Source organism: Dactylosporangium sp. NPDC050688, assembly GCF_040654515.1.
Lineage (GTDB): Bacteria > Actinomycetota > Actinomycetes > Mycobacteriales > Micromonosporaceae > Dactylosporangium.
Genome location: NZ_JBFAIC010000083.1, coordinates 1 through 41,942 on the forward strand (window position 1 = coordinate 1; position 41,942 = coordinate 41,942).

General features: G+C 74.4%; 33 protein-coding genes and 1 pseudogene. 10 read left to right on the forward strand and 24 right to left on the reverse strand.

The window, feature by feature from the left end; genetic code table 11:
* The first annotated feature begins 332 nt into the window (after positions 1–332).
* Positions 333–1,409, forward strand: coding sequence for a pectinesterase family protein (locus AB0H83_RS45070; protein ID WP_360107781.1), 1,077 nt, complete (start codon positions 333–335; stop codon positions 1,407–1,409).
* Positions 1,410–1,946: 537 nt separating this feature from the next.
* Here the strand turns inward: AB0H83_RS45070 and AB0H83_RS45075 are convergent.
* Positions 1,947–3,140: a helix-turn-helix domain-containing protein gene (locus AB0H83_RS45075; RefSeq protein WP_360107784.1), complete on the reverse strand. Its 1,194-nt coding sequence runs from the start codon at positions 3,138–3,140 to the stop codon at positions 1,947–1,949.
* Between the two features lie 66 nt (positions 3,141–3,206).
* On the opposite strand from AB0H83_RS45075, the gene AB0H83_RS45080 reads away from it, so the two are divergent.
* Both AB0H83_RS45080 and AB0H83_RS45085 read left to right on the forward strand, forming a co-directional pair.
* Entirely contained in the window at positions 3,207–4,280 is a 1,074-nt protein-coding gene (locus tag AB0H83_RS45080) for a ferredoxin reductase (RefSeq protein ID WP_360107787.1), read from the forward strand.
* 117 nt (positions 4,281–4,397) lie between these two features.
* Complete coding sequence (locus AB0H83_RS45085; protein WP_360107790.1) at positions 4,398–5,546, forward strand: acyl-CoA desaturase; 1,149 nt, start codon at positions 4,398–4,400, stop codon at positions 5,544–5,546.
* Positions 5,547–5,596: 50 nt separating this feature from the next.
* Here the strand turns inward: AB0H83_RS45085 and AB0H83_RS45090 are convergent, their stop codons facing one another.
* Complete coding sequence (locus AB0H83_RS45090; protein ID WP_360107794.1) at positions 5,597–5,827, reverse strand: DivIVA domain-containing protein; 231 nt, start codon at positions 5,825–5,827, stop codon at positions 5,597–5,599.
* A gap of 50 nt (positions 5,828–5,877) precedes the next feature.
* On the opposite strand from AB0H83_RS45090, the gene AB0H83_RS45095 reads away from it, so the two are divergent.
* The gene (locus AB0H83_RS45095; protein ID WP_360107797.1) at positions 5,878–6,594 is read left to right on the forward strand and encodes a spermidine synthase; all 717 of its coding nucleotides are present in this window, start codon (positions 5,878–5,880) and stop codon (positions 6,592–6,594) included.
* Positions 6,595–6,613: 19 nt separating this feature from the next.
* On the opposite strand, the gene AB0H83_RS45100 is transcribed toward AB0H83_RS45095, so the two are convergent.
* On the reverse strand, positions 6,614–8,611 hold the full coding sequence (locus AB0H83_RS45100) for an endo-1,4-beta-xylanase (RefSeq protein ID WP_360107800.1): 1,998 nt from the start codon (positions 8,609–8,611) through the stop codon (positions 6,614–6,616).
* Between the two features lie 148 nt (positions 8,612–8,759).
* Here AB0H83_RS45100 and AB0H83_RS45105 point away from each other — a divergent pair, with 148 nt between their 5' ends.
* Positions 8,760–9,446 carry a hypothetical protein gene (locus AB0H83_RS45105; RefSeq protein WP_360107802.1) on the forward strand — a complete coding sequence of 229 codons (687 nt, stop codon included), beginning with the start codon at positions 8,760–8,762 and terminating at the stop codon, positions 9,444–9,446.
* A gap of 64 nt (positions 9,447–9,510) precedes the next feature.
* On the opposite strand, the gene AB0H83_RS45110 is transcribed toward AB0H83_RS45105, so the two are convergent.
* From AB0H83_RS45110 to AB0H83_RS45160, 11 genes are all read right to left on the reverse strand, one after another.
* The gene (locus tag AB0H83_RS45110; protein ID WP_360107806.1) at positions 9,511–10,281 is read right to left on the reverse strand and encodes an AIM24 family protein; all 771 of its coding nucleotides are present in this window, start codon (positions 10,279–10,281) and stop codon (positions 9,511–9,513) included.
* 10 nt (positions 10,282–10,291) lie between these two features.
* Positions 10,292–10,969 (reverse strand): AIM24 family protein, encoded by a 678-nt coding sequence (locus tag AB0H83_RS45115; RefSeq protein ID WP_033359534.1) that lies wholly within the window; start codon positions 10,967–10,969, stop codon positions 10,292–10,294.
* 11 nt (positions 10,970–10,980) lie between these two features.
* Positions 10,981–12,597: a TerD family protein gene (locus AB0H83_RS45120; protein WP_360107811.1), complete on the reverse strand. Its 1,617-nt coding sequence runs from the start codon at positions 12,595–12,597 to the stop codon at positions 10,981–10,983.
* A gap of 81 nt (positions 12,598–12,678) precedes the next feature.
* Positions 12,679–14,403 carry a TerD family protein gene (locus tag AB0H83_RS45125; protein WP_360107814.1) on the reverse strand — a complete coding sequence of 575 codons (1,725 nt, stop codon included), beginning with the start codon at positions 14,401–14,403 and terminating at the stop codon, positions 12,679–12,681.
* 48 nt (positions 14,404–14,451) lie between these two features.
* Complete coding sequence (locus AB0H83_RS45130) at positions 14,452–15,903, reverse strand: TerD family protein (RefSeq protein ID WP_360107817.1); 1,452 nt, start codon at positions 15,901–15,903, stop codon at positions 14,452–14,454.
* A gap of 28 nt (positions 15,904–15,931) precedes the next feature.
* Positions 15,932–16,750 carry a hypothetical protein gene (locus AB0H83_RS45135; protein ID WP_360107820.1) on the reverse strand — a complete coding sequence of 273 codons (819 nt, stop codon included), beginning with the start codon at positions 16,748–16,750 and terminating at the stop codon, positions 15,932–15,934.
* Positions 16,747–17,904, reverse strand: a complete 1,158-nt coding sequence (locus AB0H83_RS45140) for a cysteine protease StiP family protein (protein ID WP_360107823.1) — start codon at positions 17,902–17,904, stop codon at positions 16,747–16,749. The genes AB0H83_RS45135 and AB0H83_RS45140 overlap by 4 nt, the downstream gene beginning before the upstream one ends.
* Positions 17,901–19,316 carry a phosphoribosyltransferase family protein gene (locus AB0H83_RS45145; RefSeq protein ID WP_360107826.1) on the reverse strand — a complete coding sequence of 472 codons (1,416 nt, stop codon included), beginning with the start codon at positions 19,314–19,316 and terminating at the stop codon, positions 17,901–17,903. Before AB0H83_RS45145 ends, AB0H83_RS45140 begins: the two co-directional genes overlap by 4 nt.
* Positions 19,313–20,494, reverse strand: a complete 1,182-nt coding sequence (locus tag AB0H83_RS45150) for an HpcH/HpaI aldolase/citrate lyase family protein (RefSeq protein ID WP_360107829.1) — start codon at positions 20,492–20,494, stop codon at positions 19,313–19,315. Before AB0H83_RS45150 ends, AB0H83_RS45145 begins: the two co-directional genes overlap by 4 nt.
* A gap of 760 nt (positions 20,495–21,254) precedes the next feature.
* Positions 21,255–21,830 (reverse strand): TerD family protein, encoded by a 576-nt coding sequence (locus AB0H83_RS45155; protein WP_360107832.1) that lies wholly within the window; start codon positions 21,828–21,830, stop codon positions 21,255–21,257.
* Positions 21,831–22,258: 428 nt separating this feature from the next.
* The gene (locus AB0H83_RS45160; RefSeq protein WP_360107835.1) at positions 22,259–22,507 is read right to left on the reverse strand and encodes a hypothetical protein; all 249 of its coding nucleotides are present in this window, start codon (positions 22,505–22,507) and stop codon (positions 22,259–22,261) included.
* 541 nt (positions 22,508–23,048) lie between these two features.
* Here AB0H83_RS45160 and AB0H83_RS45165 point away from each other — a divergent pair.
* Both AB0H83_RS45165 and AB0H83_RS45170 read left to right on the forward strand, forming a co-directional pair.
* Complete coding sequence (locus tag AB0H83_RS45165; protein ID WP_360107838.1) at positions 23,049–24,056, forward strand: hypothetical protein; 1,008 nt, start codon at positions 23,049–23,051, stop codon at positions 24,054–24,056.
* 96 nt (positions 24,057–24,152) lie between these two features.
* The gene (locus AB0H83_RS45170) at positions 24,153–26,495 is read left to right on the forward strand and encodes a GTPase-associated protein 1-related protein (protein ID WP_360107841.1); all 2,343 of its coding nucleotides are present in this window, start codon (positions 24,153–24,155) and stop codon (positions 26,493–26,495) included.
* Here AB0H83_RS45170 and AB0H83_RS45175 read toward each other — a convergent pair.
* From AB0H83_RS45175 to AB0H83_RS45220, 10 genes and pseudogenes are all read right to left on the reverse strand, one after another.
* The gene (locus AB0H83_RS45175) at positions 26,470–28,119 is read right to left on the reverse strand and encodes an Hsp70 family protein (protein WP_360107844.1); all 1,650 of its coding nucleotides are present in this window, start codon (positions 28,117–28,119) and stop codon (positions 26,470–26,472) included. The genes AB0H83_RS45170 and AB0H83_RS45175 overlap by 26 nt on opposite strands.
* A 62-nt stretch (positions 28,120–28,181) precedes the next feature.
* On the reverse strand, positions 28,182–29,282 hold the full coding sequence (locus AB0H83_RS45180) for a nucleotide disphospho-sugar-binding domain-containing protein (protein ID WP_360107847.1): 1,101 nt from the start codon (positions 29,280–29,282) through the stop codon (positions 28,182–28,184).
* Between the two features lie 9 nt (positions 29,283–29,291).
* The gene (locus AB0H83_RS45185) at positions 29,292–29,600 is read right to left on the reverse strand and encodes a MerR family transcriptional regulator (RefSeq protein WP_360107850.1); all 309 of its coding nucleotides are present in this window, start codon (positions 29,598–29,600) and stop codon (positions 29,292–29,294) included.
* Positions 29,601–30,082: 482 nt separating this feature from the next.
* The gene (locus tag AB0H83_RS45190) at positions 30,083–30,889 is read right to left on the reverse strand and encodes a glycosyl hydrolase (protein ID WP_360107869.1); all 807 of its coding nucleotides are present in this window, start codon (positions 30,887–30,889) and stop codon (positions 30,083–30,085) included.
* Positions 30,884–31,105 (reverse strand): annotated as a pseudogene (locus AB0H83_RS45195) (RICIN domain-containing protein); the annotation flags it as partial. The gene AB0H83_RS45190 and the pseudogene AB0H83_RS45195, both read right to left, overlap by 6 nt.
* An 83-nt stretch (positions 31,106–31,188) precedes the next feature.
* Positions 31,189–32,427 carry an endo-1,4-beta-xylanase gene (locus AB0H83_RS45200; protein WP_360107853.1) on the reverse strand — a complete coding sequence of 413 codons (1,239 nt, stop codon included), beginning with the start codon at positions 32,425–32,427 and terminating at the stop codon, positions 31,189–31,191.
* A 26-nt stretch (positions 32,428–32,453) separates the two neighbouring features.
* Positions 32,454–33,191 carry a polysaccharide deacetylase family protein gene (locus AB0H83_RS45205; RefSeq protein WP_360107856.1) on the reverse strand — a complete coding sequence of 246 codons (738 nt, stop codon included), beginning with the start codon at positions 33,189–33,191 and terminating at the stop codon, positions 32,454–32,456.
* A 161-nt stretch (positions 33,192–33,352) separates the two neighbouring features.
* Entirely contained in the window at positions 33,353–35,560 is a 2,208-nt protein-coding gene (locus AB0H83_RS45210; protein WP_360107858.1) for an Hsp70 family protein, read from the reverse strand.
* A 175-nt stretch (positions 35,561–35,735) separates the two neighbouring features.
* Positions 35,736–36,638 (reverse strand): adenosine kinase, encoded by a 903-nt coding sequence (locus tag AB0H83_RS45215; protein WP_360107860.1) that lies wholly within the window; start codon positions 36,636–36,638, stop codon positions 35,736–35,738.
* Between the two features lie 74 nt (positions 36,639–36,712).
* The gene (locus AB0H83_RS45220) at positions 36,713–37,840 is read right to left on the reverse strand and encodes a YncE family protein (protein WP_360107872.1); all 1,128 of its coding nucleotides are present in this window, start codon (positions 37,838–37,840) and stop codon (positions 36,713–36,715) included.
* 262 nt (positions 37,841–38,102) lie between these two features.
* On the opposite strand from AB0H83_RS45220, the gene AB0H83_RS45225 reads away from it, so the two are divergent.
* From AB0H83_RS45225 to AB0H83_RS45235, 3 genes are all read left to right on the forward strand, one after another.
* Complete coding sequence (locus tag AB0H83_RS45225; RefSeq protein ID WP_360107862.1) at positions 38,103–39,239, forward strand: helix-turn-helix domain-containing protein; 1,137 nt, start codon at positions 38,103–38,105, stop codon at positions 39,237–39,239.
* Between the two features lie 134 nt (positions 39,240–39,373).
* Positions 39,374–40,114 carry a MerR family transcriptional regulator gene (locus AB0H83_RS45230; protein WP_360107864.1) on the forward strand — a complete coding sequence of 247 codons (741 nt, stop codon included), beginning with the start codon at positions 39,374–39,376 and terminating at the stop codon, positions 40,112–40,114.
* 120 nt (positions 40,115–40,234) lie between these two features.
* Positions 40,235–41,098 carry a hypothetical protein gene (locus AB0H83_RS45235; protein ID WP_360107866.1) on the forward strand — a complete coding sequence of 288 codons (864 nt, stop codon included), beginning with the start codon at positions 40,235–40,237 and terminating at the stop codon, positions 41,096–41,098.
* Positions 41,099–41,942: the final 844 nt, after the last annotated feature.

Below are 41,942 nucleotides of genomic sequence, written 5' to 3' on the forward strand. Positions count from 1 at the left end.
CTGCGGGTGCGCGGGCCTGCGGGTGCGCGGGCCTGCGGGTGCGCGGGCCTGCGGGTGCGCGGGCCTGCGGGTGCGCGGGCCTGCGGGTGCGCGGGGGTGTTGCCGAAGACCCGCCGGGAATGTTTCCCCCTCCCGGCGGGTCGTCACCCGGACCTTCGGCCCTCACCCTGTACCTGACGGACAGGACCGCGCCGGACGCACCGGCGGTGGCGGCCGGCGGGCCTGACACCGCTCCGGCACCTTCCTCACCCGCGCCGCAGTACCTTAAGAAAGCGCATTCCTGCAACTGCGAACCCTTGCGCGGGGCAGCAAAGGTTTGCAAAGCTCGATGGATGAGCTCCCGCCGAACCTTCCTCACCGCCGCGCTGTGCACGGTCGCCGGCGCCGCCGGCAGTGCCGCCGCGGCGCCCGCCGCCGCCTGGCCGGGCCCGCACGCGCCCGCTGACGCCCGGCCGGGCCGGCACGTGACCGTCGCCGCCGACGGCTCGGGCGACTTCACCGGCATCCAGGCCGCCGTCGACGCCGTGCCCGCCGGCAACACCGGCCCGTTCACCATCAAGGTCAGGCCCGGCGTGTACCGCGGCCAGGTGATCATCCCCGCCGACAAGCCACACATCATGCTGCGCGGCCAGGGCGCCGACCCTACCCAGGTCGTGATCGTCGACGACCGCGCCAACGGCACCCCGAAGCCCGGCGGCGGCACCTGGGGCACCTCGGGCAGCGCGTCGGTCACCATCTCCGGCGACGACTTCTCCGCCCGCAACCTCACCTTCGCCAACGACTTCGACGAGGCCGCCCACCCGGAGATCACCTCGAGGCAGGCGGTCGCCGTGCTCACCCGCGCCGACCGGATCGTCTTCGACAACGTCCGGTTCCTCGGCAACCAGGACACCCTGTACCTCAACAGCCCCGACGCCACCACCGTCAGCCGCGTCTACCTGCGCAAGTGCTACGTCGAGGGCGACGTCGACTTCATCTTCGGCCGCGCCACCGCCGTCTTCGACCGCTGCGAGATCCGCTCCCTCAACCGCGGCTCCACCACCAACAACGGCTACGTGACCGCCGCCAGCACGTCGATCGCCAACCCGTACGGCTTCCTCATCACCGACAGCAAGCTGACCAGCGACGCCCCCGCCGGCACCGTCTTCCTGGGCCGCCCCTGGCACCCGAGCAACGACCCCGACGCCGTCGCCCAGACGGTGATCCGCAACTCGACCATCGGCGCCCACATCGGCCCCGCCCCGTGGACCGACTTCGGCACCTGGCCGTGGCGCGACGCCCGCTACGCCGAATACCACAACCGCGGCCCCGGCGCCACGGTCACCCCCGACCGTCCCCAGCTCACCGACGCCCAGGCCACCGGGGCGACGATCGACGCGTACCTGACGGGCTGGCACCCGCAACGCTGATGGGCCCGAAGACGACGACCGGGGGCGACGATCGACGCGTAACCACGGCGCTGGCACCACGGCCCTGACACCACGGCCCTGACACCAAAGGCGCCGACACCACACCAAAGGCGCCGACACCACAGCGCTGGCACCAAAGGAGCTGGCACCACGGCGCCAAAGGCGCTGGGCACCACAGCGCTGGGCACCACAGCGCTGGGCACCACAGCGCTGGGCACCACAGCGCTGGCGCCAAGAGCGCTGACACCGCGGCGCTGGCACCAAAGGCGGAGAGACACCACAGCGCTGGCACCGAAGGCGCTGGCACCGAAGAGCGGATGGCGCCGGCGTCCGTGCCGCTCAACGGGAGCGGGCCGGGGGTCGGCGTCCTGCTTCACCTGACCCTACACCCGGCTTCCAAACCGCCGTACCACGTCGTCACCCGCCGTTGTCACCGCTGGTGGCCGCGGCGCGAACCGCTGATCTCGCCAACGAAGCGCCAATCTCGCCAGCGAACCGCCGAGACCGCCAGCGAACCGCCGAGACCGCCGAACGCGGTCAGGCGGTCTCGTCGCCGGTGGCCAGGGCGACCGTCAGCAGCAGCAGCCAGTTCGGGTCGCGGAGGCGGTCGCCGTACAGCTCGCGCAGGCGTGCCACACGGTAGCGCACCGTCTGCGGGTGGACGAACAGCTCGGCGGCGACCTCGTCGCGGCGGCCCTGGTGGAGCAGCCAGCTGCGCAGGGTCTCGACGAGCTTGCCGACGGTGGAGGCGCGCTCGGCGGCCAGCGGTGCCAGGGCCAGGGCGCGCAGGTCGGCCAGGGCGCGCGGGTCGGCGGACACGACGAGCTCGACGAGGTGGTCCTCGGTGTCCAGGCTGCCTGCGGACGGGTGGAGGCGGGCGACCCGCACGGCCCGGTCGAACGAGTGCCGCGCGAGGGACCACGGCACGGCCGGGCCGGTGACGGCGTCGTGGCCGGCGAGCAGGCGCAGCAGGTGGCCGCGGGCCGGGCCGTGGGCGTCGGGGACGAGCAGCACGGACGTGTCGCGCAGGTGCTCCATGGTGGTCTGCAGGGTGCGCCGGTCAAGGAGGTCGAGCAGGTCGGCAGGGCGGCCGGCGCGGGCGCTGTCGGGCAGCAGGACCGCGGTCAGCGTCTGCGGCAGCGCCCACTCGGCGGCGTCGGCGGCCGCGGCGACGGCCTGGGCCGGCTCGCCGGCCAGGAGGCTCTGCGTGAGCCGGTCGAGGGCCAGGCGGCGGGCCCGGCCGGAGGTGGCGAGCTCGTCGGAGTGGCCGGTGACGCTGGCGGCGGAGAGCTCGTCGATGTACGCGAACGTCAGCTCGGCGAACCGGGCGACGGCCGGGGCCGGCATGCCGGCGGCGACGGTGACCACGGCGAGCTCGCGCCAGGCGACGCGGGCGCCGACCCGGTACGCGGCGAGCAGCGCGTCGAGGCTGCGGCCGGAGCGGGCCTCGCCCCGGCCGAGCGCGTAGGCGCCCTCCATGGACGCGGCGAGGGGGGCGGAGCCGGCCTGGCGGGAGGCGAGGTTGAGGAAGCCGCCGAGGGCGGCCCGCACGGCGAGGGCGATCTTGGCACCCATCTCGCCGGTGAGGGCTCCCGCGTACGCGGGGACCTCGGCGACGATCGCGGCGACAGCGTGGCCGGCGACCTCCGGCAGCGCGTGGCGCAGCGACTCAGCGGCGCCGGGCGGGAGACGGAACGCACCGAGGGCGCTGGTTTTGTCCTCAGCGAACAAGAGTCACGCCTCGATTCACACAAGACGGTCATGATTTTATGCTCCAGACTCCATCATGCTGGATGCATGGCCGCTACCCAAGCCCTCCGCGACGGCGCCTGGCGGGTCGTCGAGCTGCTGACGACGCCGCTCGTCCCCGGCGACTACCTCGACGTGGTCGCGCCGTTGCGCAACCGTGAGGTGCTGCGGGCCAAGGTCGTCGGGGTCCGGCCGGAGACGGACCGGGCGGTCACCCTCACCCTGCGTCCGGGGCGCGGCTGGCGGCGGCACGAGCCGGGCCAGTATCTGCGCCTCGGTGTCGACGTCGACGGTGTACGGCTGTGGCGCGCCTACTCCCTCACCAGCTCCCCCGACCGGCGCGACGGCCTGCTGACGGTGACGGTCACCGGGGTCGACGGCGGCGCGGTCAGCGGGCACCTGCTGCAACGGGCCCGGCCCGGCATGCTGCTCGGCCTGGAACGCCCCGCCGGTGACTTCACCGTGCCACCGCGGCCGCCGGCGAAGGTGCTGTTCGTGACGGCCGGCAGCGGGATCACCCCGGTGATGGGCATCCTGCGCGACGCCGTCCTGCGTGGCACCGCGCTGCGCGACGTGGTGCTCGTGCACTCCGCCCGTCGCGCGCAGGACGTGCTGTTCGCCGCCGAGCTGCGCGACCTGGCCCGCGACGGCCGGATCCGCCTGGTGGAGCGGCACACCGGCACCGACGGGCGGCTCGCCCCGGCCGACCTTGCGCAGCTGGTACCGGACCTCGCCGAGCGCGACACGTGGGCCTGCGGCCCCAACGACATGCTGGACGGGCTCGCCGCGTACTGGACGGACGCCGGTCTCACCGGGCGGCTGCACGTGGAACGCTTCCGCCCCGCGATCGTGGCGACCGGCGACGGCGGGACCGTGACGTTCCTGCGGTCCGGGCCGTCGGTCGAGGCGGACGGCGGCACGCCGCTGCTGGAGGCCGGGGAGGCCGCGGGGGTGCTGATGCCGTCGGGCTGCCGGATGGGCATCTGCTTCGGCTGCGTGCTGCCGCTGCGCGAGGGCGCCGTGCGCGACCTGCGCGACGGGCGCGTCACCACCGCCGGTGACAGCGTGCTGGTGCAGACGTGCATCAACGCCGCGGCGGGCGACTGCCACCTGGACGTCTGATCCCCCGCCGGAAAAGGCTCCGCCGCCCGGCAGAACCCCGCCGCCCGGCAAGCCCCGCCGCCGGACAAGCCCCCGCCGCCCGGCAAGTCCCCCGCCTGATCCGCTGAAAGGACCTTCGTGACCACACTGCAGCGCAAGCCTGTCAACCCGGTCGGCCACCTCACCGCCGAGGACATCGAGGCGATCGGGCGGGAGCTCGACGCCATCCGCGACGAGGTGATCAGCAGCCGCGGCGAACGCGACGCGGCCTACATCCGCCGGGTGATCAAGGTGCAGCGCTGGCTGGAGCTGGGCAGCCGGGGGGTGCTGCTGTTCTCGATCCTGCCGCCGGCGTGGCTGGCCGGCACGGCGGGCCTGGCGGTGGCGAAGATCCTCGAGAACATGGAGATCGGGCACAACGTCATGCACGGCCAGTGGGACTGGATGCGTGACCCGAAGATCCATTCCACGACGTGGGAGTGGGACAACGCCTCGCCGTCGAAGCAGTGGAAGCACTCGCACAACGAGCTGCACCACACGTACACCAACGTGATCGGCCGCGACAACGACCTCGGGTACGGCATCATGCGCGTCGACGAGGACCAGCGCTGGCACCCCATGCACCTGGGCCAGCCGCTGTGGAACTTCGTCAACGCGTGCTTCTTCGAGTACGGCATCGCCGCGTACGACCTGGAGCTGGGCCGCAACCTGGCGACGAAGGAGCGCCGCCGCAGCCCGCAGTTCAGGGCCGGGCTCCGGCAGGTGCTGCGCAAGATCGGCCGCCAGGTGGCGAAGGACTACGTGCTGCACCCGCTGCTGTCGGGGCCGTCGTTCCTGCACACGATCGCGGCCAACGCGACCGCGAACCTGATCCGCAACCTGTGGACGCACTCGGTCATCATGTGCGGGCACTTCCCGAAGGGCGTGGAGACGTTCGAGAAGTCGTCGATCGAGGGTGAGACCCGCGGCGAGTGGTACCTGCGGCAGATGCTCGGCTCCGCCAACATCTCCGGCGGCCGGCTCATGCATCTCATGACCGGCAACCTGTCCTTCCAGATCGAGCACCACCTGTTCCCGGACCTGCCGAGCAACCGGTACCAGGAGATCGCCCCGAAGATCCAGGACCTGTTCCAGCGGTACGGGCTGAGCTACACCAGCGGGCCGCTGCCGAAGCAGGTCGCGTCGGCGTGGGCGAAGGTGTTCCGCCTGGCACTGCCCAACCGCGGCGGCGAGCCCCGCGGGCCGCGACCGGCCCAGCGCAAGCGCGAGCCGGTCGCCGTCGCGTAAAGGCGCGTCGCCGTCGGGGAAAGCCGGTCGCCGTCGCGTAAGAGGCGACGTCAGGTCCTGTCGTCGGAGCGGCCCCTACTGATGCGGCGCAGGTAGTGGTCGACGGCCGCCTTGTCGTAGCCGCGCCAGGTGGCGGAGGGGAAGCTGACGGCGTTCGCGGCGGCGAGGGCCTCGGCCCGCTTGGCCGGGTCGCCTGACGCCAGCGCCGCCGTGGTGCTGGCGACGAAGGCGTCGACACGGGCCCGGTCGTACCCGCCGAACTTGACCGGAAATTCACTCATGTTCCCAGTCTGCTCCCCGGAGCCTCCGGCCGCCACGGTACGGTGCCCCGATGACCCGGCGGTTCGAAGAGCTCGACTGGCAGCAGACCCCGATCGGCGAGGTCAGCCTCCGCCGGCGGCGCGACCCGTCGCTGGACGTCGAGGTGTACGAGGTGAAGCTCGGCGACGAGTACCTCATGTCGAGCCTGTTCACGGCCGCCGAGATCGCCCTGGCGCGGCTGGGCCTGGCCGGGCTGCCCGCGGGGCCGCTCGACGTCGTCGTCGGCGGGCTCGGCCTCGGCTACACCGCGCACGCCGCGCTGCAGGACCCGCGGGTCCGCGAGCTGCTCGTCGTGGACTACCTGGCGGCCGTCATCGGCTGGCACGAGCGCGGGCTGCTGCCGCTGTCCTCGGCGCTGACCGGTGACCCGCGCTGCCGGCTGGTGCACGGCGACTTCTTCGCCCTCACCGCCGGCGACACCGGCTACGACCCGGCGGCGCCGGGCCGCCGCTTCGACGCGGTCCTGCTCGACATCGACCACTCCCCCGAGCACCTGCTGCACCCGGGCAACGGCGAGCTGTACACCGTGCCCGGGCTGCGCCGCCTCGCCGCCCAGCTGTGCCCGGGCGGCGTGTTCGCGCTGTGGTCGAACGACCCGCCGGACAGCGCGTTCATCGCGACCCTCACGGCGGTGTTCGCCGGTGCCCGCGCCGAGGTCGTCACGTTCGACAACCCGTTGCAGCGCAGGCAGTCGGCGAACACCGTCTACGTCGCGCACCTGCCCTGACGCCTGATCCCGGCCGGCGTCAGGTCAGGGCGCAGGTGGTGCCGTTGAGGGTGAACGCGGTCGGGCGGGCGTTGGTGCCGGTGTAGCCGGCGAGGAACCCGAGGGTCACCGAGGCGCCGGCGGTGACGGTGCCGTTCCAGGCGGCGTTGGCGGCGCTGACCGCCCCGCCGGACTGGGTGACCGTCGCGCCCCACGCCTGGTTGACCCGCTGGTCGCCGGCGAACGTCCAGCGCAGGGTCCACCCGTTCACGGTCGTGGTGCCGGTGTTGGTGAGCGTGAAGTCGCCGACGAACCCGCCGCCCCAGTCGTTCGTGGTGTACCGCACGGCACAGGCCGTACCGCTGCCGCCGCTGGACGACGGGGAGACCGACGGCGACACCGACGGCGAACGCGACGCCGAGGGCGACACGGAGGCCGACACGGAGGCCGACACCGAGGGCGACACCGAGGCCGACACCGAGGCCGACTGCGACACCGGCGGCCCCTCCGTCTCGATGGTGACGTCGTCGAGGTACAGGTCCCCGGTCGTGTCGGTGGTCTCCAGGTACAGCGACAACGCGGTCGCTCCGGGCAGGAACAGGTAGTCGCCGGTGAGGCGGGTCCACGTGGTGCTGATCGCGGTGGTGGCGCTGATGTTCTCGTACCGGGTCGCGGTGCCGTTCTGCCGCTGCATGCTCAGCCGGGCGTTGCCCGACCCGGAGGCGGTGCGCGCCCACCCGGTGACCGTGTACAGCTTGCCGGGGGTGAGCAGGTCCAGGACCGGGCGGGTCGGGCCCTGCCAGGTCTCGGTGCGCCCCGAGGACAGGACGCTGCCGGTGCCGCCGTGCGCGGCCGTCGTCACGTGCGTGGTGGTCTCGGCGCCCCGGGAGCCCCAGCCGTCCAGGCCCGCCTCGAACGGGTACGTCACGACCGTCTCGCGGCTCGGCACCGGCGGCGGCGCGGGGACGGTCGCGGTGCCGCCGAGCGCCTCGACCACCGCCGAGTACGCCGGCCTGGCCCGCCACTGCTCGTCGAAGAGCAGGGCCGCGCCGTACCCGGGGAAGAACTCGGGGATCCACGAGTCGACCTCGCCGACGCCCCACGTCGTGACGCCGGTGCAGCCGGTGACGGCGGCGCACGCGCCTACCACCGCCCGGTAGTCGGCGGCCTGCTGGGTGAGCTCGGCGGTGTCTGCGGGCAGCGGGATGCGCACGTCGAGCTCGGTGATCTCGACGGTCAGCCCGAGCGCGGTGAACCGTTCGATGTTCTGCCGCAGCGTCGAGGGGACCTGCCCGACAATCAGGTGCGCCTGCAGCCCGACGCCGTCGATCGGGATGCCGCGGGCCTGCAGGCGCTGCACGAGGTTGTACAGGCCGGTGCTCTTGGCGTTGACGCCCTCGACGTTGTAGTCGTTGATGAACAGTTTCGCGGCCGGGTCGGCGGCGCGGGCGGCGGTCAGCGCGTCGGCGACGTAGTCCTCGCCGAGCCGGGTGTACCAGACCGAGGAGCGCAGCGTGCCGTCCTCGTTGAACGGCTCGTTCACCACGTCCCACTGCGCGACGTCACCGGCGAAGTGCCCGGCGACCCCGGTCACGTGGTCGATGAGCACCTGGCGCTGCTGCTCGGCGGTACGCTCTGCGCTCACCCACGCCGGCAGCTGGTTGTGCCACACGAGGGTGTGCCCGCGCAGCCGCTTGCCGGTGGCCGCGGCGTAGTCGGCGATGGCGTCGGCGGCGGCGAAGTCGAACTGCCCCTGCGCCGGCTCGGTCGCGTCCCACTTGCCCTCGTTGCCCATCGTCACCGAGTTGAACTGGGTGTCGGCGACGTACCGCCACTGGCTGGACGCGAGGCTGTTGACCTCGGCGGCGGTGCCGATGTGAAACCCACGGGCCGTGGCGACCTGGGCGAGGGTCTGCCCGGCCGACGCGGCGAGCGCGGGCAGCACGGCCGCGCTGGCCGCGGCGAGCGCCACCGTGGCGGCGAGGACACCGGTGATCCGTGCGCGGCGGGCCCGCCGCCGTGGTCGTGCGTCGTTCATGCCTGTCGCTCCCAGTGGGTCCGTCGGTCCGGCGGCGCCCACGACAGCACGCCCGGCGCGCCCGGAACAACCGCCCGATGTCCCCGCCCAGGTCGCCACGGCCCGGCAGATGAAAGATGCACGGTCCGGCCGGTGGCATGATCGTCGAGTGAGCTGCTATTTGCTGGAGTTCTCGGTCGGGCCGGGCGGTGCGCGGCAGGGCGACGTGCACGCCGCCCGTGACCTCGGCGCGCTGCGGGCCTCGTTCGAGCGCCGCTACGACGAGGAGCACCTCGCGTACCTCACGCTCTGGTACGGCGCGGTCCTGCACCTGTGGGTGGTGCAGGACGGGGTGCTCGCCGGCGGGTTCGACCTGCATCCGCTGCTGCGCACCGGCGACGACCGGCACGACGCGACGGTCGCCGCGCTGCTGGACTCGCTGCAGGTCGACGAGCCGTGGGAGCTGTTCGACCGGGTCACCGACAGCGGCGGGCTCGAGTGCCTGGACGCGGTCCGCGTCGTCACCCACGCCCTGGACCTGCGGGCCCGCGCGGCGACGGACCCGGCCGCCGCGGCCGAGCTGGAGGCCCTCGACGACGCGATCTGCGACGGGGACGTGCCGCGGGTCTCCGGCCCGCCGTGCCGGCTCGACCTGGACTGGGCGGCGATCGAGGCGCGGCTGCCGCCGCTGCGGGAGCCGCTGCTGCGGCCGGGCGAGCCGACCACGTTCACGTGGACCGAGGCGACCGCGCCGCCGCCCGACAGCTACCTGCGCCACGCGCGCGTGCTGTACCTGGGGCTGAACGACGTCGAGGGTGGCCGGGACGAGCTGGAGCAGCCCGCACCGGCCGGCTGAGCGGCCAGACGGCGCGGTCCCGGGCGGCTGAGGCGCTGCCCGGGACCGTGCCGTTTGCGGGACGTCAGCGGCCCATGCCGCCGAAGAAGTTGTTGCCCTGCATGCCGCCCTGGCCGAGGCCGAACCGGCCGGCGAGGTCGGTGCCGGCGAGCGCGTCGTACGGGGGCACGAGCTCGGCCGGCTGGACCACGACGAGGCCTTCACCGGTGAACTGCATCTGCCAGCTCTCGCCGGTGTTGCCGCGGGGCCGCCACACCGACGAGGACGTGACCGCCGCCTGCATGCTGACCTGCAGGCTCGAGGACCAGGCGATGACCGCGTCGGCGTCGGCGAAGTAGTAGTTGTTGGGGGTGACCCGCATGACCAGCGGCGCGCCGGTCGTGGTGACCGCCACCTTGCCGTTGCCGGTGAGCTCGATGTTGTAGCCGCCGGCGCCGGCGATCTGCACCTGCGAGTCGATGCGGACGATGTCCCAACGCAGCTGGGTCTCGAACGCGAGCACGTTGTTGCCGTCGACGGTGAAGCCGTCGCCGGTCAGGTCCAGGACGTGGATGTCCTGCGCCTGGTTGGCCAGGAACACCGTGCCACTGCCGGAGACCTTCATCAGGTTCAGGCCCTCACCGGTGAAGTGCCGGGTGATGTGCGAGCCCCAGCCCTGGTACTCCGCGTCGAAGTTCACACCGCCCTGGTAGGCGACCATCGCGCCCTTGCGGGCGTAGAACTCGCGCATGCCGCTGGCCTGGCCGAGGGTGGCCTTGAGCATCTTGCCGTTCTGCAGCGTGAAGCGGTCGTTGCTCTGGACTTCCTGGTTGGCCAGGAGGGAACTCTGATACATGTCGGCCTCCTCAGCCACGCACCGAGAACGCGGGGCGCGCGTCCTCGCTCGGCTGCACCATCACGAAACCCTGCCCGGAGAAGCCGAGCTGGAACGACTCGCCGGAGCCGCGGCCGATGAGGCCGCCGAAGCGGGCGGTGCGCTTGGGCTGGATCTGCAGCCCGTCGGTGAAGCCGACGAGCGCGTCGGTGTCCACATAGGTCGGTGCCTCGCGGGTGTCGAGCACGACGGGCGTGCCCTTGCTGGTCAGCGCGACCCAGCCGTGGCCGCGGACGACCACGTTGAACATGCCCATGCCGGACAGCATGCTGACGCCGCGGACCCGCTCGATGTTCCACTGCAGGGTGGCGTCGAACGCGAGGATGTTCTTGCCGTTGACCGACAGGCCCTCGCCGGCGAGCTGCACGACGACGACCTCCTTGCCGTAGTCGGCGAGGTACAGCTCGCCCTGGCCGGTGGCGGTCATCAGCGGCACGCCCTCGCCGGTCGCCCAGGAGCGGGCCATCTGGCCCAGCTGCGGCGGGTTCGGGTTGAAGTCGATGAGCCCCTCGTAGGCGATCATCGAGCCGGTGCGGGCCAGCAGGTCCTGACCCGGCCCCATGATGATCTTGGCGATCTTGCTGCCGTGAAGACTCATCCGGTCCCGGACCTGCGTCTGGCCGTAGTGTTGAAGCAGCGGACCCTGCACAGCGTCCCCTTTCAGACCTCGTAGGGCTGGACCACGACGAAGTGGCCCTGCATTCCCATGAACTGGAGCGCGACGGACTCGCCGCTGGCGCCGGCGTAGATCTGCCGGGACACCCGGACCTGCGTCGACACCGCGACCCGCATGCCGGCGGTCCAGGCGACGACGGCGTTCATGTCGGCGAACGTCGGGCCCTGGCACTGCAGCGTGACCGGCGTGCCCTTGGTCATGACCACGACCGTGCCCTGGCCGCGCACCTCCAGGTGGAACATGCCACCGCCGGGGATGCCCGGGCTCTCGATCCGCTTGACCTCCGTCTGCAGGGTCGAGTCGAAGGCGAGCACGTTGTTGGCGTTGATGCACAGCGCCTGGCCCTGCAGGTCGACGATGTGCAGGTCGGCGGCGTTCTCGGCGAGGAACACCTCGCCCTGGCCCTTGATGGTCATGAGCTTCAGGCCCTGGCCGGTCATCGCGCCCTCGAACATCGCCTTCAGGCCGCCGGAGCCCTTGTACTCGAAGTCGATGTTGCCCTGGTAGGCGACCATCGAGCCGCGCCGCGCGTGGGCGTCCGGGCCGAGGGTGACCTTGACGAGCTTGCCGTTCTGCTTCGTCCAGCGGCCGGTGGTCGGCGCCTCCCGGTACTTCGCCAGGTTGTGCATGACACCGGGCTGGGTCGGCTGCACCTGCGACGGCAGCAGCTCACCCGGGTAGCCGCCGGGCTGCCCCTGCGGCGGGTAGCCAGGCTGCTGCGGCGGGTAGCCGGGCTGGCCCTGCGGCGGGTAACCGGGCTGGCCACCCTGCGGCGGGTACCCCGGCTGCTGCGGCGGGAACCCGGGCTGCTGCTGCGGCGGGTAGCCCGGCTGCTGGGGCGGATACCCGGGCTGCTGCTGCGGCGGGAACTGCTGCGCCGGCGCGGGCGGCGGCGCGAACTGCTGGGTCGGCGCGGGCTGCGGCGGCGCGAACTGCTGCGTAGGGGCCGGCGGCGGCGCGAACTGCTGCGTGGGCGCCGGCGGCGGCGCGAAGCCCTGCTGGGGCGGCGGCCCGCCGGGCGGCGGCGCGAAGCCCGGCGCGGGACCCGCCGGCGCGGCGGCCGGCTCCGGCTCGTCGTCGACGTTGCCGCCGTAGGAGCGGATCAGGTCCGCCAGGCCGCCGGCGAAGCCCTGGCCGACCGCGCCGAAGCGCCAGACGCCCTTGCGGTACAGGTCGCCGATGATGATCGCGCGCTCGGTGCCGAAGTCGGCGCCGGTGAAGCTGTAGCGCATGACCTCCTGGCCGCCGGCGACGATGCGCAGGTAGCCGGACTGCAGCTGGCTGGCGGTGCCGGAGGCCTCGATCGCGGCGCAGAACGACAGCTTCGCGACCTTCTCCGGGACCGCGGGGAGGGTCGCGCGGAACGAGTCGGTGTCGCCGGACTGCGGGCCGAGCTTCTGGATCGAGCCCTCGGGGGACTTCGGCTGGTTGAAGAAGATGAAGTAGTTGTCGTCGACCAGCTTGTCGTCGGCGTCCAGGCCGAAGCACGAGATGTCCCACGTGATCCCGGGAGCGTTCAACTGGATGCCTACATACAGATCATCTCCGGTGGTGAAGGACGAAATCGGGCTTTTCTGCCCCCGAGTGAATGTCTGAGACACGTGCTCTCCTCGGTCACAACGACAGCGCGTCTGCGATCAACTTATAGCGGCACCGCACAAACGGGGTACGGCAGTGACGGATCATTGCCCGTCCGCCTGACGGGCGAGGCGGGCCAGGATCTCCTCGACGGCGGTGCTGCCGGTCGTCACGTCAGGCGTGAACGTCCAGGTCAGCCCCACCCACGGGTCCCCCATGTGGTCGCCGGACAGCACCGGTAGCCGGGCCATCGACCGCCACACCGCGCCGACCAGCGGGCCGAGCGTCGAGGAGTCCGCCGGGTCGGCGACCATCAGCACGTGCACGCCTGCCTCCGGGCCCTCGTTGAGCAGGTAGTGCAGGTGCGCGACGGAGCGCTCGTCGAAGCCGTACGGGAAGTCGTGCAGGACCAGCAGCCGCCGCCCGCCGTCGATGTTGTCCTGCGGCCCGCCGCTCATCGCGCCGGCCCGCATCGCCATCTGCACCAGGTCGACCCGCTCGACGAGGTGCTCGAGCATCTCGCTGAGCGCCTGCGGGGTCGCGGCCACCGGCATCGAGGACCCGCCGCCGGGCGCGCCGCCCAGGTCGAGCGCGCGGGCCGCGGCGCCGCCGCCGGCGAGGTCGGCGACCGAGACGCTGAGCTGGCCCGGCGGGTGCGCGGCGAGGAGCCGCACCACGACGGAGCGGGCCATCGCCACGGCGGCGTTGCGGTCCGCGCCGGTCGAGTCGATCCACAGCGCCCGCATCAGCGGCAGCCGGAACAGCAGCGGGATGCGCAGCTGCGGCGTCTCCGGCACGTGCACGTCACCGACGCGGATGCCGACCGTCATCGTCTCCGGCAGGCGCCAGTCCCGCCACCGCGGGCTGTCCCACGCGGCCAGCGGCGCCGGCAGCGTCGCGGAGAGGCTCGTGAGCTCGGCGACGAGCTGGTCGACGTCGCGGCGGCGGTCGGCCTCGGCGCGCCGCACGAGCTCGTCGTAGCGGCGGTCGGCCTCGGCGCGGGCCGCGGCCGTCTGCGGGGAGTTGCGCAGCCGCGGGTCGTTGAGCAGCTCACCGACCTCGTTGTCGCGGCGCTGCTCGGCGTAGCCGATCGCGGAGCGCAGCGCCGACGTGGAGCGGGCCGCGTCCTGGAAGATCGACCACACCTGCTGGTAGAGCCGCTCCTGCGGGGGCCCGCCGATCTCCTGCACCGGCTGCGGCTGCGGCGAGGCGGCCGGCGCCCCCGACGGGCCCGGGAAGTGCGGCGAGGACGTGCCCGGAAAGTGCGGCGACGGGGTGCCGGGGAAGTGCGGCGAGCCGGTGACCGCGACCGGCGGCGGCTCCTCCTGCTCGACGTCCACCCCGTGCGCGGCGACGAGCTGCGCCAGCCCGCCGGAGTACCCCTGGCCGATCGCCCGGACCTTCCAGGCGCCGCCGCGGCGGTACAGCTCCCAGGCGATGACGGCGCGCTCCTCGCTGAGCCCGCCCATGGTGAACGTGCCCACCTCCGCGCCGGTCTCCTCGACGAGGCGGGCGACCGGCGCGGCACCCGAGCCGAACGTCATGGTGCGGTCGTCGGGGCTGATCACCGCGATGACCCGGGCGACGTCGGCGGGGACCGCGGTCAGGTCGATCTCGACCCGCTGCGCCCCGCCGGCGCCGCCGGTGAGCCACGTCAGCCCGGGCGCCGACGGCTGGTTGTAGAAGACGAAGTCACCGTCGGACCGGACGCGTCCCGTCTCCGCGAGCAGCAACGCCGACAGGTCGACCGCGATCGCGGCGTCGACCATGATCCTGAGCCGCTGCGCCGTCAGGGGCGCGTTCTGCCCCTTGACGAAGACCAGCGTCATTGTTTCCCCTCCCGATGCCGACGGACCCGGACTGCGTGACTGCTGCGACTACAGGAAGCGACCCAGCTGCGGGATCATCTCCAGCGGCTGCTTGGCGTTCAGCGGCTCGCCGATCGCCGTCATCTTCCAGCTGTTGGCGTCGCGGTGCAGCTTCGCCATGACCATGCCCGTGCTCGGCGCGCCGCCGGAGAGCGTATAGCGGGTCAGTTCCGCGCGGGTCGTCTCGTCCACCAGCCGACAGAACGCCGCCTCGACCTGCGCGAAGGTGTGCCCCTCGTACGAGGTCACCACGAAGATGATCGTGGTGACGTGGGCGGGGACCCGGTTCAGGTCGACCACGATCGACTCGTCGTCGCCGTCGCCGGCACCGGTACGGTTGTCGCCGGTGTGCTGGACTGAGCCGTCCTTGCTGCGCAGCTGGTTGAAGAACGCGATGTCGACCGGCTGGTGGTCGGCGAACAGGATCGCCGAGGCGTCCAGGTCGACCTCGACCTCCCGGTTGCCGAACAGGCCGCGCTTCTTCAGCGGGTCCCAGCCCAGGCCCATGCGGACCAGGCTGAGCGACGAGCCGTCCTGCTTGCGCAGCGAGACCCGCTGGCCCTTGCTGAGGTTGACCGGGCCGCCGGGGCCGCCGACCGGCGCGTCCTGCGGCGGGGCGGCGGGCTGCGGCGGCGCGGCCGGCGGCATCTGCTGGGTCGGCTGCCCGTACGCGGGCGCGGCGGGCGGCTGCTGCCCGTAGGCCGGGGCGGCTGGCGGCTGGCCGTACGCGGGGGCCGCCGGGGGCTGCTGGCCGTACGGCGGCGGGTTGTGCTGCGGCACGTTCTGCCCGTACGCCGGCGTCTCCTGCGGGGGCGCGACGTGGGCCGGCGCGGTCTGCGCGGGCATCGTGTACACGGGCGCGGCGGGCGGCGGGGGCGGCGGCGGGGCCATCGGCACGTTGCTGACCGGCGCGGCCGGCGGGGCGGCCTGCGGGGCCGGGGTGGCGGCCGGCGCCGGCGCGTCGTCGACGGACACGCCGTGGTCGCGGACCAGGTCGGCGAGGCCGCCGGCGTAGCCCTGGCCGACCGCGCGGACCTTCCAGTCGGCGCCGCGCCGGTAGATCTCCAGCGCGATCACCATGCTCTCGGTGTCCAGCCCGGTCACCACGTACTGGACGAGCTCGGTGCCGGCCTGGTCGTACACGTGGGCGACGGGCGGCGCGAACTGCCCGAACCGCTGCCCGGTGCCGTCGACGCTGACCACGATGCGGACCTTGTCGACATCGGCCGGGATCGCCGCGGTCGAGACCGCGGCCTCCCACTTGCCGCCGCCGGTGTCGCGCACCGAGATGCCCGGGCCCTGCGGCTGGTTGTAGAAGACGAAGTCGGCGTCGGTACGCACCTTGCCGGCCGACGTGACCAGCAGCGCGGACAGGTCGGTGGCTACCCCGACCTCGACCACGACGCGCACGTCATTGGCGGTCAGTGCGGTGTTCTGGCCCTTCACCAGCGCGGTGGCCATGCTGTGTTCTCCTCTTGTCAGATGTCCGTCAAGGCCGACCGTCGCCGGTCTGCGCCACGTACCACTCGAGAATCTCGTCGCCGGCCGCCGCACCCGCGGATGCCGTGGTCAGGCAGTGCGGCGAGGTGAAGCCGGTGAGGTGCAACTCTCCGTGCGCCGGCCGGATCGCCGCGTGCGCCGCCCGGAGCATGTCGGCGTCCAGCAGGGAGTCCCCGCCGGCGACGACCCGGTCCGCGCCCAGCCGCTCGGCGGCGTGCGCCACCGCGGCGGCCTTGTCCAGGCCGGTGGGCAGAAGATACAGCTTCCTGCCCTGCAGCGAGACCCGCCAGCCGTTGATCCGTCCCCATTCGGCGGCTTCCTCGGCGAACGCCGACAGCCACGGCTCGCGCTGCTTGACCGTGAGGTAGATGAAGAAGTCCTCCACGGCCCGCACGGCGTCGAAGCCGCGCTGCTCACGCCAGCGCTGTGCCTCCTGCCACACCGTGTCGAACGACGCGCCGCCGCCGGCGAGCCGCTGCCGCACCTGCCGCTCCCAGGCGGCGTCGGACTCGTCGCCGACGAGCAGCCGGGCGCCGTTGCAGACCACCGCGGACGGCGGGCGCTGCCCGGGCAGCCGCAGCCGCCGGTACTGCTCCACGGACCGGGTCGTCGCGGGGATGACGACCCCGGCGCCGGCCAGGCCGGTCCACTGCCGCACCACGGCCGTCGTCATGTACGCGTACACCCGGTCACCGTCGACGTCGACCGGCACCAGGTCCTCGTCGGCGGGGCGCACCGGTCCGTGCGACATCGCCTTCTCCGAGAAGATGACGGTCCCGTCGAGGTCCGTGGCGACCACGGTGCTCATACCGCCGCCTCCTGCGTCGCGACCGCCACGGGGCGCTTGCCGCGGGGGCGGATCAGGCCGACGCACGCGTACGGCAGGTCCTCGACCTCGTCGACGGGCACGCCGACGTCCTCGGCGAGCAGCAGGATGTGCCCGAGGTCGGCGCGGGCGTCGGGGCGGATCAGCACCCGCCACGGCGTGCGGCGCAGCAGCACCCGGGTCGTCTCACCGACGCCCGGCTTGAGCAGGTTGATGTCGTCGAGTCCGTACTCGTCCGCCAGCCGCACCGCGATGCGCCAGCCGCTCCAGTCGGGGGTGCGGTCCGTCGCGGCCAGGGCCGGCCAGTCGGCGGCGACCCGGTCGGCGACCTCGGCGAACCGGGCCGTGACCGTGTCCAGGAACAGCCCGGACACGTCGCCGGGGGCCAGGTCCTGGTAGAACTTGGCGCCGTGGAACTGGCCGGGGCCGATCAGCCGGTCGTTGAGCACGGTGCGCGACACCAGGCCCGACACCGTCGAGTTGAGGCAGGCCGACGGGATCAGGAAGTCGTCGCGGGTCCCGAAGATCGTGGTGCAGCCGCCGGGGTCGGCGAGCACCGCCAGCTCCGGGCCGAACACCGGCCCGCCGGCCGCGGCGAGACCGGTCAGCGCCTCGCGCAGCTCGCGGCAGATCGCGCCCTTGCCGGTCCAGCCGTCGACGAACATGACCTGGGCCGGGTCGTGGTGGCCGGCCAGGTACCGCATCGCCTCGGCGTCGATGCCGCGGCCGCGCACGATCGACACCGCGTAGTGCGGCAGGTCGACGCCGTGCGCGAACTGCGCCCAGCGGCGCATCAGGATGCCCACGGGCGTGCCGGCGCGGGCGAGGGACACCAGCACCGGGGCCTGCCGGGCGGCGAGGACCAGCTCGGTGACGACGCCGACGGCGTGCGCGACCCGGGCCGCCGACGCGGCGAGCGCCTGGTGGAACAGCTGCAGGTACTCCCCCGTCGGCTGGTACTCCACCGGCAGCGACTCCGCGTAGTGCCCGGCCTTCGCCTGCATCATCGCCTCGCGCTGCGCCGCGGGCGCCTCGAGCGCGACGTGCGACAGGTCGGTCAGCAGCCAGCTCACCTCGGCCGCGTCGTACGAGGAGAACTGCGGGCCGTGCAGCGGCGGCGGGAGTGGGGCGTTCACCGGGTTCCTTCCTGCGGATCCTGTTCGGCCGGCCGGAGGTCCGGGATGACGACGACCGTGACACCCTTGCAGACTCCGCGCAGCGCCGCCACCAGCCCCCCGGTCTCCCAGAGTGCCGGCGTGTCGCCGGTACGGTCCACGACCAGTACGATCCGGTCGAAGCCGGCCCCGGCGACGTTGTACACGAACCGGGGCTTGTCGATGTCGGTGCCGTCGTGCGCGGGGAACGTGAGCCGGGTCCGGATCGCGTAGCCGGGCTCGTCCACCGGCAGCACCGGCGACCTGGTCGTCGAGGAGAACCGCACCGTGCCGGGGTGCAGCCGGGCCAGGGCGCGGGCCAGCAGCAGCGGCGCGTACATCAGCTCCTCGCTGCCGAGCACCAGCACCCGGGCATCGCCGGGCAGCCCCGCCGCGACCTGCCCGGCGACCTGCCCGGCGGTGTCCAGCAGTGCGGGCCGGTGCGTGGCGGCGAACCCGTGCCGCCCGCCCTCCGGCAGGCCACCGGGCCAGCCGGCGTCGACCCTGGTCACGGCCGCCTGCGCGGACGGCGCGGCGGTCTGCGGTACGTCCAGCGACGCCACCAGCTCGGCGCTGCGCTCCAGCACGTCGGCGGGCAGCCGAACCTCCCCGGCGGCGAGGGACACCACGTCGATGCGGGAGCCCAGCGCCTCGCCCAGCGCCGCCAGGCGCGGCCGGTCCGCGGCGGTGCGCAGGTCGAGCAGGGTGGCGAGCACGTACCGCTCGCGGGGGCGCGCGGCGTGCAGCGCGCGGATCGTCGCCTCCGCGGTGCGGCCCGTGGTCAGCTCGTCGTCGACGAGGACCAGCGGGCCGTCGCGGTCCAGCCAGGCCGGGTCGGCGGGCAGCAGCAGGTGCTCGGTGGCGTGGCTGTGCGCCTCGTCGAACGTGCCCAGCAGCGCCACGCCCGGCACGGACCGGCGGGTCGAGTGCAGGTAGTCGGCCTCGGCGAAGCTGTCGGCGACGACGTGCCCGAGGGACGTCGCGGTCTCGGCGTAGCCGACCACCAGCGGGGGCCCGCCGGGGAGCTTGACCTCCTCGAACTCCTCGGTGTCCCAGTCGCCGCCGGTGGTGTCGTCGGCGCCGAGGACGGCGGCGGCCCGCAGGCCGAGCAGCCGCCCGGCGGCGTAGATCACGTGCGGGTCGGCCGGCACGTGCTTGCCGAGGACCTGCGACACGACCAGGTGCGCGCGGCGCGGGTTGCGCCGCACGGCGAGGCCGGCCAGGTCCGCCACCCGCCGGCGGCCCGGACCGGCGCCGGCGTCGGTCCTGGCGCCGGCGTCTGCCCGGGCGTCGGTCCCGGCTTCGGCTTCGGCTTCGGCGTCGGCGTCGGTGAGCCGGACGCCGAGGCGCTCGGTGACCCAGGTGCCGGACCAGATCGGTGCTGTGCCGTTCAAGCGACGTGCTCCCTGCTGACCGCGGCGTCGAGGAAGTCCACGAAGCCGAGGCCCTCGGCGGCCACCCCGAAGATCCGGGCGCGCACCAGCGTCCGCTCTGCCCAGGACAGGTGCGGCCGCACCTCGTTCATCTTGTTCATGTACACGCTGCGCAGGACGCCGCCGCCGCCGTCGCCGGCGTAGTCCTCGCAGATCGCCTTGGCGTCGCAGTACTCCTCGTGGCTGACCACGCTGAGCGCGTGCACGGCCGCCGCGTGGCTGGGGTGGATCACCGTCTTGCCGACCATGCCGTTGGCCTTGTCGAGCATGATCTCGCGGATCAGGCCGTCGAGGGACTGCCGGACGATCTTCGTGCGCAGCATCGGGTCGTGGTCCTCGAACGGCGTGACCCGCAGCTGCGGCTTCAGCACCCGCTCGCCGCCGGAGAAGTACTCCCACACCGGACCGGTCACCTCGTACCCCTTGCCGTCGCGGCGGGCCAGCACGTTGACGATGTCGGTCAGGACGGTGGCCACGACGCTCACGTCCCACGCGGTCAGCTCCGCGGTCCGGCGCAGGGCGTAGATGCTGCTCAGGTCGGTCGCGCCGACCCTGACGGCCAGCACCCGGTCGCGGTTCTGGTCGAGCATGTCACGGACCGCGAGCAGCGTCGCCAGCCGGGTCTCCTGGTACGCGATCTCCGGCGTCTCGAGGACCGGCATCGCGTACAGGGGCAGGCCGCTGCCCTCGGCGACCTCGCGGACGGCCTTCAGCCCGGCCTGGCCGGAGTCGTCGGGGCGGAACTTCGGCAGCACGAACCCGCTGAGGATCCGCAGGTCGTCACCGAGCCGGTCGGCGAGCCGATAGATCTGCTCGGGGTGGCGCACCCGCACGAAGACCAGCGGCCCGCTGGTGTCCATGGCGGCGAGGAGCCGCAGCTGGTGCGCCAGGTTGAGCTCCGCCTCGGCGACCTCGCTGTCGCGGATCGAGTCCTCCAGGCAGCCGACCATGCTCATCACGCCCTCGGCGTGGCAGCGCACGATGTCCTCGGCGAGGCGCGGGCGCACCGCCGGTGAGTAGAGGGTCGCGCCGAGCGCCATCGCGAGCGTCTCGGGCGGGCTGTCCTGGAAGAAGGTGGTCGGCAGCTGATGGAACAGCTCGTCGTCCGACACCCCGACCAGGTGGGAGAAGTAGCGCACTCGGTGTCCTTTCTTCTCGGCCCGGGCGGGTAACGGTGTGCTGGTGGGACGGCGCCCTGCTCGGGCACGGCGCGGACCCGGCGCCGGCCGGCGCGGGTCCGGCAGGGGGTGCCGGCCGGGCGTGCCGCCGGCGTGCCCGCCGGGCCGATCTGCCTGGCAGGCCCTCCGGCGCGGCCCGTCCGGCGTGGCAGCCCCGCGCGCCCTCCGGTGCCGGCGCGCTGGGCGTGCCCTCCGGTGCCCGCGTGCCGAGCGGGCCCTCCGGTGCCGGCATGGCTGGCGAGCCTCCCGGGGCGGACCTGCCGGATGCAGGCCGTCCGGGTGCGGGCCGGCTCGTGCGGGCGGGCGCCTGGGGCGCAGTGCCGGTGCCCGCAGCGCCGGGTTTCCGGCGGGCGGGTCCCGGGCCGCGACGCGGTCCCCGGCCGGAGTCGCCGCCCGCGCGCCGTGACGGACCGGTCACGCCGGGACGCGCCTGGGCGGGCGCGCGGGTGCCGGGTCCGGTCCGACGGCCGGGCGCCGGCTGCACCGTGTCATGAGCGACGTCCTCCGACCGTCTCGGTGAGGCCGCGGTTGCGGCCGGTAGTGCTGTCCCTGGTACGGGACCGCGGGCCGTCCGTCCGGCTGGAGGGGCGACCCGCGGCGATGGTACTGAGACGACAAAACGCGAACCGGATCCATGTCTGAATCCGGACATGCATCCGGGCTGCACCAGTGAACACGGTGCATGCGAAGCGTCACCGCGCCAGTTGGTGAACAGTGTGTTTCAGACGTTGATCCCGAAGTCCCGGGCGATGCCGGCGAGGCCGGACGCGTAGCCCTGGCCGACGGCGCGGAACTTCCACTCGCCGCCGTTGCGGTAGAGCTCGCCGAACACCATCGCGGTCTCGGTCGACGCGTCCTCGGACAGGTCGTAGCGCGTGAGCTCGGCGCCGCTGGCCTGGTCGACGACCCGGATGTAGGCGTTGGACACCTGACCGAAGGACTGCGCGCGGGTCTCCGCGTCGTAGATCGACACGAGGAAGGCGATCTTGGTCACGTCGGCACCCGTGGCCGCCAGGTCGACGTTGATCTGCTCGTCGTCGCCCTCGCCCTCACCGGTGGTGTTGTCACCGAGGTGCTTGACGGTGCCGTCCGGCGACGCCAGGTTGTTGAAGAACACGAAGTGCTGGTCCGAGATCGCCTTGCCCGACTCGCCGCAGACGATCGCGCTCGCGTCCAGGTCGAACTCGGCTCCGGTCGTGGTCCGGACATCCCAGCCGAGACCGACGGTGACGGCCGTCAGACCAGGCGCCTGCTTGGTGAGGCTGACGTTGCCGCCCTTGCTGAGGCTGACTCCCACGAACTCCTCCAACTCGATATGCGGGGGCGCCCCCCGCTGCTGCACAGGTGACCGGACTGCTCCGGACCGTTATGGGCCGCCATGAACGTGCCGACTGCCGCGCAAAGCGTCGCAGATCAGCGGAGTCTCTGACGACCGGAGCGAACGGCTGCACCGGAAATTCATGTGCGAGTGTAGTGCTCCACCCCAAACCCCGGACCCACCCACCGGGCCGCTCAGGGCCGCACCGGCCCGGCCCCGGTCCGGATCGTCGCAGCTCAGCGCCGCCGCGCCCGGCCCGGGGCCGCGGACCGGCGGCACCCGCCGCGCACCGGCGGCCGTTTGCTGCGAGTTCGCTGTGAACCGCGCGGCCCCCCGCCGACGCCCCGAGCCGGCCCCGCTCCGAGCCGGCCGCGCGGCGGGCCGGCGGTCAGGGTGGACGGCAGGATCTAGGGCGTGGTGCGGTCCGGTGACGGCGGGTGCTGGTCGTCGCCGTGGCCGGTGTCCGGCTCGGGCGTGCCGGGCCGCCAGCCGTTGGCGTTGAGGCGGCGCAGCCTGCGGACCCGCTCGGTCAGGTCCGCGGTGATCTCCTCGGGGCTCTTGCCCTCGTCCATCGCCGACGACCGCGCGGTGCGCAGCTCGCGGTGCAGCAGCTCGGTGATCCGGTCAGCCGGCGGATCGGCGGGCGGAGTGGCCATGCGCCCTATGCTCCCAGACCCGCGCCCGGATGGCCCGTCGTCGCCGGCAGCCGGATCCCGCCGCCGGTGCCCGCCGTGCCCGGCCAGGTGGAACTGCGCATGACGGCGACCTCCGCGCTCGGACCCAGGGGCGTGGTTGCACCGCCCGGATCCCACTGACGGACCGCACCCCCGCCCGGCGGCGCCCCGGACGCCGGTCGGTGCGCCACCGAAATGGGGTGCGGGCTGAGGGCGTACCGCTGCCATTGGATCAAATACATTGGCGTTTGGCGATGAGAAGCAATCCGCGACACTCGCCCCGGACCGGGTCGTTCATCCGTGACCGGCGGCGCGCGGACGGCTTACCGGCCGCTTACCGGGTCGGCGCGGGTCTCAGCCGGAAAGGTGACCCGGCCCGGTCTGATCGACTTCCGATTCGCCGGTTCGTGCCGTTCCCTTTACCGGGTGCAATGCCAGACTGACAGGTGCGTTCCACACGGCGATTCAGCGCACCACCCGTGCCCGCGTCACGCAGCATCGACATTGTTAGAGGGGAATCGTCATGCCTCGACGCAGTTCGACGGCGGCCGATGAGGTCCGTAGCCTGGCCAGGCTCGGAACGCTCGCGGAGACCGTCGCCAACGCCGACGAGCCGCGCCGGCGGCGGCTCACCGGCGGCGCCTACTGCGTGGTCTACCCGGTCGTCTACAGCGGGCTGACCCAGGGCCTGGAGCGGCGGCGGGGGCACCCGGCGTGCGCCGTGTCCGTGCGGCACCTCGCCGACGACTGCCTGGACCGTTTCCATGACGACGTCGAGGCGGTCGTCCATGATGTGGTACGCCGCGCGACCGCCCCGATCGACAACCTCGACGCCTGGATCTGCGGGCTGATCAACTCCGCCACCGTCAACGGGCACCGGCGCCGCCGCGGCGAGATCGGCGCCCTGCAGCGCCCCCGCGCGCCGAAGTGGCTCGTCGACGGGCTCGGCGGCGACCGGTGGCTGGTCCACCTCGCCGTGCAGATGCTCAACTGGGTCGGCAACCCGGCGACCGCGGGTTCACAGGTGTGGCCGGTCGACAGCTGGGCCGCGCTGCGCTGCCGGTTCACCGGCGTCTGGGACACCGGCTCCGACACCGACGTCCGCAACGACATCGAGGCCGTCCTGCGGGTCATGCGGGCCAAGCGGGAGTGGTACGAGCGGTACGTCGAGGGCCCGCTCGGCCACAAGCACGTCCCGGTGCCCCGCTTCGCCGCGCAGACCCCGGGCGGCACCCCGCTCACGCCCGCGCTGAGCCTGGTCGACGTGGCCGAGCGCGACGACCTGTACATGCGGGAGCTGGCCCACCTGGCGATGACCGCGATGCGGACCCGCCTGGCCGCCGGCGAGGACCCGCGCACCGTGGTCGCCGAGGTCATCGAGGTCGCGTTCGGCGGCGACGCCGTGCCGGCGCTGGACGGCCGCCCGCAGCTCAGCCACGCCGACGGCGAGCACGTCGGGCGGCTCCTGCGCGACCAGGACAGGATCTCCCGCATCGCCGTCGCGGTCCTCGCCATCGTCGAGGACCTGTAGCCCGGTCGCCCAGTTCAGGTGCCCCGTGGCGCGCTCTGACGGACCGGTCCGTCAGAGAGCGCCGAACCATGGGTGGGCCTGGATGGGAGCGACGACATGCACGACGACGGGCGTCACGAGCGGCCGGCGGCCGCGGGCACCGGCACGCCCAGGATCGAGACGCGCATCCGCGCCGGCGGGCGGCCGGTCCCGTGCGCCGGGACGGCCCCGGTCGAGCGGACGTTCGTGCGGTACGAGCCGGCGGCGCCCGACCCGGACGCGTCGCTGCCGGCGGCGTTCGGGCACGTGGCGGCCGGCGGCACGTACGCCACGACGGTCGAACGGCACGCCGCCGACGGCAGCCGGGTCACTCACGGCCTGGTCACCGGCGACCCGGCCGGCTACGGCGCGCTGCGCCCGGCGCAGCTGTTCGGCGCGCCGTTCTGGTCGCCGCCGGCCGCCGGTGAGCCGGTGCCGCACGAGGCGCTGACCACCACCCTGACCCCGTCGCTGGTCCGCGAGTGCGTGCTCGCCCACCCCGGCGGCGCGGCGATGCTGCCGGCGCTGGTGTCGGCGCTGGAGCTGGCCGGCCGGCCCGGCGGTCCCCGGGTCGTCCTGCTCGGCACGGACCTCGCCCGGGTCGTCGAGTGGCTGGTCGCCGGGACGCTGCTGCTGCCGCGCGCGCAGGCCCTGGCGCTCGGGTTCGCCGTGTTCGCCGGCCCGGCCACGGCGGGCGTACCGGTGGTCGGCGTGCACCCGGACGACGCCCCGGACCTCGTGGCCGCCGTCCACGCCGGGCCGCCGGCCGCCGGGTACGCCGTGTTCGACCTGACGACCGGGGCGTTCACCGGCGCGGCGGCGACCCGGCACGCCGAGCGCTGGGTGGGGCTGTTCCTCGACCACGAGCCGCGCGAGGTCGTCGACGCCGTCGACGTCGCCGCGGCGTGCGGGCTGGAGCCGGACGCGGCCGCCGCGCTCGCCTCGGCCGCCGTCCTGGGCCGCGAGCCCGGCGCCGCGCACGCCCTGGCCGTCGCCGGGTGGCTGCGCACCGGGCCGGAGGAGCTGCGCCGCCGGTACGCGACCGGCATCGCGGCGGCCTTCGGCGTGGCGGCGACGGACTGGCCCCTGCCGGTCCTGGCGGAGCTGGACGCGGCCGGCGCCGCCGGGCACATCCCCGGGCAGGCCGCCGAGGTCCGCCTCGCCCTGCTGCGCGCCGAGACCGACGCGGCCGCCCTGCGCGCCCAGGCGGGCGACCGGGCACCGGCGCCGCTGCCGGCCGGCGAGTGGACCGCCGCGGAAAACAGCGCCGCCCGCCGGGTGGTCCTCGCCGCCCTGAACGCCGGCCCAGCACCGGAGGGGTTCGAGGCGCTGCTGCGGCTCGCGGCCCGCTACGGCATGGACGTCCAGCCGGCCGACCTCGCCGACCGGGGACGCGACCTCGTCGAGCACTGGGCCGACCACCCCGGCGCCGGCTACGACCCGGACCGCTGGCCGTGCGGCGACCGCCTCGCGCAGGCCCTCGTCGACGAGCTGGCCCGGCGGGTCAAGGCCGTGCCGGGGCGGCGCCGCGACGTCGGCACCGGCTGGTGGCGGTGGCTGCTGCCGCGGCTGGACGACCTGGAGCCGCCGCTGGCCGAGGTCGTCCTCGCCGGCGCGGTCCAGCACGGCGAGGACCGCGCCGGCCTCGTGCAGCGGCAGCTGACCGGGGCGGCGCACGACCCCGACCTCTTCCTGTGGACGGCGGCGGCACTGTTCGGCCTCACCCCGCCGACCGTCGCCGAACTGCGGCTGGTCAAGCGGCTCGCCCCGGCCGGGGTCGTGCTGCCGCCGCCGGTCCTGGACGGACTCGTGGCCCGGCTGGTCGGCGACGCGCCGCTGAGCGAGGAGGACGTCGAGGTCGGGCACCTGCTCGTCGACGCGGGCCTGGTCCCCCGGCACCGGCTGCTGTTCCAGCTGCTCGCCGACGACCGGGTGCTGCGGGCCGTGGTGCGGCGCCTGACCATGGGCCCGGCCACCGGCGACGGCCCGGCGGTCGTGCTGCTGCACGAGCTGGAGGAGCTGCCGGCCCGGCTGGTCAGCCTCCGCGCCGCCGAGGTGGCCGCCGCCCTCGCCGTCAGCGCCCCGCCGCGGGAGCTGCTCGCGGTGCTGCGCCGGCACCCCGGCGTCGTCGAGCACTACGTCGCGCTGCTCAGCGAGCTGCTGCGCAAGCCGGGCGACGAGCGGCACGCGGTCGTCGCGTACCACCTGATGCACAACCTCGACAGCCGCGGCCTGCGGCCGGTGCTGACCGCACCCGTGCTGCGCTGGGTGACCCGCGCGTCGAGCCGCCAGCTGCACCGGGTCGGCGAGCTCATCGCCGGGTTCGGCCCGGCGTGGTCGGCGTCGTGGGAGGGCTACCTGGAGCACGTGCGCGGGCACCGGCGGATGAGCCGGCTCATCCACCCGTTCGGCGGCCACTGACCGCGGCGCCGGGTGACCGCAGCGCCGCGACGGCGTTGGCGAGGCTCAGGGCGGTCAGCAGGACGGCCGACAGCCAGAACCCTGCGCCGGTGCCGACCATGTCGGCGGCCGTCTTGCCCTCGGGCAGGCGGCTCTGCGCGGCGACCGCGTCGGCGAGCCGGCCGGTGACGAGGAGCTGCCCGGCGGCGAGCGCGAGCACCGCCGCGCCGGCCAGGGCCGCGGTCACCACCCGGCGGCGCCGGTCGCGGGCGAGGCCGGCGGCGGCGGCGAGGACACCGGCGAGCAGCAGCAGCGCGGCGAGGTGCGGTGGCTGCGGGTCGAGCCGGTCGGGGTGCCGCGGGTCGGGCGGGCGCAGATGCCCGGCGGGCCTGACGTCCGGGGTGCCGCCGAACGCCAGGTCGAACGCGGTGTACTCGGTCGTGCCCCCGCGCTGTGCGCGGCCGTAGCCGTCGAGCGGCTCGCACGAGACGGTGGCGAACGGCAGGGCGAAGCACAGCAGCACCAGCAGCGCCGTGACCGGGCTGCGCCATCTGCGCCGCAGCGGGGTGCGCGGCGCGGAAGGTGCCACGCGCACCGGACCGGCCGTGGGCGCCGGCGGGGGCGCTGCCGCGGCGTGCAGGGCGCCTTCGGCGACGACGGTCTCGGGGCGTTCGACGACGACGGGCGCGACGCCGAGCCGGGTGTGCAGGACCCTTGCGAGGAGCGGCAGCCTGCTGCCCCCGCCGACGAGGAACACGCCGGCGAGGTCGCCGCGGGATCGGCAGAGCTCCTCGGCGAGGTCGGCGACGGAAGCCAGCAGCGGCGCGGCGACCGACTCCAGCTCGTCGCGGGTCAGGTGCGACCCGGCCGGGCAGCCGGGCACGTGCACGGGTGCGACGGTGAGCCGCGACAGGCTCTCCTTCGCGGCCCGGACCTCCTGCCACAGCAGCAGCCGGTCCCGGCGGTCGGCGGCGGTGACCGGGGCGGCCAGGCGGTGCCACACGCCGGGCATGGTCGCGGACACCACGCCGCCGAGGGCGCCGACGAGCGCGGCGTCGATGTCGAGGCCGCCGACGTCGAGGCCGCCCTGCGCGATCACCCGGCCGTCGCGGACCACGGCCAGGTCGGTGGTGCCGGCGCCGAGGTCGACGACGAGCAGGGCCGCACCGGGCGGCAGGTCCCGGCCGGATTCGGCGGCGAAGTACGCGGCGGCGGCCACCGGCTCGCTGACCAGCTCCACGGCGCCGAGGCCGGCCTTCGCCGCCGCCGCGGTGAGGACCTCCCGCCGCGGCGCACCCCATCCGGCGGGCACGGTCAGCACGACCGCCGCCGGCGCGGCGGGCACCCGGCCGGCGACGGCCGCCAGGACGGTGGCAAGGACGTCGGTGACCGCGACGGGGTGCTCGCCGAGCAGGACGGTGCCGTCGTCGACGCGGCGCTTCGGGTTCGGTTCGAAGGACGCGGGGTCGTCGCGGGCGAGGCGCTCCGCGTCGAGGCCCGCGACCAGGACCCCGCCGGGACCGGCGTGGACCGCCGACGGCAGCTGCTCCCGCCCGTCGAACAGCACCGGCCGCACCCTGCCGTCGCCACCCCGCAGCACGGCGACCGTGTTGGAGGTGCCGAGGTCGATGGCGAGCCGGTCCACGGCCGCAGCGTAACCCCCGCCCCGATCGACCGCCTCCGCTGCGCGGGGGACGCCGGCGGCGTTCACACGGCGGCGGCCAGCCGGGTGGCGACCTCGTCCGGGTGCGGCCTGGCGGCGATGCTGGCCCGGAACCTGCCCGCCGAGGTCCGCAGCCCGTAGTCGGACAGGAGCCGGTGCAGCTGGTCCGCGGTGATGGCCGGCGCCGACACCGCCCACCCGGCCCCGGAGCGCTCGACCACCGTGGCGTTGTGCCGGCGGTCGCCGGGGCCGGGGACGACGAGCTGCGGCACGCCGGCGGCGAGCGCGCCGAGGACGGTGCCGGCGCCGCCGTGGTGCACGACGGCGTCCAGCGTGGGCATGAGCGCGTCGAGCGGCACCCAGCCGGTGGTGAACACGTTGTCCGGCAGGCGGGCGGGCAGTCCCGGCTCCGGGCGCACGAGCAGGATGTCGGCGCGCACGTCGGCGGCGACGGCGACGACCGCGCGCATGATCCCGCCGCCGCCGGGGCCGTCGACGGTGCTGCGGGACACCGCGATGCGCGGCCGCTGCGGGCGGACCGGGAACGCCCCGGTCGTCTCGCCTGCCGCGCAGGGCAGGTGGCGCATCGGGATGCCGGGGCGTTCCCCGACGAGCTCCGGCGGGGCGAGCTGGACGGCGGTGACCGGGTCGGGCAGCGTGGCGACGCGGTGGCGGCGCAGCGCCGGGCCGGCGGTCGCGGCGGCGAGGACGGCGCCGTCGAAGAGGTTGTTCTCGTGGCGGACGGCGGGGATGCCGCGCCGGGCGGCGGCGACCGCGCCGGCGACCGCGAGCGGCTCGTAGACGACGAGGTCGGGCCGGAACCGGTCGGTGAGCGCGGCCACGCCGTCGACCAGCCGCTCGTTGACGGCGCCGAACAGCAGCGCCACGCCGCGGGTGCCGGCGGTGCCGGCGAGCTCGGCGCGGGCGACGAGCGGGTGGCGCAGCATCATCCGCCGCGCGACGCGGGCGAAGGAGAGGCCGGGGGCGACGTCGGCGACGGGCAGCTTCCGGGTCCGCCCGGCCGTGACGGCGTCGGCGGCCGTGCCGATGAGGACCTCGTGCCCGGCTCTGCGCAGCGCCTCGGCGAGCGGGACGAGCGGCAGCACGTGGCCCAGCAGCGGCGCGGACACGAACAGCACACGCATACCTCGACCCTAGTCGATCTCGGTGAGCCGCTCCCGGTTGGCGCGCTGCGCCTCATCCAGCTGGTCCTCCAGCTGGATGATGCGGCACGCCGCCTCGAGGGGGGTGCCGCGGTCGCACAGCTCGCGGGCCCGGACCGCGAGCCGCAGCTGATGCTTGGAATACCGCCGGTGGCCGCCGGACGAACGCAGCGGGGTGATGAGCTTCAGCTCCCCGAGCCGGCGGAGGAAGTCGTGCGAGACGCCGATGATCGCCGCTGCGCGGCCCATCGTGTACGCGGGAAAATCGTCGTCGTCCAACTGGTTGTCAGGTTGTGCCACGTCACCTCCGAGTTGAGGGCCCCGGCGCTCGTGCGCCGGGGCCCAGGGTTTTGGGTCTAACACCATCTACCGGCACGAATGCCGGATTGTCATACCGCACCTGCCGCGCCGTTCGGCGCCGGGTGCGGGGATCGCATCAGCCAGACCGGAGACCACCTCTCGTGCGATGGGACCTGCGGTGCTCGCCCGACCTCGTACCACGGTCGACGGCGGGCGATCCAACGGTGTGAAAGCCCTCCCCTTCCTCTCGTCGTCTGCACTTGCCGAATCGGACGGAGTCGCAGCCAGTCGCGGCTCTGTCCCTTCGCCCACGGACGGGGCGGAAGCGTCAGCATGTGTTCGCGTCTCTCTTGACCCCTGCAACGCTACGCCGTCCGACCCCGAAAATCTAGTTCCGCCGCACGAGATTTCCTGGGTTCACCCGGTACGGTTCGCGGCGGCGTACGCTTCCCGGCACCCGCGCGGCGAGGGCGCGGTGAGGGTCAACCGGCCGCCCGGTAGGCCTCACCCGCGGGGGTCGGCGTCGTGCCGTCCTTGTACAGGCCGTACGGCAGCGAGTCGCCGACGGCGGGCAGCGAGAACCACGCGTAGCGCTCGACGTAGGACGTCGCCTGCATGCGGGTGGTCGTCGCGGTGATGAACGCGGTGATCTGCGCCGTGGTCGGGTACTTCGGCGTGCCGGAGAAGTTCATCAGGCCGTACTCGGTGACCCAGATCGGCAGGCGGTACCGGTCGTACACGGCCTGCAGGTACCCCGCGAACTGCCCGGCCGCGGCGGCGCTGAAGTCGGAGCCGTACCAGTGCAGGGCGATGAAGTCGACCCGCCGGTTCTGCTGCCGCGCGCCGGTCATGAACCGGTCCAGCCAGCCGCCGGGGGTGTTGCCGCCGTACGCGACGGCCGGGCTGCCCAGGCGCATGCCGGTCGCCTCCAGCCGCGGCCACAGCGACAGCGCCTGCTCGACGCTCATGTTGGCCTGCCCGGCGAGGTCGGGCTCGTTGAAGCCGAGCAGCACGGTGCCCTCGCTCTTCGCCTTGGCCAGGGTCGCGTCGGTGACGTTGGCGGCGCCCCAGATCATCGGTACGAACTCCGCGGCCGCGGGCATGCTGTCGTTGCTGGGCGACCAGTTGTAGTACCAGCCGGCGCCGACGTTCGTGACGGCCGCCGGCAGGCCCGGGAACTCCCAGGTGCTGACGCCCTTCTTCTTCGCGGCGGGCTGCCCGGTCGGGCTCGCCGGGCCACTGGTGGGGCCACTGCTGGGGCCGCCGGTGGGAGTCGCCGACCCGGGCAGCTTCCAGGCCTGGTTGGCGCCGCCGGTGCAGGCCCAGATCTGCAGCCGGGTGCCGTTGGCGGAGCTGTTGCCGGTCGCGTCGAGGCACTTGCCGGAGTTCGGGTTGATCAGCCGGCCGGCGCTCGCGGTCCACCGCTGGGCGCCGGTGCCGTTGCAGGCGTAGAGCTGCACCTTCGCCCCGTCGGCGGTGGACGCGGCGGTGACGTCGAGGCACTTGCCGGCGTGATGGCCGGCGTCTGGACACGGGACCGGCGCCGCCGGAGACCTCTCCGGCGGCGCCGGTCACCCGCCCCCGTCGCTCAGCGGCGCGGCAGCTGGCGCGGCGTCTGCGGGATGCGCGGCTGCACCAGCGGCGCACCCGCCGCGGCCAGGTCACCCTGCACGGTCCGCAGCGACTTCTTCGGGTTGTACGCGGCGTCCCACAAGCAGCCGGCACCCTCGGGCGGGTTCTTGAACCAGTTCGGGATCCACGAGTACTTGTCGGTGAAGCCCCACACCGTGAACGACAGGCAGTGCCGGTTGAGCAGGCACGCCTGCAGCAGCACGTGGTAGTTGTACGCCGCCGCCTGGTCCCGGGCGTTGACGTCGGCGCCGTTGGCGGCCAGGGTCGGGTCGTCGGCGTTCTTCAGCAGGCTCCGCGCGTCGACCTCGGTGAGGGCGACCGCCAGGCCCAGGTCGGAGAAGCGCTGCATCGCGTCGGCGACCTGGAAGACGTCGTAGTTGCCGTACTGGGTGGCCAGGTGCCCCTGGCTGCCGACGCCGTCGATCGGTACCCCGTCCGCCCGCAGCTGCTTGACCATGTTGTAGACGAACTGGGTCTTGTCGCCGGCGCCGCCGTCACCGAACGCCTCGATGTTGTAGTCGTTGTAGAACAGCAGCGCCTTCGGGTCGGCGGCGCGGGCGGTGCGGAACGCCTCGGCGAGGTACCCGGGGCCGAGCAGGTCGGCGAACTTCTGCTTGAACGACCCGGCGTTGCCGCCGAGGTGGATGGCGCTCGGCGTCTCCCACGGGTCGCTGACGGCCTCGTTCACCACGTCCCACTGCCAGATGCGGCCCTTGAAGTGCGTCACCACGGCGGTGATGTGCTGCTTGAGCAGCGCGCGCAGCTGCGGGCCGTCGATGGAGCCGTCCTCGATGCCGGCGGTGAGCCAGGCCGGCAGCTGGCTGTGCCAGGCCAGCACGTGGCCGCGCACCAGCTGCCGGTTGCGCACGGCGGCGTCAATGAGCGCGTCGGCCGGCCCCCAGTTGTACGTGCCGCGGGTCGGCTCGAGGCTCTCCCACTTCATCGCGTTCTCGGCGGTGACGGTGGAGAACTGCGTGTCGACCGTCCGCTTGTACGCCGGGTCACTGGTGTCGCCGTACGCGGCGGGGTCCACCGCGGTGCCGAAGTACAGCCCGTGCCGGGCGGCAAGCGCCCGCAGGGTCTGGTCCTGCGGTTTCGGTGGCCGCGGGTTGTGCGCGGACGCGGCCACGGTGCTCAGCGAGGCGACGGCCACGACGGCCAGGACGCTCGCGTTGACCAGTCTTGCGAATCTCATCCGTGCTCCAGTTTCGCTGTGCCGCGTCAGGCGGTGCGGCAGGTGGTGGCGGGTGCGGAGAAGGTGCTGGTGCCACCGCCGGGCGGTGGGCTCGTCCCACCACCCGGCGGCGGGGTCGTGGTGCCGTCCGGGGCGACGGCCCGCCCGGTCGCGGCGCAGATCATGCCGGGGCACAGCCCGCGGCTGGTGAGGTCGGCGACGATCTGCGGGATCGCGTCGATCGTCGTGCGGTAGCCGTCGTGCATCAGGATCACGCCGCCGGCCTGCAGGTTCGAGGCGGCCTGCACGATCTGGGCGGTGCTCGCGCCGTTCCAGTCCTGCGAGTCGACGCTCCACAGCACCTCGGTGAGGCCGAACTGCGACGCCACCTCCCGCAGCGTCGCGTTGGTCTCGCCGTACGGCGGCCGCAACAGCCTCGGCGCGGTGCCGATCGCCTGCTGGACGGCCTGCTGGGTCTGCGACAGCTCCGAGCTCATCTGCGCCGGGCTCAGCTGGGTCAGGTGCGCGTGCGTCCAGCTGTGGTTACCGGTCCACATGCCGGCGGCCTGCTGTGCGCGTACCAGCGACGGATTGGCCTGCGCACGCCGGCCGATGTTGAAGAAGGTGGCGCGGGCACCGGCGGACTGCAGGGCGGACAGCAGCGCGCCGGTCGTGTCGGGGTCGGGGCCGTCGTCGAAGGTCAGCCCGACGTAGCCGGCGACGCGGTCCGGGGCGGCCTGCGCTGGGGTGCCGTTCACCGCGACGGCCAGGACCGGGACGAGCACCGCGGCGGCGGCAGACGGCTGTGCACGTGCTTCACGAGCCCTCCTGGGTGGGCGGCGGGGGTGCAATGTTGATAACCGCCGATTCCCGGCCCGGGAACTATTTTCGGAAGCTTTCGAAAGGCCTTGACAGTCGCGCCGCTGTCACCTGCGCGGCACGGGCGCTAGGTGGCGTCGACGGCGTGGTCGTCGATCAGCGCGACGAGGTCGGTCCAGTCCTCGACCAGCTGCGCCTGGTCGATGCGGGCCAGGCGGCGCAGCGCGGACCGGCCGGCGGTGGCGTCGTCGAGGTGCTTGCGCAGGATGTCGTCGACCTGGTCGATGGTGGTGTGCTCGCCGAGCAGGTCGTCGGCGTCGAGGTCCAGGTACACCACGAGTTGGGCGCACAGGTCGCGGCAGCGGCACACGAAGCTCGGCAGCCACCGCTGCGGCGGGCCGCTCAGGTGCTCGATGAGCAGGTCCAGGTCGAAGCGCCGCTCGTCGGCGCCGTCGTTGCGCACCTGCCACGGCGGGGTCGCCACGAGCCGGTCGGCGGTGTCCTGGGTCGCGTGCCGGGCCAGGACGAGGGTGTCGGCGAACACGAGCAGCCGCCCGTCGGGATCGGCGGGGAACACGTGCTCGACGACGCCGTAGCCGCCGTGCAGCTGCCCGCGCAGGGTGACGCCCTGCCGCCGCGGGGTGGCGATCTCCAGCAGCTCGACGTTGCCGAGCAGGGTCCCGTCGTCCTGCGGCACCGGTGGCCCGCCCGCCCATGGCGCCGCCGGCTGTCCTGTCCATGGCGGCGGCTGCGGTACGTGCAGCTGCGGCTGGCCGGGCCGCCACTGGGCGGGCGCGGGCGGCGGCGTCCACTGCTGTGGCGGCGGTGGGGGCCACGGCTGCTGGGCCGGTCCTGGGACGGGCTGCCAGGCCGGCCGCTGGGCCGGCGCCGGCGGGACCTGTGACACCGGCGGCGCGGGTGGCGGGGCGGGCAGTGCGCCTGACGTGTCGCCGCCGCCGGAGATGGGCACGGGTCCGGTCCAGCCGATCGGCTGCTGCGCGAAGGCGGGCGACGTCGGCGCGACCACCGGCGATCCCGGCGGGTAGGCCGTCGATCCCGGCGACCCCGGCGGGTAGGCCGTCGATCCCGGCGGGTATGCCGGTGACCCCGGCGCCATGACCGGCGGCCCGGGCGCGACCACCGGCGACCCCATGACCGGCGCCCCCGGCGCGACCACCGGCGACCCGGGCGCGTAGGCCGGCGGTCCCGGTGCGTAGGCCGGTCCTGCGTACGGGCCCGCGGGCGCCGGCGGCGGGGCGATCGAGGGCAGGGCGGTCACCAGGGGGTCGATGCTGCCGGCCGCCACCACCAGCTCGGGCTGGTCGATGATCGTCGGGGCGAGGCCGAGGGCGCGGTGCAGCATGGTGGCGACGAGGGGCATGCGGCTGGCGCCGCCGACGAGGATGACGGCGCCGAGCGGGCGCAGCGGCACGGGGCAGTCGGCGAGGGCGGCGGCGACCGCGGCGACGGTGCGCTGGATCAGCGGGGCGGCGAGCTGCTCCAGCTCCTCGCGGGTGAGGATCTGGTCGGTGTCCAGCAGCGGCAGGTACAGCACCGCCGAGCTGGTCCGCGACAGCATCTCCTTGGCGTTGCGCACGTCGTCCCACAGCTGCCGGCGGGCGGCCCGGTCGGCGACGGTCGTGGGATTGTCCAGCCGCGCCCACAGCTCGGGCCGCCCGGAGCGCCGGCGCAGCAGGTCGACCACGGCGGCGTCGACGTCCTGGCCGCCGGTCTCGTCGAGCCCGGCGCTGCACAGCACCTCCATGCGGCCCGCGGCCCCGGTGCCGTCGGGCGCGTGCCGGACGACGGCGACGTCGAAGGTGCCGGCGCCCAGGTCGTACACGAGCAGGTCGGCGGGGCCGGGACCGTGCCGGCGCAGGTGGAACGCCGCGGCCGCGACCGGCTCGGGGACCAGCCGCACCACCCCGTCCAGCCCGGCGGCCGCCGCGGCACGCAGGAGGGTGGCGCGGCGGCCGGGCCCCCACGCGGCGGGGTGGCAGATGGTGGCGCCGGTGACCGCCGTCCCGCCGATGCGCCGCGCCTCGGTGACGACCCGCCGCAGCAGCGCCCCGAGCAGCGCCTCGACGCTCACCTCCGCCCCGAGCAGCACGGTCCCGTCGTCGATGCGCCGTTTCGGGTTACCTTCGAAGCGTTCGGGCCGGGCGCGGGCGGCGTACACGGCGTCGCGCCCCACGAGCAGCGCCCCGCCCTCGTCGGCGTAGACCGCCGACGGCAGCAACGGCGCGCCGTCGAAGAGGACCGGCTCGGGCGGCCCGCCACCCCGGCGCAGGAACGCCACGGTGCTGGACGTGCCGAGGTCGACGCCGAGCTCCAACGCTGACCCCTCCCCCGATCCGTCCGATCATCGAAGTCGGGCGCCCCTGGCCGTGTCAAGTCCGCCGCCCTGGCCGGACCCTGCCACGCACCGCCCGCCCGTACCGCCCCGCCGCGCTGCCGTCTCGCGCCCCCGACCCCCGCGCCCTGCCCCGGTGATGTCCTGCCCGGGGCGGTCAGGCGGTGGCGCGGGTCAGCAGGGCGGCGCGGCTGATCGGGTCGACGCGGGTGCCGGGCACGGTGCAGGCGTGCGCCCCGGCGACCGTGCCCAGGCGGGCGCAGGCCGGTGCGGGCTCGCCCGTGAGGTGGCCGAACAGGAAGCCGGACACGAACGCGTCGCCGGCGCCGTTGGAGTCGACCGCCGGGGCGGGCAGCGGCGCGACCGGCACGTGCAGGACGTCCGGCGCGTCGCGGGTGAGGACGTACGCACCTTCGGCGCCGGCGGTGGCCACGGCGACGTGCGGGCGGCCCATCGCCAGGACGCGGCGCAGCGTGGCGGGCACGTCGGGCAGCGCGGCCGCGGACATGAACACGAGGTCGGCGCCGCGGGCGAACTGCTCGTGGTACGGGTTCGCGCCGTCCCAGTCGTGCAGGTCCGTCGACACGGTCACCGGCAGGTCCGCCAGGGCCGCGACCGCGTGCTGGCAGGGGTCGGTGATCGACACGTGCACGTGCCGGGCCGCCCCGGCGAGGTCGCGCAGCAGGTCGTCGGGGAAGCGGGCGGTGTCGTCCTGGCGGCTGCCGTCGTACAGCGACAACCGCCGGCCGAGCGGGTCGACGAGGTTCACGGCCCGCTTGGTGCCGGCGGGGGTCGGCACCGCGACGAACGGCACGCCGTGACGCTCGTGCAGGTCACGCACCAGCGCGCCCTCGGGGTCGTCGCCGAGCACGTCGAGGTGGGTGGTGCGCAGCCCGAGCGCGTGCAGGCCGAGGGCGACGCCGTCGCCGGTCTGCCCGGCCCGGGTACGGATCGCCGGCACGAGGTAGCTGTCGGCGAACGGCAGCGGCAGGTCCGGCACGGGCACCACGGTGTCGACGCCGGCCCCGCCGAGCACGAGGACGTCGGTACGGTCGATCATGCCCCGACGGTACGGGCCCGCCGGTGGTGACGGCAGGCCCGTACGGCATGGGCCACGGGGTGCGCGGCGGCGGGTCAGCGGGGTGCGGTCCAGCCGACGGGGAGCCGGCCGAGGCGGACCCGCTGCGGGTGGTCGCCGACGGCGACGCTTGCCACCTTCTGGCCGGTGGCGAAGCTGATCGCGGTGACCCGGTCCGCGCCGGACTCGGAGATGACGCAGTCGCGGCCGTCGGCGCTGACGGTCGCCCAGTACGGCTTGCTCGCCGCGACCAGGGAACCCGGGGTGAGGGTGGCCCGGTTCAGCACGGTGGCGTAGTCGTCCATGGTGCCGGCCACGCACACCTTGGTGCCGTCGGGGCTCATCGACAGGCCGTGGTGGCGGGAGTCGTTGACCCAGGTGGTGCGGTCCTCACTGGTGGCCGGGTTCTTCGGCAGCGTCGCGACGCGGGTCACGCGGTCGGTGGCGACGTCGTACTCGACGAGGCCGTTGAAGAACGAGACCTGGAAGTACAGGGTCGACTCGTCGGGGGTGAACACGCCCGGGCGCACCGCGTCGGACAGGTCGGAGCGGCCGAACGCGTCCAGCCGCGGCCGCATGTCGATGACCTTCACCGGCTGGAAGGTGGCGGTGTCGACCACGGTGATGTGCCGGTCGCCCTTCGTCCAGTCCAGCCACGGCTCGTCCAGCGCCGTGTTGACCTCGCCGATCGACATGTTCCACAGGTACCGGCCGCCGTCGGTGAAGACGTTCTCGTGCGGCTTGTCGCCGGTGGCGAACGACCCCACCTGCCGACCCGTGGCGATGTCGAGCACGTGCACGGTGTTCGACGTGGACGCCGACACCGCGACGCGGGTGCCGTCGGGCGACACGGCCATGTGGTCGGCGCGGTACCCGGACACCGGGAAGCGCCACCGCAGCGCGCCGGTGCGCAGGTCGACGGAGACCACGTCGGCGAAGCTGGGCCGGGACACGACGAGCGCCGAGCCGTCCGGCGTGGTGTACATGTCGTCGACGAGTTGGTCGTGGCCCTCGCCGGGGCCCTGCTGGACGCCGAGGTAGAAGGCGAGCTTGACGGGGTTGAGGTAGATCTCCCAGAGGCGCTGGGTGCGGTCGGGCACGACGTTGATGCGGCCGAGGCCGGTGTACGCGCCGCTGGGCTGGATGACATCGACGGTGCCGTCCCAGTTGTTGCCGACGAACATCACCTGCTGCAGGGTGGTCGCGGCGGCGGCGGGCAGGGCACCGGTGGCGGGGACGGTGCCGATGAGGCCGGCGGCGGCGACCAGACCGGCGACGAGCGTGCGGCGGGCTCGCTTGCGTGTCACGGGGCTCTCCTGACGGCGGAAGCAATGTTACCTTGCGGTAACAGAAAAGCGGGGGTGCACGTTCATCGATAGGTTTCGGGGCGCAACGCCGGGGCGGCGGGTTGTGCGCCGGCCACAACGGCCTTGGGAGGCGGAGCCGATGTCGCTGGTGCCGTTGCTGCGGGACATGGCCGCCGACCCCGCCGTGGTCGACGAGCTCGTCGAGGCGGCCCGCTCCTGCTCGGCGGAGGTCGCCCGGCTGCCCGCCGCGGAGAACCGCCGCCACATCGCGGTCCTGGTCGCCGCCGGCCTGGCCGCGTTCGAACGCCTCGCCGACCCCAGCGGGCACGACTTCGCCGAGGCCACCCGCCTCGGCGCGGACCGGGCGGCGCAGGGCGTGCCGCTCAGCGCGCTGCTCAGCGCCGTGCAGGCGGGCCGGACCCGCACGTTCGAGATCGCGGTCGGCCGGGGCCGCGCCGCCGGCATCCGTGACCAGGTCCTGCTCGAGGCCGCGCTGGAGTTCGACCGGTACGCCGGCGCCCTCGAACGGCACGTCATCGCCGGGTACCGCGCCGCCGAGCTCGAACTGGCCCGCGGCGGCCGCGACGAGCGCACCGCCCTGCTGCGCCGGCTGCTGCTCGGCACCTCCGGCGACGTCGACGCGCGGGAGCTGGCCCGCTTCCGGTTGCACCCCGGCGGCCGGTACCACTGCCTGCTCTCCGACGTGTCCGACCCGGGCCGTGCCCGCGCGCTGGAGCAGCGCTGGTCCTCGTACGGCGGGGTGTTCGGCGTCGTCGAGGGCCGGCTCGCCGGTCTCGCGCCGCGCCCGCCCGAGGGGGTCGACGCACCGGTCCTCGTCATGGTCGCCCCGGCCGCGCCACCCGCGCAGGCCCACGCCGGCTACGCCCTGTGCGTGCCGGCGCTCGCCGCGGCCACCCGGTTCGGCCGGCAGGGCGTGCACACCGTCGCCGACCTCGCCGGCGAGACCGCGCTCACCCTCCAGCCGCGGCTCGCCGCCCTGCTCGGCGGCGCGCTGCTCGGCGCGCTGCGCCCCGCCGACGAGTTCCACCGGGAGCTCGCGTCGACCGCGCTGGCGTACCTCGACCACGGCCAGCGCCTCGACCGGACCGCGGTGGCCCTGCACGTACACCCGAACACGGTGCGATACCGGCTGCGGCGGCTGCAGGAGATCACCGGCCTGCCGCCCGCCGACGCCGAGCAGCACCTGACCGTGCTGGAGACCCTGCGCTACTGGTGGGCGCTGCGGACCTGGCTCGACACCCACCCGCCGGCTTGACGGCTCCGCCGCCGGCTTGACGGCTCCGCCGCCGGCTTGACGGCTCCGCCGCCGGCTTGACGGCTCCGCCGCCGGCTTGACGGCTCCGTCGATGGCTTGACGTTGCCGCTGCGGCAACGTTTCTACTTGGACGCATGCGCATCGGCGAGCTTGCCGCGCTGGTCGGGGTGTCCACCCGGACCGTGCGGCACTACCATCACCTGGGCCTGCTGCCCGAGCCGGCCAGGCTGGTCAACGGCTACCGCGAGTACCGCCTGCGCGACGCCGTCGTGCTCGCCAGGGTCCGCCGGCTCGCCGAGCTCGGCCTGTCCCTCGACGAGATCCGCGACGTCCTCGCCGACGACCGCGGCCGCGAGCTGCGCGAGGTCCTCGAGGAGCTCGACGCCGAGCTGGCCCGCCAGCAGGCCGCCCTCGCCGCCCGGCGCGCCCGCCTCGCGGCCCTGCTCGCCCGCCCCGACCTCGATCCCGACGCCACCGTCTCGCCGGATCTGGCCGCGGTACTGCGGGACCTGCCGACCGGCGGCTCCGCGTTCGGCGCCTTGGACCGCGAGCTGCTCACCCTCATCGACACCGGCGCCGACGAGGACGCCCGGGCCGGCTTCGCCGAGTTGCTGCGCCCCCTCACCGAGACCGCCGCCCTGGATCGCGGCCGCGACCTGTACGCCCGGCTCGACGCTCTCGCCACCGCCGACCCCACGGACCCCCGGGTCGCCGACCTCGCCGCCCACCTGCCCGCCGGCATGGCCACCGCGATGACCACCACTGCCGAGGACCCCGCGACGGCCCGCTGGTGGCAGTCGATGACCCAGGAGATGTCCCCCGCCCAGGCCGAGGTCTTCCGGCAGCTCCTGCTCGTGCTGCGGGAGCGCCCGTGACACCACGCCTCGCCCGCGCCGCCGTGCTCCTGCTCGTGCTGCGGGAACGCCCGTGACACCGCGCCTCGCCCGCGCCGCCCTGCTCGCCGCCGTGCTCCTGCTCGTGCTGCGGGAACGCCCGTGACACCGCGCCTCGCCCGCGCCGCCCTGCTCGCCGCCGTGCCGGCCGAGGTGCTCCTGCTGGTGCTGGTGGCGTCGGGCGTGCCGCTGCCCCGTCCTGCCCTGGCGGCGGCGGAGGCGGTGGTGCTCGCGGTCCTGCTGCTGGAGGCGGTGACGGTGCTGCGGCTGTACCGCGCCGCCCGCCGTGCCGGCCTGCCCCGCCGCGCGGCCGCCCGCACCGCCTACGAACGCCTGGTCCCCGTCCAGGTCCGGCGCATCATGGGCTTCGACGTGCGAGGCATGGTCAGCCTGGCCCTGTGGCTGGCCCGCCGCCGCCACGGCGTCCCACCCGGCGCCGTGCCCGTGCCGTACTTCGCCGCCCAGGCCCCCGCCCTCCTCGTCTTCCTCGGCGCGATGGTCGTCGAACTGTTCGTGGTCGAGGTCGTGCTGCGCTCCCTCGGCACCCCCGTCGCGGTGCGCACCGTGCTGGCAGTGCTCGACGCGTACGCCATCCTCGCGGCCCTCGCCGTCATCGCCTCCTACGTGACCCGCCCCCACGTCGTGTCCGCCACCGAGGTCCGCATCCGCTCCGGCGCCTTCTTCGACCTGCGCATCCCCCGCGACCGGATCGCCACGGCCCGCCGCATCCACAGCCACGCCGAGCACGGCACGATCCGCGTCACCGGCGACGCTCTCACGGTCGCGGTCTCCTCCCAGGCGAACCTCCTGCTGGAGCTGACCACCCCGGTCACCGCGGTCCGCCCCCTCGGCGCCACCTGCGAGATCCGGACCGTCCGCTGCTTCGCCGACGACCCAACCGCCGCCCTGAAGGCGTTCACCAGCACCACTCCCACCCGAGACAAGGCACCGGACCGAACCACCTGACACCCGCCGGCGACACCGGCCCCAGCAACGACCGCGACGGCAGCCCCGCCGACGGCGACGATCCCAGCAAGGGCGACGGCGACAGCGACCCCTGCGACGAGGTCGGTGGCGGCCTCGGCGACGGAAACGGCGGCGATGATGGATGCGTCGCGGTCGCAGTTGACACGGCCGGCATGCGAGCGGCGCGGACTGGAGCACACCCCGGCCGATACCAGCACGGCAGGTGCCGCAGCACCGGCACTCGAACACAACCGCGGGGGCGCCCGGTGCGCCGCCGGACACGGGCGCCGATACCGGCACGAGCCGACGCCGGCCGAGGTCCGCAGGTGCCGGTGCCGGCCGGCGCCGATCTGCCGGTGTCGATGCCGCTGCCGGGGTCGATGTCGGTGTCCACATCGGCGTCAATGTCGATGCGAGTGTCGGTGTCGGCTTCGGCCGTCGCGGGCGTGTCGGGCCCGGCGCCGGTGTCCTCGGGTGCGGGACACCGGCGTGGTGACGGCTCCCCTGCTGCCGTGGCCCCTTCGGCCGAAGGTTGGGCAGCAGGCGAAAGCACCATCGGCGAAGCCACCGTCGGCGCCCGCACCACAGCCCCTGGCACCGCAGGCGCAGACACCACCGCCTCGGGCACGACCGGCGCACGCCCTGCAGCCCCTGGCACTCCAGCCCCGCGCACCGCAGGAGCAGGCGCCGCGGGATCAGTGCGGTCCAGCTCCGCCAGCAGACGGGCATTGCGCAGCCGGGCCAGTTTTGTCGCGTGCCGTGCCGCGAGCCCGTGCCGGCGGGCCTCCGCGAACTCTGCCTTGGCGCGGGCCCGCTCGTCGCGCCACCGCTGGCGTTCGGCGCG

Bases quoted from the DNA above. Each gene is read 5' to 3' on its own strand.
- AB0H83_RS45070 (WP_360107781.1), top strand. From the start codon at position 333: ATGAGCTCCCGCCGAACCTTCCTCACCGCCGCGCTGTGCACGGTCGCC.
- AB0H83_RS45080 (WP_360107787.1), top strand. From the start codon at position 3,207: ATGGCCGCTACCCAAGCCCTCCGCGACGGCGCCTGGCGGGTCGTCGAG.
- AB0H83_RS45090 (WP_360107794.1), bottom strand. From the start codon at position 5,827: ATGAGTGAATTTCCGGTCAAGTTCGGCGGGTACGACCGGGCCCGTGTC.
- AB0H83_RS45095 (WP_360107797.1), top strand. From the start codon at position 5,878: ATGACCCGGCGGTTCGAAGAGCTCGACTGGCAGCAGACCCCGATCGGC.
- AB0H83_RS45100 (WP_360107800.1), bottom strand. From the start codon at position 8,611: ATGAACGACGCACGACCACGGCGGCGGGCCCGCCGCGCACGGATCACC.
- AB0H83_RS45110 (WP_360107806.1), bottom strand. From the start codon at position 10,281: ATGTATCAGAGTTCCCTCCTGGCCAACCAGGAAGTCCAGAGCAACGAC.
- AB0H83_RS45125 (WP_360107814.1), bottom strand. From the start codon at position 14,403: ATGACGCTGGTCTTCGTCAAGGGGCAGAACGCGCCCCTGACGGCGCAG.
- AB0H83_RS45130 (WP_360107817.1), bottom strand. From the start codon at position 15,903: ATGGCCACCGCGCTGGTGAAGGGCCAGAACACCGCACTGACCGCCAAT.
- AB0H83_RS45135 (WP_360107820.1), bottom strand. From the start codon at position 16,750: ATGAGCACCGTGGTCGCCACGGACCTCGACGGGACCGTCATCTTCTCG.
- AB0H83_RS45160 (WP_360107835.1), bottom strand. From the start codon at position 22,507: ATGGCCACTCCGCCCGCCGATCCGCCGGCTGACCGGATCACCGAGCTG.
- AB0H83_RS45165 (WP_360107838.1), top strand. From the start codon at position 23,049: ATGCCTCGACGCAGTTCGACGGCGGCCGATGAGGTCCGTAGCCTGGCC.
- AB0H83_RS45170 (WP_360107841.1), top strand. From the start codon at position 24,153: ATGCACGACGACGGGCGTCACGAGCGGCCGGCGGCCGCGGGCACCGGC.
- AB0H83_RS45180 (WP_360107847.1), bottom strand. From the start codon at position 29,282: ATGCGTGTGCTGTTCGTGTCCGCGCCGCTGCTGGGCCACGTGCTGCCG.
- AB0H83_RS45200 (WP_360107853.1), bottom strand. From the start codon at position 32,427: ATGAGATTCGCAAGACTGGTCAACGCGAGCGTCCTGGCCGTCGTGGCC.
- AB0H83_RS45215 (WP_360107860.1), bottom strand. From the start codon at position 36,638: ATGATCGACCGTACCGACGTCCTCGTGCTCGGCGGGGCCGGCGTCGAC.
- AB0H83_RS45220 (WP_360107872.1), bottom strand. From the start codon at position 37,840: ATGTTCGTCGGCAACAACTGGGACGGCACCGTCGATGTCATCCAGCCC.
- AB0H83_RS45225 (WP_360107862.1), top strand. From the start codon at position 38,103: ATGTCGCTGGTGCCGTTGCTGCGGGACATGGCCGCCGACCCCGCCGTG.
- AB0H83_RS45230 (WP_360107864.1), top strand. From the start codon at position 39,374: ATGCGCATCGGCGAGCTTGCCGCGCTGGTCGGGGTGTCCACCCGGACC.